The following is a 56,506-nucleotide window of genomic DNA, read 5'->3' on the forward strand; positions in this document are numbered from 1 at the left end:
AGAAAACTGCCGATCATCGTGACCAGTGTGATGATGCTGGGCGTCAGAAGGGAGAAGCCTTCCGACTTTTTCATGAAGAAAGCCCAGACGACTTCAAGGATGCCGGCGATAGCCAGATAGACCCATGCCATTGTGAATGCTCCATATTTGGAAATGGGTAAAATCAGAGACTTAGACTGTTTCGATGAATCAGTTTCTAAAGGTCAGATGTGGTTCGCGCTGCCTGTTGCGAGAACGTGAAGCGCACGAAATCGCCAAGGCTGGCTGCGTAGCCGCCAATAAGTCTGGACCTGACGATGTGTTTGGTGGCGAATTGTTCGATTGGCCGTGACATAGGATACTCCTATGGGGCCGTCCCCTATGCGAACACAGGCACGGGTCGTCCCGCGCGCCATTTAAATAAGGTCTTAGCTGTGTTGTGGCAAGGTGCATAAGGATATTCTTGCCAACATAAACTTGATCACCACAGTCGTGGATCGGCGGCTATTTTCGGTTATCCTGTCATTCTTACTCACGATTATGCCGGGAGATCGATCGATGACCATCTCAAGACGTAATTTTATTGTTGCAGCATCTGCTGCCAGTGCGGGGATGGCGCTTTCGCCGCTGGACCTCGCCAGAGCAGCAGCCGACACGGGCAGTTCCAACGTGCAAAAGCCGTCACAAATTGAAAATCCGGGTTTCCATCGCTTCCAGCTCGGTGAATTTGAAATCACCACACTGTCCGATGGACGCCGGGCAAGTGAAGCGCCCGAGAAAACTTATGCGATCGATCAGGATCCGAAAGAAGTCGCAGCGCTGCTTGAACAGAACATGCTGCCTGCCGACCGGTTCGTGAACAGCTTTACGCCGGTGCTGATCAATACCGGCAAGGACCTCGTTCTTTTTGATACGGGCATGGGCGCTGGCGCACGCGCAAACGGGCTGGGCAAGCTTACCAGCGCACTGGAAGCGTCGGGTTACAAGGCCTCGGATGTTTCGCTCGTGGTGCTGAGCCATTTCCATGGCGATCACATTGGCGGTCTGATGGAAGATGGTAAACCTGCCTTCGCCAATGCCCGTTACGCAGCTGGGCAGAAAGAATTCGATTTCTGGACCGACCCCGCGCGGCTGGACAGCCCGATGAAGGGCGGTGCCGAGCTTGTCGGCAAGAACGTGAAGCCACTGGTCGAGAAGACGACGTTTCTGGAAGACAACAGCGAAGTCGTCTCAGGTATTCACGCTCTCGCAGCCTTCGGGCATACACCCGGCCATTTGATATTCCGCGTCGAATCCGGCGGCAAACAGTTGATGCTGATTTCCGACACCGCCAATCATTTTGTCATCACGTTACAGCGGCCTGAATGGCATGTGGCCTTCGATGTGGACAAGGAGACCGCCGTCACGACGCGCAAGCGCGTTTTCGACATGCTGGCGACCGAACGGCTGCCGTTCATCGGCTATCACATGCCGTTCCCGTCCGTGGCCTATCTAGAGAAGGATGGCGCGGGCTACCGCTATACGCCTGAGACGTACCAGCTTCAGGATAAGTAGTCCCGTTCAGCGTCCGCCTGCGCAGTTGTGCCAACCGCAGGCGGAAAGTGGGATACCGACGAGCGAGCACATTCAAGCTCGATTAGGTTTGGACATGCGCAATTTCCAGAACGGGCGTCTAATGACGCCTGTTTTGCCAAAGGAGATTGCCATGAAGACAGTCATTCTAGCCGGTGCCTTAACCACATTTCTCGTCAGTAGTTCCAGCGCTTTTGCGTGCTGGATGAGTAGCAATCCAGCTCAATGTTATGCAGTTGATTGCGACGCCAAGCCAAACTTCTTTGAAAGAGCGATGTGTAAAATCGGAATACTAGGTCAACCGGCTCCGCAAGGCTGAGATCGCCAATCGGTCAAGATTACCGTCGGTCCCGTTTAGCGTCCGCCTGCGACATCGATAAACGAGCCGGTCGTGTAACCGGGAGCGTCATTGAGCAACCAGTAGATGGCTTCAGCGACTTCTTCGGCTTTTCCGGCTCGTCCCATCGGGGTTCCGGCCCCCAGCTGTACCGCCCGGTCGGGATTGCCACCGCTGGCGTGGATTTCCGTTTCGATCAGTCCGGGGCGGACCGCGTTGACGCGGATGCCCTTGGGCGCAAGCTCACGCGACAGGCCGATGGTCAGAGTGTCGAGCGCGCCCTTGGCGCCTGCATAATCGACATATTCGAACGGCGAGCCGAGCTTTGCCGCCATCGAGGAAACGATGACGATGGAACCGCCTGGCTGAAGGCGGCGTGCCGCTTCGCGTGCGCAAAGATAGGTGCCGTAGACATTGACATCGAACATGGTGCGCAGGCGCTCTGCACTCATGTCGGCAAGCGGCATGGTCTGCGCGACGATGCCTGCGTTCAGCACGACGCCGTGCAACTCGCCGAACTCCTGCTCTGCGTCATTATAGATGGAAAGCACATCTTCTTCGCTGGAAATATCGCCTTGCAGGGCAATGGCTTTAGCACCTGCGCGCTTCAAGCTGTCGGTGGTTTCCGCTGCGGCTGCGGCGTTTCCGGCATAATTGAGGGCTATGGACCAGCCGTCTGCTGCACATCGCAACGCTGTTGCCTTGCCAATGCCGCGGCTACCGCCGGTAATCAGAATGTTTTTCAAGCTTGAACTCCTCCGCATGTTTCACGGTGGAGTTAAAACGTTTTGACGCTCCCCGCAAAGCGGAGATTGTGAATGGAAAACAATAAGGGGAAGGGAAAATGGTCGGAGCGGCGGGATTCGAACCCACGACCCCTTGACCCCCAGTCAAGTGCGCTACCGGGCTGCGCTACGCTCCGAGCCGGGGAAAGCCTTAGAATGCAAAGGAATTTTCCGCAAGCCCTAAAAGTGGCGAAATGGCAAAATGCGCACATTTGATCTTGGGAAAACTACCAGTGTCGCTATGTCCGCGGTGCCAGCAGGATGATGCAGGTACCTGCCAGAGCCACGCATGCGCCGGTGATATCCCAGCGGTCCGGTTTTGCGCCTTCGGCAACCCATATCCACACAATGGACGCGACAATATAGATGCCGCCATAGGCCGCATAGGCGCGGCCTGCCGTGTCGCTCTCAATCAGCGTCAGAAAATAGGCGAAGAGCGCCAGCGACGCCATGCCGGGTATAAGCCAGAGCGGCGACTTGTCGAGTTTCAGCCAGGCCCAGAAAGCAAAACAACCGGCGATTTCGCAGATTGCGGCGGCAGCATAGATGATGAACTGCACGATAGCTCCTATGCACGTGCCTGCTGGCGGGCGATTGGCGCGGTAGCGCGGGACATGCCTGTCTGACGCCGGTATTTATATTCAAGACCGGCGCAACCCCAGATGATCCCGAACAGCAGATAGAAATGCCGCCAATGGTCGGTATCGATGACATTGCCGATCAGCACGTGCCCCAGATAGGCGGCATAAGCGCAGAGCAGATAAGGCTGCCACGGTCTGTTGCGGAACAGCAGGCGAAAGCCGATGCCAAGCGTCATGAAGGTCAGCGTGACGAAGGCTGTAAAGCCGATCCAGCCATAATCGAGCGCGGCTTTGAGCCAGTTATTATGCGTGTCCTCGCCGAACATCGGGCCGAATTCCAGCGGCCCGATACCGAGTGGATGTTGCGTGGCAAGCACCATGCCATACCAGTGACGGGCGAAGCGTCCCATGCGGTCGGCGTCATAGCTTTGTTCGAGTTGCGCACGTTGCAGAAAGAAATCGCCGATACCGGGGATTTCAATGAGGATCAGCAATCCCACCGCTACAGCGGCAACTGCAAGCAATGCAATCAGGATCAGGCGTAAGCGAAAGCGGTTATTGCTGGCTTGCAGACACAGGGTAAGCAGGATCACCAAGCAGGCGAGGGGCACCATGGCCCAGGCTGCGCGTGAAAACGAGAACAGGACGCCGAGTGTCAGGATGGCGGCGGCAGGCAGATAGACCAGCATATCGCGCGCGCGTCCGGTCAGAATGCGGTAGACGGCCCAGCTCAGCGGCATGATGAGGAACGGGCCGAACACGTTCGGGTCCTGAAAAGCGCCCTTGGCGCGACCGTAGCGCGTGAAGAGGTCTGCTCCGGGAACGAGGTTGAGATAACCCACAATGCCAAGAATCGCGGCTATCAGACCGACGAACAAATAGGCTTTGAAGATCGTCTGCAACCGCCGGTAATCCATCTCGATCATTGCGGCGAAGAAAACCGATGTGAAAGCGAGAAACAGCGAGACGGCGATATAGAGCGGGGCTTTTTTCAGGTCGGCCATCTGCAAGGTCGAGATGACACCGCCGAAGTTGAACACCGCAAGGATCGCCAGAAGAACGAGGTTGGTTCGGCTCAGGCGAAGCCCGAACAGCAGCGCAACGGCAATCAACCCTGCCATATAGACTTCATAAGGGGCTGGCTCACTGAGCACGAAGCCCAGCAGAAAGACCCCGAACCCAACCGCAAAATTGACGATCAGGCGGTTCAGCGCCCGGCGCTGATGCACTGTCGCGCCAGCATTGGACGCGGAATTATGCATCGGCGCAGCTATGGACGCAGCCTGGCTCAATAGGCGTTTTCCGTATTGAGAAGCCGAATGGGCGTCAGGAAGAGAATCTTGAGATCAAACCAGAGCGACCAGTTTTCAATGTAATAAAGGTCGTATTCTGTGCGCATCGTGATCTTTTCTTCATTGTCGATTTCACCGCGCCAGCCATTGATCTGGGCCCAGCCGGTTACGCCTGGCTTGACGCGATGGCGTGCAAAATAGCCGTCGACAACTTCGTTATAGAGAAGATTGTTGGAATGCGCGGCCACCGCATGAGGACGCGGGCCGACCAGCGATAGCGATCCGGCGATAACGTTGAAGAACTGCGGCAGCTCGTCGATGGATGTCTTGCGGATGAAACGACCGACGCGGGTGACGCGCGGATCGTTTTTTGTGACCGCATTGCGCGCTGTCGGGTCGCATTGCTCGGTATACATCGAGCGGAATTTCCAGACATTGATGACTTCATTGTTGAAGCCATGGCGCTTCTGCTTGAAGAAAACCGGCCCCTTGCTGTCGAGCTTGATGGCAATGGCAGCGCCAATCATGATCGGCGACAGAACAACGATCCCGACAATACTGAAGGCAATGTCGAAAATGCGCTTGGCGACGGAATCCCAGTCGTTGATCGGCTTGTCGAAAATATCCAGCATCGGCACCGAGCCGACATAGGAATAGGAGCGCGGACGGAAGCGCAGGTGGTTGTTGAGCGCCGACAGGCGAATGTCGACGGGCAGCACCCAGAGCTTTTTGAGAAGTGCCAGAACACGGGCCTCGGCACTGATCGGCAGCGAAACGATCAGGAGATCGATATGGGCGATACGCGCAAACTCGATCAGTTCGTTGATGTTGCCAAGCTTCGGATAACCGGCAACGACGGGCGGCGAACGCTTGTCGTCGCGGTCGTCGAAAATACCGCAAATACGGATATCATTGTCTGGCTGCTGTTCGAGCGACCGGATCAGCGTTTCGGCATTGGGGCCGCCACCGACGATTACCGCGCGGCGCTCCATGGTGCCGTTGCGGGCCCAGCGGCGTATTTTCCACGCAATGATCAGGCGGGAAATCAGGATGACGGCAATGGCGCTGACCGCCCAGATGAGGAACCAGCCACGCGAGAAATGGGCTGAAATCTTGAAGAGAAAGCCAGCCACTGCAAGCGTGCCAAGCGTGGCCGCCCAGCTGATGATCAGCCGTCGCAGATGGTGGGTGGGGCTTCGGAGAATATTGACCTGATAGCCGTCATTGATCTCCATCAGCGCGACATAGAGCACGCCGCCAGCGACGATGATCAGCGGATAATAAAGCAGATAATTGCTCTGAAGCCCGACATAATAGCCAAGGCTCAATATGCCCATCAGGAAGATGAGGCCGAACTCAACCAGACGCACAACGCCGCTCAGCATGAGCGGCGAAAACGTGTCCCGCCTATATTGCGCAGCTATGCTCTGCGCCAGGGGGCTGAGTTCCACCGGTTCTTGCGGCTTCGAATCCTGCTTGGCGCTGGCTTCGATAGCCTTGCGTCCAAATGGAGAAAAAGCATCATTGTCCCGCACGATAATGTCCCGCTTATCAGTTTACAGGAGTATGTGTATCGTCAGATTCCTAAGAAATCTCTGAGCACGCAGGTATCGGACCTGCTTGGTACTCACGAATGCGTTTCACGGTAAATCAATTCTATAGAATGCGCCATGGACTCAACTCCAAATCGTTCACGAAGTCGTGAATTATCGGGCATTTGCGCGCTGAAACTGTCTTTTCCGCCCCTCGTTTCCCGGATTTTAGCGACAAGCGCTTCCACTGCCGGTTCGAACAAAGCCGGCGATGCAGGGCCGAATATTTCGGGAATGCCGCCAACGCGGCTGGCAATGACGGTTTTCCCGGCGGCAAGTGCCTCCAATACAATATAGGGGAACGCCTCCGCACGGGAAGGGACGACCATCATATGGCCGAGCGCAAATGCATCGCGCGCAGCCATGCCGGGCAGGAAATGGACGTTTTCGTCGAGGTCGAGTTCAGCGGCAAGTGCCGTAAAGACTGGCTTTTCGGAACCGTCGCCGACAATGGTTGCGCTGAGCGACAGGCCATCCTGATCGCGAAGCTGCGCCAAGGCGCGGATCAGAATATCCGGGCCTTTCAGATCACGCATCGTGCCGACGAACAGAAGGTCGCTGGCTTCGGGCGCATCGGGTACGGGGATGAATTCGTCATCGGCAAGGCCGTTATAGACGACCGCGTGGAGGCCGTGGGGTCGTCCGACCTTTTCCTCATAGGTTCGTTTCTCGAAATTGGAAACGAACATCACCGCATCGGTCATGGGGGCAAGAAGCCGCTCAACCAGAAAGACAGCGCCGCCACGGCGCGTCTTCCGGTCAAAATGCAGGCTTCCGCCATGCGGTGAATAGATACGGGCTACGCGAGACCTAAAAACCCGTAGAACAGAGCCGAACAGCCGGGCATAGACGCCGCCTTTGGCGCCATGTCCGTGCAAGATGTCCGGCCGCAATTTCTTGACAACGCGGTATGCTTTGAGTGCCGCCGCTGCATCGCCGATACCAATATGGCGTTGCATGGCAATTCTATGCAGGCCAAGCGCAAGCTTTGGCCGCAATTCTTCTAGAAGCGCATCCTCCCTTGGACCGCCTGTTGTTGCGTCGCAGACGATCCCGACAAGGTGACCTTTTTCCGCTTGTGCGCCGACCAGATCGCGGACATGGCGGAACAATCCGCCAGCGGGCTCGCGAAAGCAGTGGACGATACGCGGAGGGGAAACAGTGTCGTCATCAGCCATCAATCGCCATCAGAACAGACGTTCGCGGACATAAATCGTATCGCCAGGCAGGATCGGATCGGAGATCAGAACCCGGCCCGTCAGCACCTTGCCATTGAACTGGCGGGTGATGTCGGCATTTTCTTGATTGGCGCGCGGGCTGTAACCGCCTGCGGCTGCAATCGCTTTCTGAACGGTCATGCCCGGCACATAGGAATATTGCCCGGCTGCGCCCACTTCACCCATCACGAAGATTGGACGATAGCGGTCGATTTCCACGCTGACGTCAGGATCGCGCAGATAACCGCCGCGCAGTTTCGATGCAATCAGGCCTTCAAGCTGCTTGGCTGTCTTGCCGCGCGCTGGAATGCTGCCGACAAGCGGGAAAGCCACATAGCCTGCCTGATCGACACTATAGGTGTTGGTCAGGCTTGCTTGTTCAAAGACGGTGATGCGCACGCGATCGCCTGCATCCAGCATATAGGGCTGGTTCAGCGCTTCATGAAAGGCTGGCGGTGCAGGGCGATAGCTCGTGCACGCTGACGACAGAGTGATCGCCGCAAGACCGAGCGCCGTGAGCAAAGCACGGCCTGTACGCTTGTTGTGAATTTTCTTCGCCATCATGTCTCGCCTCGGTATCCCCGAAAAGCATCGCCCGCATTTATGGAAACTGATCGTCGCCGAAGCGCGGCCAGATGAATTCCTGTCACTGCGTTATCGATTGATTAGGGTTAATGGCTGGTAAAGATGTGCCGAGATGGTCAAAAAACTTTCCGGAAAAAGGGAAGGGTAAGGCAACAGAAGTATTGGAAGGCCGCGACAGCTATAGAAAACGGCTTTGCCACAGCGTGTGTTAGCGGATGCTTGAATAGCGCTGAAATCTCAGAGCTTAACCCTATGGTTACCTTAAGCGTTTACTTTTCCGGCCGGAAATGGGTATGCGACCTGAAGGGGAATGACGATTGTCAGTAATCGACGGGCGCCTGCGGAGTAACGAAATGGCGGAAGTCGATTCGTCGTTGAAAGACGCAGACATCGATATAGGCGCGCTTTTTGGAAGCTTGCGCCGTAACTGGCTTTTGATTGTTGGTGGCGCTCTTTTGATAGCGGCGCTGGCCTGGATCATTTGTCTGCTTTTGACGCCGGATTACCGCGCCGAATCTCGTATTGTGATTGAGCCTCGTGAATCCGTTTTCACCCGTCCGAACGGCGATAACCCGGCTGAGCGCCCCTTGCTCGATCCGGAAGGTGTTAAGAGTCAGATTGAAATTCTGACATCCGGCGATCTTCTGAAACGTGTTTCGGACAAGCTGAACCTGACCGGCAATGATGTGTTCATCACAACCGAGGTGAGACCATCCAGCCGCGTCCTTATTCTTCTCGGCATGATCGCCGATCCGGCGAAGCTGTCGACGGACGAGCGCGTCCAGCTGCGACTGCGCAAGAATTTGCAGGTTTATAACATCACCGGGTCGCGTGTTATCGTCGTGCAATATGCTTCGACAAATCCGCAACTGGCAGCTCAAATCGCCAATACCATTGCGGAAGAATATGTCGCGCTGCAAAGCGCAGCTAAACTGCAATCCAATGACGATGCTACCAATTGGCTGGCGCCGGAAATCGACGATCTGCGGGCGCATGTGCGTGATGCCGAGAAAAAAGTGGCGGATTACCGCGCCTCACGTGGATTGCTGACCGGACAGAGCAACAATACGATTGCATCGCAGCAGCTTTCCGAAGTTTCGACAGAACTCACCCGCGTTCGCACCGACCGGGCCACGGCAGAGGCGAGGGCGGCGAGTGTTCGCAAAGCGCTCGCCGCTGGCACGCCGGTCGATACGCTGCCCGAAGTTGTGGCTTCCGGCATGATGCAGCGGCTTGCCGAGCGTCGCATTGAGCTGAATGCGCAGATTGCCGATCTGTCGACGACGCTTCTCGATGGCCATCCGCGCATCAAGGCGTTGCGCTCCCAACTCATCGACCTCGACCGCCAGACCAAGGCGGAAGGTCGCAAGCTGCTTGCCAGCCTTGAAAACGATGTTACCACAGCGAAGTTGCGGGAAGACGAGCTGGCGCGCGAACTCAATCGCGTCCAATCGCAGGCCGCACAGGCGGGCGATCAGGAAGTCGAGCTGCGCGCGCTTGAGCGCGAGGCCGCAGCGCAGCGCCAGCTTCTGGAAACCTATCTGACCCGTTATCGCGAGGCGGCTTCGCGTATCGATCGCAATTATGTGCCTGTCGATGCACGCATTCTGCCAGGCGAAACGCCCGCACTGCCATATTTCCCAATGGTTCTGCCAACTGTTGCGGCAACCTTTGCGGCAGCCTTGCTGCTACTCTCGATCTTCGTGTTGCTGCGCGAACTGTTTAGCGGACGCGCCTTCGTCACAGCCGACGGCCGACGCGTCGAGGCTGTCGAAGAAATCGAAATGCCGGTGATTACGGCTGCTGCCAAAGCCGCCGCAGTTCCGCCGACAGCATCCGAACAGGGAGAGGGAATCGTTGCTCCGCGCCGTTCCTGGACAGTGCCTTTTATAACAAGATCGTCTGGCTCTGACGCACGGACGACACCTGCGCCATCGGCGAAGGAGACGACCATGTCTGCACCGAAGAACCCGAACGGCGTGGAAGCCATTGCCAATCGTCTGCTTGATGGCCGCGATAAGCGCATTGTGGTGGTTTCGCCCGAAGGTGATGAAGCGTCAGCGACAACTGTGCGTCTGCTGCGCGACCTCGCTGACCGTGGCAAGCGCGCTCTTCTGGTGGATATGACCGCGCAGGGTACGGTGGGAAGCGCAATGCTGGATGGGCATAAGCTGCCTGGCATTACCGAACTTCTGATTGGCGAGAAGCGCTTCAACGAAGTGATACACAGTGACCGTTTCTCGCAGGCGCATGTCGTGCCGCTGGGTGCGGCGGACCCGGTTGAAGCCATGCGCTCCGTTGATCGCCTGCCGCTTATCCTCGATGCGCTTGAGACTGTTTATGACTTCGTGATCGTCGAATGCGGTCCGTCTTCCGCCGCACAGATTCGCCGCGTGGCCGAAAACGACGCGACAGTTGTGATGAGCATTGTCGATCCAGAGAACAATGATGTGGCGCTTGCTGCGCTCGATCTCGATCAGGGCGGTTATGAGGATGTCGTTATTCTGGTGGACGATAAGAACCCGCGGCCACATGTGTAATTCGATTCAAAAACAGCGCCTTATACTGAAAAGCTGAATCAAAATCGCAACTTACTTCCGGGCAAGCTTTGCCCGGATGCGTTTGGCGAGCCGCCAGAGCCGGGGATTACGCTTGATCGTGCCGGCGACGGTGCTGCGTGCGGCTTGCAGCGCCACAAAGAGCCTGCCTTTCGCCGAGAGCGGCAGAACGGTGTCGAAGATTTCAAGCTCGATGTCGCACCAGTCGCGCTTATAAGGTTCGTCCCCCACACCGAAACTGTAGACCGCATAACCGGCATCGCAACAGCGCTTGATATCTTCGAAGAACAGAAACTCACCGGGGCTCGCATGGGCCATATCGTCATCGGCAATGGCGGCAAATTCGGCAGTCGGGCCGCTCGCTGTCAGGTTTTTGCCGACGATAGAGCGGATGATGCCGCCCACTTCCAGAAAGCGTAATTCGCAGACTGGCGCTTGTGCCGTGAGACCCTGTCCGTAGAACGCTTTGAAAAATGCCTGTATCGCCTTGTCGGCAAAGGGGTCGCTGATGCCCATCTGCCGGAAGCGCCCGGCTTTCATAACGAAGAAAAGATCAAGAACCCGGTCGGATTCTTCCGGTGTCTGCGGCTTTTCAATTCGCCAGCCGCCCGCTTCTTCATAGCGGCGCTCGTGCTGACGGTGCTTTTTCAATCTCCGGCGGCGGTTGGTGCGGTCAAGCACGGCATCAAAACCGCCATCGAGCGAGACCATCAGGACTGGGTTGGGGTTTCGTTTCTGCCCCAGCGCAAAAAGCGGATTGTCGATATCGTCAACGGCTTCAAGTTGACGCGTCAGCGATAGCGCGTCGATATCCGGTCGCTCTTTGCGGATAGTGGCAACAAGCCGTTCCAGCGCCTTGCGGCTGACTGCGGATGCTTGTGCTCCATTTAACCACGGGAAATTACCATTGGCATGGTTTCCACCGGGATAGCGCGCGATTTTCATGCCGTTCTGGCGGACAACTTCCAGAGGCAGGAGAAGAACGGGACGATCACCATCGAAAATTCCGGCGACGAAACAGTCGCTGTTGACGCAACGGTGCCAGCAATCGATCCAGGCAAAGGACTGCGGCGCGCCATGCAGGGCTGGTCCTGATGCCCATAAACGCTCGATTTCGGAGAAATCGCTGATAATGCGTTCCGTAAGCGTGGCCGATCCCGCTATTTTGCCCCGCTCAGTCATGCTGCGATGCGCCCCTCGGAATATGTCAGAGCTGCTTTTTACGCGGCGGCTGCGCCATCCACCAGATAATCGCCATGGCAGGCAGAACCCAAAGCAGGCCCGACGCTATGAAATAGAGCAGATGCACCCATGCCGGAGAATTGCCGAGATGCGCGACGGCGATGATCGTGGCCAGAATCGCATAGACGATGACCAGCGTTACCAGCAGAAATGTGCCGATCAGTTTCTTCAGCCTTACGGGCATGATTGCGTCTCTCCTTTTCCCCGCACCATCACTAACCGCTGTACCCCGTCTGCGAAAGGGCAAAAAACGCGGCGGCATGTCGCGTAGGCTTGCCTTGTAACTCACGGGTCGATGCTGCATGTATCCCTCCAGATGTTTTGAAGGATGAACGGCATGACGGCAGCATCGATGGCGCAGCGCGGAGAGCGAAGCTCAAGAACGTCGAAGGACGAACGCGACCGGCGCCTTGTGCGTTACTGGCTTTATGTGGTTTTCGTTGTGCTGATCGCTATCGTGATGGTGGGCGGCGCCACCCGAATGACCGGCTCCGGCTTGTCCATCACCGAATGGAAGCCGATCCACGGTGTTATTCCCCCGCTCAACCATGCGGAATGGGTGGAAGAGTTCGATAAATACCGCCAGATCCCGCAATATCAGCAGATCAACAAGGGCATGGCCCTTGAAGAGTTCCAGTATATTTTCTGGTGGGAATGGGCGCATCGCCTGCTGGCCCGCTTTGTCGGTTTCCTTGTGGCCGTGCCGCTGATCTTCTTCTGGGCGACAGGTCGCCTGAAGGGTGGACTGAAATACCGTATGCTGGGTCTTCTGGCGTTGGGCGGGTTTCAGGGTGCGATTGGCTGGTGGATGGTCGCGTCCGGTCTCAGCGAGCTTACCAGCGTCAGCCAATACCGGCTTGCGATCCACCTCACCACAGCCTGCGTGATTATTACGGCGGTCTTCTACATTGCGAGAGGGCTTGTGACCTATACGGAGCGCCCGGCCGAGCGGTCGGTGCAGCGCTTTGCCGGATGGCTGGTCTTTGCCGTTCTGGTGCAGATCTATCTCGGCGGTCTGGTTGCCGGGCTGCATGCTGGTCTCACCTTTAACACCTGGCCCTTGATGGATGGCGCGATTATCCCATCCGATCTGTTCATCCAGTCGCCATGGTGGCGTAATCTGTTCGAAAACCCGAAAACGGTGCAGTTCGTGCATCGCATGTTTGCCTATACGGTTCTGGTTCTCACCGTTCTCCACGCCGTTCAGGTCTGGAAAGATGCGCCGGGTACAACCCATGCGCGGCGGACGGTTGTGCTGCTCGGCCTCGTGCTGGTGCAGGCTGTGATCGGTATTGGAACGTTGCTGATGAGTGTGCCGCTGCATATGGGCCTGACGCACCAGTTTGTCGCACTGATCGTGCTGGCTTTCGCGGTTGCGCATTGGCGCGCCACAAAGGGCGCTTACGCGGGATAAGTCGTCTGGCGCAAATATCTCAGCGCGGTGGCGATCTTTAGCTCCCGCGCTTCGTCAGTGTGATTGCTGTCCTCGCGGTGCCAAGCGGCTGAAAGACAGCCATAGGCAAAGGCATAATCGAGAATATAGGACGGCGCGCGACCGATGATCGGCGCGAAATGCTCTGCCATGCGTTTTGCACGGCCAAGGTCGAGACAAAGATCGTCACGATCCAGTGGATTGTAGAAAATATTGGCGGCATCGAAAGCTGCATCGCCGATCAACCCGTGTGGATCAATCGCAAGCCAGCCACGCGGCCCTTGCATGATATTCTCGTGGTGAATGTCGCCATGCAGCGGAATGGGCTGATGCGGTGTCGCCAGGAGCTGCTTTGCAAGCGCTGTGGCCTCCGCGTAGAGCGGCGTCTGGTCTGCGACGGCGAAAAGGCCGGAGAAATGCTTGTCGAGCGGTTGCAGGTCTGACGGCACAGGTTCGGGCGAGGGCGTATGCAGCGCGGCCAGAACTTGCCCGAAAATCACCAGGCAATCCGCATCGTGGCCGTCTTTGAGGTGTTGATCGAGATGATAGCTGCCGGCATATTCGAGCAGCATCGACGTGCCTTTAAGATCGTACAGACGCGCCGCGCCGTGCCCATCCTGCCAGCGCAGATAATGTGCGCCGCGCATTTCCTCCAGCCCGGCTGGTTTCAACTGCTTGATAACAAAAACCTCGCCCGGATGATCGATGCGTTCGACCTTCCAGACGAGGCTTGAATGCGTATCCGCCAGCGGTTCGAACGAACCGATATTCCATTCGTCAGGGAATACCGGTTCAATCGTCATCAGGCTTTGTCGAGCATGAGGTTCATGTTCTGCACAGCCGCACCCGATGCGCCCTTGCCGAGATTGTCGAGCAGGGCGACCAGATTGACCTGATCGTCGCCTTCGGTGCCGAAGACAAAGAGCTTCATGCCATCCTTGCCAGCAAGCTCTTCCGCATCGACACGGGGAAGCTTGGCGCTTTCTTCCAGAGGTACGACTTCGACGATGTCCTGACCGGCATAATGCGCGCTCAAGGCAGCGTGAACCTTTGCAAGCGATGGCCTGCCTTCAAGCTCATTCAGGAACAGCGGAACCTGCACGATCATCCCTTGCGGGAAACGTCCGACACTCGGGCTGAAGATCGGGCGACGGTCAAGGCGTCCATGCAGCTGCAATTCCGGCACGTGCTTGTGATGCAGCGGCAGGCCGTAAAGGAAGTTGTTGGAAGCCAGATAGTCTGGATTGTTCTTGTCTTCCATCTGGGCGATCAACTGCTTGCCGCCGCCCGTATAACCGGAAACGGCATTGACGCTAACGGGATAGTCAGGCGGCAACAGCCCAGCGTCACGCAGCGGACGAATGAGCGCAATTGCGCCAGTCGGATAGCAGCCCGGATTGGCGACGAGGCGCGCCTCGGCAATGCGCTCGCGCTGGCCTTTGGCCAGTTCGGCAAAGCCATAGGCCCATTCCGGATGCACGCGGAATGCGGTCGACGTATCGATGATCCGGGTCGAATTATGGTCCCGAAGCAGGGAAACGGCTTCCTTCGATGCATCGTCAGGCAGGCACAGAATGGCAATGTCGGCAGAGCGCAGATAGTCGGCGCGCAAATCCTTGTTGCGCCGCTCGGCTTCCGGGATTGAAATCACTTCAAGATCGTCGCGCTCGGCCAGACGGCTGCGGATTTGCAGGCCAGTGGTACCGTGTTCGCCATCGATGAAGATTTTCGGTTTCATGCTTTTGCCTTTTGATTTCATAAAGTTACGACAAATTCCGGAATCGGTTTTTCAACCGCTTGAATCAATTTCTCAACCGCGCGAAAGCGGCGCCGTCATCGTCGTTCTTTCTGTTCTGCCAGCAGGCCCAGATAATACATCGCAATTGTGGCTCCAGCGATAGCCGTAATATCGGCATGATCATAAGCTGGTGCAACCTCGACCACATCCGCACCGACAAAGTCAAGCGGTGTGAGCTTGCGCAGGATCGACAGCATCTTGGCCGAGGAAGGGCCGCCAGCTACCGGCGTGCCCGTGCCGGGCGCAAAAGCGGGATCAAGGCAATCGATATCGAAGGTCAGATAGGTCTTCTTGCCAGCCGTGCGCTTTAGAATGGCGTCGGCAATCTCCGCCGCCGTCATATCTTCGACTTCGTGGCCGTAAATGATCTTGATGCCGCAATCGTCCGGCGCATGGGTGCGAATGCCGACCTGGATGGAGTGGTCCGGGTCGATGATGCCGTCGCGCACTGCGCGGGCAACGAAGGAACCGTGGTCGATCCGCTTGCCGTCATCGAACCAGGTGTCCTGATGCGCATCGAACTGCACCAGCGCCAGCGGGCCGTATTTCGCGGCATGGGCTTTCAGAAGCGGCCATGTCACGAAATGGTCGCCGCCAAGCGTTAGCAAAAACGCGTCGGATTTGAGGATTTTTGCCGCTTCGCGCTCAATCGTGGCTGGCGTCTTGTAATGATTGCCGTAGTCGAGCAGGCAGTCGCCATAGTCGATGACCGCGAGATTTTCGAACAGATCACGCTGGAACGGATATTGCGGATCATTGTCGAAAATGGCCGATGCGCGCCGGATGGCCTGCGGGCCGAAACGCGCGCCGGGCCGGTTTGACACCGCGGCATCGAACGGAATGCCCCAGACAACAGCTTCCGCGTCTTTGAGCGATTTCGTATAGACGCGCCGCATGAAAGACAGCACGCCCGCATGGGTCGGGTCTGTCGCAGCGCTTGTCAGGCTGCGTGCGGTGAATGCGTGATCAATGGTCTTGGATGGCATGGCCGTTTCCCGATGAAGCTCAGACTTCTATAACCGGTCATTTGAGAAATTGGGAAGAGGTTTTAATCCCGATCGAAGCCGTAGGCGCGTTCGATACGACCAATACGGACGCGATAGGTTTCATACCATTGCTGGCGACCAAGCTTTTGCGCCACGAGATGATCCACTTCGCGCTTCCATGCCCGAATACTGTCTTCATCCGCCCAGAACGAGTTTGTGATGCCAAAGCCTTCCGCATCGCGGGCGCTTTCGACGCCAAGATATCCGGGTTGTTGCGCCGCGAGTTCGGCCATGCGCACCGCCATATCGCCATAGCCATCGTCGTCACCAATGCGCTGCGAAGCGAACGTCACAACGTAATAAGGCGGCTCCGGTGTGACGGCAAAGCGGTCGGATGACATCGTGCTGGCTCCTTGCTGGCTGATTCCTGAAATCCATAACAAAAAGCGGACCCGAAAGCCCGCTTTTCCGTATGCACAACGCGATATCCGCCCGTTCGCGGCGCGTTAGAAGTTGACCGCAAGATTCACTTTGATCGCGTGATCCTGCATCCCGTGCGCGACTTGGCCCCGGTATTGCAATCCAAGGGACGTTCTCTGCGTCAGGTTGAAGTCCAGACCGGCCTGTGCGTAGAGCACATCGCGGCTGAGGGGCAGTCCGGCAACCATGAAGCCGGGGTTGTTTCCAAAATTCAGCATCGTTTCCGGTTGGGTATAGCTATTGCGCTGCCAGCCGAGAGCGACCTTCGTATTGACGCTGGTATTCTCGGAGATTGCATAATTGTTCGAAAGACGGATGCCGAGATAGTTGCTCAACAGGCTGCTGGTTGCTCCAGAGCCAGAGAGGGGCGTCACAGCTTCATTTTCAGTGAAGCTATTGGTTTTCGCGTAAGCGTAGGAAATCCCCGCAAAGGGTTCTAGAAGCACCAGCCTGGTGTCTATATTGTAACCCAGCTCGGCAAATCCCTGGTAGCTGCTGGCTTTGTAGCTTGCGCGATTATCGTTGGTGATTTCCTTGAAACGGATCGTACGCTTGCTGTCGATATCATGCAGGTTTGCGTTGCCTCCGAAGGTCAGGCTGACATTGTTCCATACATAGCTGCCATAGGCGCCGATCTGATAGCTATCGACACTCGCGGATGACAGGCCGCTATTGAGTGAGGATTGCATATAGCCGCTAAAGAGGCCCAGCAACCAGTTGTCGGAAATATGGCCGTCGATACCAGTAATGAAACCGGTGGCACTACGGCTTATGCCCTGCGCCTCTCCGTCGCTCTGGAAATGCGCTGTGGAATTATAGGCCTGACCCCAGACACCGTTCTGAAGATGAGCATCTGGTGACTTCACCGCCCGCCCGTAACGACTGTCCGACAGGCCGTTCATGCGCTGCATGACGGCTTCGCGTGGCAACTGATTGTCGTACAGAAGCGAGGTCAGTGTGGACGCGTAAATATCGCCGGACAACTCGGTATAGGCTTCCGACAAATTGTCCTCCACCCGTGACGTCAAAACGTTCTTGTAGAGCTTGTTGTCGCGGCCGAGTGCCTGCAATGCGTCGGCAACATTTCGTTGCTGGTTGCCTGCTGCGTATACTGAGAACCTTTTTTCCTGCTTTACAAAGGTGACGCCAACTTCATTCTGTTTATAATCAAGCTCTTCACCGATGAAATTATATGTCGGTGAAACCTTGTTGAAGCGCCCCGTGATGCCATTGTCTGCTTTCAGGAAAATGCTGCTTTTGCCCAGTCGAGCAATAATCTCGTCAACAGTCAGCGGGACGCGTTTCTTGTCTCCGTCAAACATGACGCCGCCGGCTAGCTGCGCTCTATTGCTGCCATAGAGCAGAGATGTGCTGCCGTCGGTACCCACACCGATATCAAGCGTGCTACCGTCCTTCAGGTCGATGTCACCATTGACTTTCAATGTCTTCGTGCTGGATGTGCGGAAATCGCCCGGCGCGACATGAGCACCATTTCCCGCTGTTATACCTCCGGTCAAGCCGGTGCCGCTTAGCGTGCCGCCGGAATGAACCAGAACCGGCGAGGTGATCGAACCGTTGACCATCAATTCGCCAGCGTAAATGTCGGTTTGTCCTTTATAGCTGCTCTGGCCGTTAAGGACGGTGGTGCCTCGTCCGACCTGCTGTACACGGCCATCGCCGGTAATTTTGCCATCAAAATTGAGCACATTACTGCGGTTGAAGGACAAAAACGCGTCCTTCTGCATCAAACCGACATCGCCAATGATGGAGCCGGTTTTACCGCCATTGCCAAGCTCCAGCCCGCCTTCGAGAACGAAGCTGTTGCCGGTATATTTGTTCTCTCCCGTCAGCGTCAGTTTTCCAGACTGCATTTTGTAGAGCGATCTGTTTCCATCCAGATAGCCCGCTACGATTTTATCGGATGTAGGGAAGAAAAAATTGCGCTCGGTTTTGAATAATCCATCGGGAGACCGGACGTAGAAACCCGCGAGATCGGGGTTGGACCAATATTCCCGCATATAGTTGGCGATGTAATTGTGTGTCTGCGTGGTGGGGTGAATGTCGTCCCAGAATACATGTTCGTTCTGTATCGCGGAACCTCGCCGTTGATTAAAGCATGAGGGTGTATCCACGCAACTACTGGTGGCATCTGAGAAGCCGAAAATCTTGGGGTGTTTCAAAACCATATCGAGCACATTGCCTATCTGGGGAGCGTAGACCACGGCATCCGGGTGTTTTCTCCTGAATGCGGCGATACTGTCGGCAATGGCGTGATTGAAATCGGTTGTTGCTGCTTTCGATGGGATGCCGGGTGAGTTTGCGTAGCGTGGAATTTTTGAAAAGTCAGGTAAGTCAGGCACAAGAAACTGCCTCGCCCCAGCCCGATAGAGGCGTTCAAGCGCGTTGGATAATTCATTGCCGCTATACGCCGCCTTTTCTCGGGTGGAGACGCCATCGTCAAGTGCGTCCATGGCGTCATTGCCGCCTGCCCATACGGAGACGATGCTGCGAGGGGAGATGGCATTCTTTCCGTGAATGAACTCATTCACCTCGTCCGCAATAGACGGGATTATCCATGATTTCGCACCGTCGGCACTCTGATATTTCGTTCCACCGATGGCGTAGTTGACGTTGATGTCGCGGTTTGGGGTGTTGTCACCAAAATCGTCGGTACGACGTCGACCAAAAAAAGGAGGGTCCCACTCAAACCCGAATATGGTGCCTCGCTTTTGATTTCGGAAGAGGTATTCGTTCCAGACGCGACCGTTGCTGAATCGTCCATCAGTCGTAACGTGTCCAGTGAGTGCCGTAACATCATCATCAAACGTACCGTTATCGCTTAAGCTGTCGCCGAAGATGATAGCTCTGTTGAAATAGGTTCTCTCGTCATTATCGGTTATGCTTTGTGAATAGGCCGCCGAAGAAAGTAAAATTTGAGAAAAGGCGAGTGAAGCCAATAAAATATTGGACTTTAAAATAGAAATATTTGTCAAAATGTTTATCCAGGAAATTATATAATAAAATTAAATGAAATATAAAAAGAAATAAGAATAGTGTAAATGAACCTCCTTTGAATAGGGGGTGGAGGGTCGTAGAAACCAAAAAAGCGAGCCTTGCGGCTCGCTTTTTTGCATATCAAGACGACAGGAATATTATCGTCTGAAAATGTAACCCCAAGCGCCGGAGCGCTTGGGTGATTTTTAAACGGGCCAGCGCTTTGAGAACTGGCCCTAAGCGGATTAGCGCTTCGAGAACTGGAACGAACGGCGAGCCTTGGCCTTACCGTACTTCTTACGTTCGACAACGCGGCTATCGCGGGTCAGGAAGCCACCCTTCTTGAGAACCGTGCGCAGGCCCGGTTCGTAGTAGGTGAGGGCCTTCGAGATGCCGTGACGAACGGCACCAGCCTGACCGGACAGGCCGCCACCAGCAACGGTAGCAACGATGTCGAACTGGCCAGCGCGGTTCGAAGCGATGATCGGCTGCTGAAGGATCATCTGCAGGACCGGACGTGCGAAATACTTTTCGAATTCCTTGTCGTTGACGGTGATCTTGCCGGAACCCGGCTTGACCCAAACGCGTGCAACGGCGTCCTTACGCTTGCCGGTGGCATAAGCGCGGCCCTGTGCGTCCAGCTTCTGGACGTGAACCGGAGCGGCAGCTTCGGTCTTGGCAACAGTGCCGAGTTCTTCGAGCGAGTTGAGCTGCTCAGCCATGATTATGCATTCCCTTTGTTCTTGCGGTTCAGCGCTGCGACGTCGAGGACTTCCGGCTGCTGAGCTTCATGCTGATGGTTCGGACCTGCATAAACGCGCAGGTTCTTCATCTGGCGACGGCCGAGCGGACCGCGTGGGATCATACGCTCAATAGCCTTCTCGAGAACGCGTTCCGGGAAACGGCCTTCGAGAATCTGGCGAGCAGTGCGCTCCTTGATGCCGCCCGGATGGCCGGTGTGCCAGTAATAAACCTTGTCGGTGTACTTCTTGCCGGTCAGAACAACCTTGTCGGCATTGATGATGATGACATTGTCGCCATCGTCAACATGCGGGGTGAAGGTTGCTTTGTGCTTGCCACGCAGGCGATTGGCGACGATAGTTGCGAGACGACCAACGACGAGACCTTCGGCGTCGATCAGTACCCACTTCTTCACCACTTCAGCCGGCTTCTGAGAAAAAGTTGCCATTGAAGTCTTCCTTAGACTAATCCCCGACATTGTATCAGGGCTTTTTTTGTTGCTTGTGTTGGAGCGATCCAACCCGAACGGGCGTGCAAAAGATAAGTTTCGCGCGCTTCCGGCGGGTCGATACACAAACTCTGCCCCGCCGTCAAGTCCCGCTTTTGCGTGGTTATTATAAAATCATAATAAAATCAATGGCTTGCATATTTGGTATTATAATACCGCATCTTTTTGCAGCTGTTTTAGCGAGGCGGGATTGAATAGGTCGCAGTTGCATGGGCCACCAGCTCGCCGGTCACGCCATCGGTCAGGCTGATGTCGAGGACGGCCAGGCGCTTTCCAAGCTTCAGAAGCCGCGCAACAGCTTCCACCGCGCCGGGCGACGGCTTGCGCAGAAAGTTGATGTTGAGATTGGTCGTCACGGCAAGCGCGACCGGCCCGATATGCGCCAGTATGGCCGCATAGGCCGCGACATCGGCGAGCGCGAAAAGGGCAGGACCGGAGACTGTGCCGCCGGGGCGCAAATGTTGCTCATCGGCGTGAAGGCGCATCGTGGCGGAGCCTTCGTCAATTGCAACAATCTCGAAACTGTCACCAAGCTGCGGAAACTCGCGCTTCATGAAGGCGCGCAGGTCGTCGATATCCATCACCGGGGTTGGGCTTGTGTGTCGTGCCATATTGATATTCATCCAGTCCTCCCAATCTGTATAGCAATAGAAGCGTGAACCATCGTGTTGCAAGCGGCATCCGCTCGTGCAAACGATAAACACAGTCACGCAGTTGAAGCCGGTAAGGAAAGATATGAACAATCCGTCTAACGACCAGATTCGCGACATTCTCCAATCCGTCAAAACAATTGCGCTTCTTGGCGCTTCGCCGAAGCCGGAACGGCCAAGCAATGGCGTGATGGAGTTTCTGCTGTCCAGGGGCTACCAAGTCATTCCCGTCAATCCGGGGCAGGCCGGCAAGGAAATCCATGGCCAGCGCGTTGTGGCACGTCTGGCCGATATTGAAGAGCCTGTGGATATGGTCGATGTGTTTCGGGAGCCTTATTCGCTGCCCGGCATCGTCGATGAAATTCTTGCGATGGAACCGCGTCCGTCGGTTCTGTGGACGCAGCTCGGCGTTGTTCACGATGAGGCGGGCAAGCGCGCTGAAGAGGCCGGGCTGAAAGTCGTCATGGACCGTTGTCCGGCAATCGAATATCCGCGTTTGATCGGCTAGCCGTTTGAAGTCGAAATAAATTTCCGCGCTTTGCTGTGGCTCGAAAAAATCCTCCTTTGCTTTCTTTGGGGCAAAGCCTAACGTCCGCTCTCAAAGAGTGGCATTCGTTATCAGGAGGAATAAATGTCCAAACGTTCACCCGGCATAGAAACACTGGCCGTTCACGCAGGCGCAAAGCCGGATCCGACGACGGGCGCGCGTGCAACGCCGATCTATCAGACGACATCCTTCGTGTTTGAAGATGCGGATCATGCTGCCGCCCTGTTCGGTCTTCAAGCGTTCGGCAATATCTATACGCGCATCACCAATCCGACGACGGCAGTGCTGGAAGAGCGCATTGCTGCGCTGGAAGGCGGCACGGCAGCCGTTGCAACGGCATCGGGGCATGCCGCGCAGCTGCTCGTTTTCCATACGCTGTTGCAGCCGGGCGATAATTTCGTTGCCGCACGCCAGCTTTATGGCGGTTCGATCAACCAGTTCGGTCAGTCCTTCAAATCCTTCGGCTGGCAAGTGCGCTGGGCCGATGCCACCAACCCGACCGATTTTGCCAAGCAGATCGATGACAAGACGCGCGCGATCTTCATTGAAAGCTTCGCCAATCCGGGCGGTATTGTCGTGGATATCGAAGCGATTGCCGAAATCGCCCATAAGCACGGTCTGCCTCTGATCGTCGACAACACGCTGGCTTCACCTTATCTCGTGCGCCCGATTGAACATGGGGCTGACGTTGTGGTGCATTCGCTGACCAAGTTCATTGGCGGTCATGGCAATTCGATGGGCGGTATTCTCATCGATGGTGGAACCTTCGACTGGGCGAAGTCGGGCAACTATCCGCTTCTGACAGAACCACGCCCGGATTATGCCGGTCTGGAACTGCACAAGACCTTCGGCAATATTTCTTTTGCCATTGCGGCCCGCGTGCTGGGACTGCGCGACTTTGGCCCGGCAATTTCGCCGTTCAATGCGTTCCAGATTCTGACCGGCGTCGAAACCCTGCCGCTCCGCATGCAGCGCCATAGTGATAATGCGCAGAAGGTTGCGACCTGGCTGCATGGCCATGAGAAGGTGTCGTGGGTGAATTATGCCGGTCTGCCGCACGACAAATATCATGCGCTGCAGCAGAAATACTCGCCAAAGGGCGCGGGCTCGGTTTTCACCTTCGGTCTCAAGGGCAGCTATGACGCAGGCGTGAAGTTCGTGGACTGCCTCGACCTGTTCTCGCTGCTTGCCAATATCGGCGATACCCGCTCGCTGGTTATCCATCCGGCTTCCACCACGCATCGCCAGCTAAGCGATGAGCAGAAAGTGGCAGCGGGTGCTGGGCCGGATGTCGTGCGTCTGTCGATCGGCATCGAGGATGCAGACGATATCATCGCCGATATCGAACAGGCTCTGGCCAAGGTCTGATCGGATGAGCCGGTTTCTCGACTTTGACCTGACGGGCATTGAACCAGAGGAGGGCGCTCCCTTGCCGGAGCGCATTCTTTCCGGCGATCCCAAATTCCGGACATGGAATCTGGAAGAAAATGCCGAGGGGACGCTCTTTGCCGGCATATGGGAAAGTACGCCCGGAAAATGGCGGATTGAATATGACGAATGGGAGTTCTGTCACATTCTGTCTGGCCGCTCCATTGTGAGCGAGGAGGGCGGAGCGAGCCGGGAAGTCAAGGCGGGCGACAGTTTCGTCATCCGCCCGGGCTTCAAGGGTAGTTGGGATGTGCTGGAAACCGCCCGCAAGGAATATGTGATCAAGCTCTGACAAAAGAAAAGGCTGCGAAATTCGCAGCCTTTATGATTCTTGCCTTACCGGGGCTCATCGCCACGCGGTCTGATATAGGCGCGAGGCCCGCTGTTGCCTGAAGGGCGACCAGCTCCCGGACGTGGCTGCGATGGTCGTTCGGCTTGCGGGGGACGGGGGCGCTCGCCTTGTGGCGGGCGTGGACGGTCCGGTCTGTTATAGTCCGGACGACGGTCGCGGTCCCGATAACGGTAATCGCGGTAGCGCGAGTCCCGATAATAGCGCGGGTAATTGCGGTAATAGCCGCCGCTGTCATAAACGACGCCAGTGCCGATATAGCTACCCTGCACATAATATGGGTCGTAATAACCGCCGCCATAATAGCCTTCGGACACGCACCCGGTGAGTGTCAGCCCCGATATGCCAATGCCGACGGCGATCAGAAGTGATTTTAATGACATGGCTGTCGCTCCTTGAAAGGCCGAAAACGGTCCAGAATGTAACGCACCATTTTTCAGCGAACCCTATTCAATTGGTAGTATGCCGAAAGCGTTTCAAGCGGCAAAATCAATAAAGATTGCAGAATGATAGCTATATTCTTTTTTGCTGTTCTCTCACACCTTGGGATACCTATTAGCATTGGCTTGGAGCACATGTTCCGATAATTCCTGGCCGGAATAAATAAACAGCCGCCCACAGGGGGCGGCTGTTTAGTGTGAGCCTTGATTGTCTCAAAGCCGATCTTAAGAATTACTTGCCTGCATCTTCAACTTTGCCGGCAATTTCGGTGAACTTTTCACTGATGGTCGAGCCGAGGGTGGTTGCGCCACCGATGATGACAACTGCGATCAGAGCGGCGATCAGACCGTATTCAATAGCGGTTGCACCGGATTCATTTTTGCGAAAACGCGAGAAAAGCTTGGACATGTGTTGCTCCTGAGACTCTGCTTTTATTAGCTGGTCGTCTTGACCTGGGGACAAATTACACGGGCAATTCTTTTTGCGCTCTTAAGTTGCATGGTAAACAGAAGATAAGCGCTGTGTATGCTTAATAATTTGCTGAATTAGCAAGCTTGACGCCACTGCATTAAAATTAAGGAGGGCTGTGCCATAAGCGAAAGGCCAGACGAACAAAAACCCCGCACTGGGCGGGGTTCGTTTTCGATAGGGTCGGAGCTTACTTGGGAAGCTGCGCGCCAGCCTGCTTCACGGCGTCAGCCATGGTCTGGCATAGCTTTTCTTCGGAAACATTCTGCGCCTTTGCGCTGGTGGCAATATCCTGTTCCATACCCATGGCGGAAACCTTGCCCTGCTTGCCGGTTTCTTCCGCAGCTTCAGCCTTGGAGGTGTCGGCCGGAGGAGGGATCATTCCAAGCAGCTTGTTCTGGATTTCAATAGCTGCACCATCGGTATAGCCCTTGTCCTTGCAATAGGTCAGCACACCCAGCTGATTGCGGGCGGCATTGTAGGCCATTTCCATCTGTTCAGGCGTTGCCTGTGCAAAGGCGGTGGCAAGATTTGCCCCGAGAAACAGGCCGGTCAAAGAAACACGAACGATATTTCGCATTATAATTCCTCTCCATGATTCAAATGCACGGAGAGATAATGCGATTTTACCAATTGGGAAAATTCAAGAAAGATTAATTAGTGAAATGTAATATAATAGAATTAAATTCTTCCAATATTTATATCGACGTCATATTTGCCTTTTAGGCTCATTGCGCCGCTGTGCCTAAGCCGAGATACACTATGTTTCGGTGACCGGTATCGGGACAAGCCCGGTTTCATTGAAGCTCAGGAACATTCGCTCAGCTGGCTAAATTATAGGGGCTGATCGCTTGTCAAATTCGGTCGTTTTGAGAAAATGGTCGAAACTGTGAGAATTGACGAAATTTGCTCTTGCGCTTGGCGCGCGAATTGCCTAAACGGCTCTCACGCGACTGACAAATCAGTCGGGCGATTAGCTCAGTTGGTAGAGCGCTTCGTTTACACCGAAGATGTCGGGAGTTCGAGTCTCTCATCGCCCACCACTTATCTCCCTGAAAATATAAAATATTTCCTGCTTGAACGCAGACGTGCTGCAGTCGCAGAAGTTTCGCGCCGATAGCCCTCTATATTGGCGTTCGCGCAGGGGGCCTGCCACAGAGGCGCTTAACGCGGCTAGGTATTAATCATTGATTCCGGGCATCAGAATATGGGCGTTTATGGCGGGCAGAACACGCGCCATAACCGTAACAGATTGATTGCAGATTGCGTTAAACCGAGCTGACCTTAATGAAGTCCGCCGACCCCGAGATGCTCTTCGACGGCATGATGATCGTCGGACAATTGTTTCGATGTCCCGGACCAGGCAATGCGACCGCGCTCCAGAATGATGACGTGATCGGCGAAATCGAGCGCGCTTTGGATGCGTTGCTCGACAAGCAGGATTGTCATGTCGCCTTTCTGCGCCAAAGCCGAGAAGGCTGCCATCAGCTCTTCGCATATAACCGGTGCGAGGCCTTCAAGTGGCTCGTCCAGCAGCAGTACCGTCGGCTTGCCGAGAATGCTGCGTGCCGTCGACAGCATCTGCTGCTCGCCGCCGGAAAGCTGCGAGCCGAGATTGCGGCGGCGTTCCTTCAAGCGAGGGAACATCGCATAGGCTTCCTCAAGCGCGTCCTTGGGGCGTTTCTTCAAACCGACGAACAGATTCTCTTCCACGGTAAGAGTAGGGAAGACGTCGCGGGTCTGGGGCACATAGCCAAGACCGGCAAGCGCCCGGGCAGCTGACGGCAGCGTCGCGATATTCTGGCCGCCGAGCAGGATTTCGCCGCCATAACGGCGGGTCTGTCCTGCGATGGTCGCGAAGAGACTTGTCTTGCCGACGCCATTGCGCCCCAATATGGCCAGCCTTGAGCCGGGTTCCGCCTTGAACGACACATCTTCGATAACCCGCGTCGGGCCGTAGCCGGAAGAGAGGTTGCGGATTTCAAGCGAGGCTGCACTCATTGCGCATAGCTCCCCAGATAGGCTTCACGGACGCGCGTATCCTGCACGACATCTTGCGGCAGTCCGTCGAAAATGACCGTGCCTGCAGCCAGAACGACCACACGTTTTGCGAAGCGGAAAACCAGATCCATGTCGTGCTCGATCATGAGAACGGCCAGATCGGCGGGCAGGCGATCAAGCGCTTCTTCGATGCGGCCTGTATCGCTTTGCGGCACACCGGCAGCCGGTTCGTCCAGCAGAAGCACTTTGGGACGCAGCGCCAATGCCAGCGCGATTTCCAGCAATCGTTGCTGGCCATAAGCGATCTGACTGACACGCAGCTGGCTGAGCGGTAACAGGCCGAGTGTGTCGAGAATATCGCGCACCTCATCCATCACGCCCGGCATTTTATGATAGTCACCGAGAATGCGCCCCGTCTTGCCTTCGCGCTGCAAAATCGCAAGCGCGACATGCTCCTCTGGCGTCATATCGAAGAAGAGGCGCGTGACCTGAAACGAACGCACCAGACCGCGCCGCACGCGCTGCATGGCGTTGAGCTTCGAGACATTTTCGCCGCCCAGTGTCACCGTGCCCGAGGTTGCCGGAAGGTTGCCGGTCACGAGATTGACGAAGGTGGTCTTGCCTGCACCGTTCGGCCCGATCAGGGCGACGCGGTCGCCCTTGGCCATGCTGAGCGAAACGTCGTTTGTGACCGCCAGACCGCCGAAATTCTTGCGCAGTTTTGAAACTTCAAACACGGTGCTCATGCGTTGCGCGCCTTCCGCTTCTCGAAATAATGGACGGAGGTGCCGTAGAGACCGCGTGGGGCGAAAAGCACCACGAGGATCAGCAATGCGCCAACCATGGTAAGCCAGTGGAACGGATTGGCCGCAGAGACCAGATCTTCAAACCACATGAAGACGACGGTGCCGATCAGTCCGCCAAACAGTGTGCCTGTGCCGCCCAGAACCAGCATGACCAGCGCTTCCGCCGACATGGTGAAGCTGAGGCTATCCAGTCCCACAACCTGTGTGGAAATGGCGTTCAGCGCGCCGCCGATACCGGCAATAGCGCCGGAGATGACATACATACGAAGCTGTGCCGAATGAACCGATGCGCCCATGGCATGGATGCGGATCGGGTCTTCCTTCACGCCACGGCACAGCATGCCGAAAGGCGAACGCACGACATAGCGCAGGAAAATGAAAGAGATGAGCAGCAGGATGACGCCATAAATATAGACGGTGTGCCCATAGAGATCGAATTCGAAGACACCGAAGATCGGATCCGGTGAAATGCCGCTCAGACCGTCGCTGCCGCCTGTCCACTCGGATGCCTTGTTAGCGGCTTCATGGAAAAGATGCACCACGGCAATCGATAGAACGAGCTGCGCCAATCCGTGCGCGCGCAAAATGACGACACCGGAAATCAGCCCGGTGATAGCGCCAGCCACAAGGCCGACCAGCGTCATGAGCAGCGGATCGGTCACGCCAAAATGCGCTGCGGCAATGCCAGCGCCATAGGCGCCCGCGCCGAACAATGCGGCATGACCGAGCGTTGCGATGCCGCAATAGCCGGTGACGAGATCAAGCGAGAGCACGAGAAGCGCGATGGCGATGATGCGGGTCAGCAGCGCCAGATTGTCAGGAAACAGGAACCAGCCGATGACGCTGGCCACAATGATGGCGATGACGCCGATCAGACCTGCATTGGACTTGCGGGTTTGGGGGAGGGTTTGCGACATGTCGGTCATTTCTTGGCCAACCTTCCGGCAAGGCCGCGTGGAAACAGGGTAACGATCACGATCACCGCCAGATAGAAGAAGAATTCGCCATATTCAGGCGCGAGATAGCGTCCCGTTGTGTCGATGGCTCCAAGCAGGAGACAGGCGATGAGAGCGCCCGGAATGGAACCAGCGCCGCCGACAGAAACGACCACGAGGAACGTCACCATATAGCGCAGCGCATAATAGGGCTCGACCGGCAGCAGTTCTGCGCCGACGACACCGCCAAATGCAGCAAGACCGATAGCGAGTGCAAAGCTGACCGCGTAGACGATTTCGGTTCGAACGCCGAGGGCAGCGGCCATATTGGCATTATCGACCGCAGCGCGCAGTTTCACGCCAAAGGCGGTACGTTCGACGATATACCAGAGGCCGACTGCAACGGCGAGACCGCAGCCAATCGCGAAAACGCGGTGCTTGGCGATAGAACGGAAGCCGAGATCAATCGAGCCGTGCAGCATTTCCGGCAGCGGAATGGTCTTTAACGTCGGGCCGAAAATATAGTTGGTCAGGCCGATGATGCAGAATGTGATGCCGATGGTCATCAGAACCTGCGTCAGCTCCGGCGCACCATAAATGCGCCGATACAGCAGCCGTTCCACGGGCACCGCGATGATCATCGTGCCGATAACGGCGATGATGATAGCGAAACCGTAATTGAGGCCAAGCTGGTGCGCGGCATAGGAGGCGAAATAGCCGCCGATCATCGCAAAGGCGCCATGCGCCAGATTGACAACGCGCATCAGGCCCATGGTGACGGAAAGGCCGATAGAGATGACGAAGAGCACCATGCCATAGGCAAGGGCGTCGATAGCAATGCTGAGCACAGTCTGCATTGAGTAATCCTATTGGAGCATTCCCAGCAAAAGTGCGTAGCGGTTTTGCGTAGGATAATGCGTAAAACAAATAGATAAAGCGGTTCCACGATTCCGTTTTAACCGGAACCGCTCTAGACTGTTTCTCTGGCCCGAGACTTAGAGAAAGTCGCTCCCGGAAATGATCCGGGAGCGCAAGTGCCTCATATTCTATCGAATAAGAGGCGGGCTGAACCATGAAGCAGAAGGATTACTTGGCCTTGAGGCCCGGGTCGCCCTGCTTCTCGAAGGTCTGGATTTCCTTGTTGTAGTAGGTGCCGTCATCCGCCTTGGCGACTTCACGCAGATAGATATTCTGCGTCAGGTGACGGCTTTCCGGGTCGATGGATACCGGGCCACGCGGGCTGACCCATTCCATGCCCTTAACGGCTTCCACAGCCTTTTCCGCATCCTTCTTGCCGCCGGTTGCCTCGATCATCTTGTAGATGACGTGCATGCCATCATAGGCACCGACAGACGGGAAGGAGAGTTCGGCAGGATTGCCGATTGCCTTGCGGGCTTCTTCGACGAACTTCTTGTTCTCAGGAGAATCGTGCGAAATCGCATAGTGGAAGGTGGTCAATACGCCCAGCGCCGTTTCGCCGAGAGCGGGAAGGTCGGATTCCTGCGTCAGGTCGCCCGGCGCAAAAAGCTGTACGCCGCCATTTTTTAGGCCGTTATCGACGTAGGCTTTCATGAAGCCGAGCGTGGTGGGACCAGACGGTAGAAAGGCGAAAACGCCCTGCGCACCGGAATCCTTGATGCGCTGCATGATCGGACTGAAGTCATTGGTGGCAAGCGGCATGCGAATGGCTTCGACCACTTCGCCGCCAGCATCGGTGAACGCGGCCTTGAAAGCATTTTCTGCATCAACACCCGGACCGTAATCGCTCACCACGGTAATGACCTTCTTCACGCCCTTGTCGAGTGCCACTTTGGCAATAGGCGTGGAGGTCTGCCAGGTCGTGAACGACGTGCGCACCACATAGGGGCTCTTGGTCACGATTGCGGACGTGGCGGCATTCATCACCACCATCGGCACATTGCCCTGCTTCAGGATGGGCGTGACAGCCATGGCATCAGGCGTGAAGTAGAAGCCGGCCAGATACTGAACGCCTTCCTTGACGACGAGTTCCTGTGCCAGCGCCTTCGACTGAGCCGGATCTGCCTGCGGTACGTCGCGATAGACGACTTCCACCGTATCGTCGCCGATCTTGTTACCGTGCTCTGCCATATAGGCATCGATACCGGCCTTGAAATTCTTGCCCTGAATGGCGAATGGTCCCGAAAACGGGCCAATAACGCCAACCTTAACCACATCGGCATAAGCCGCCGATGCGGTGAGCGACAAAACCGCCAATGCGGTGAGTGCTAATTTCTTCATATTCTCCTCCCAGTTGCCCACCATTCCCGCGCCTGACCGTCGCAGCGCCACAGGGAATGACCTTTCTCCAGAGCGCGTTCCGATCTGATGCTATCAGCTCGGTGCGTCTCAGCTTTCGCTCTAACGCGCATCTTTTCCGAAAACCGTTTTACGCCTTTCGGGATGCGCAATAGAATGTCGATCTGATTGTTTATGTAAAATGATATTGTTGGTCGAAATCATAACTGATTGGTTATGGGAATGTCCAAATAAGAAATGAATCGACGCCGTTGCGCACAGACTTTCTTGGGAGGATTTAAGTCGGGTATATCCTCACGTGCAAGCCTGATGCGCATTGATAAGCATGAAGGCGCACCACGTAAGAACAAAGAAGCGCGCCGGATGTTAGATTGCTTATATTTAGAATGGCAATCCTACGTAGTTTTCAGCCAATGCAGTCGATGCCGCATGAGAATGGCTGATATAGTCCAGTTCCGCTTCCTGCACCTTCTGGTCGAAGGCTTCCATGTCGGGGAAACGATGCAGCATCTTCGTCATCGACCATGAAAAGCGTTCTGCTTTCCAGATGCGCGCCAGCGCCTTGACCGAATAGGCATCGATGCCCGCCGCTGATTTATCGAGATAAAACTCGCGCAGACCTTCAAACAGGTAGTGCACATCGCTCGCCGCCAGATTGAGGCCCTTGGCGCCTGTCGGCGGCACGATATGGGCGGCGTCGCCCACAAGGAACAGTTTTCCGAAGCGCATCGGTTCGGCAACAAAGGAACGGAGCGGGGCTATGGACTTCTCGAATGAAGGGCCTGTGACCAGGGCTTCCGCGTGATTTTCGGGCAGGCGGCGGCGCAATTCATCGTAGAACCGGTCGTCGCTCCAATCTTTGATCTTTTCGTCCAGCGAGCACTGGAGATAATAGCGGCTGCGGGTTTCCGACCGCATCGAGCAGAGTGCAAAGCCGCGTTCGTGATTGGCATAGATCAGTTCATGATCGACCGGCGGGATATCTGCCAGAATGCCAAGCCATCCAAACGGATAAACTTTTTCGAAAGAGGTAATCGCCTTTTCCGGTACCGATTTGCGGCTGACGCCGTGATAACCGTCGCAACCGGCGATGAAATCGCAGTCGATGCGGTGCGTGACGCCGTCTTTCTCATAAGTGACATAGGGAGAAGACCCGTCGAAATCATGCGGCGTGACGTTTGATGCTTCATAAATACCGACAGTACCGGATTTGTGTCGTTCATCCATCAGATCGTGCGTCAGTTCCGTCTGGCCATAAACGGTCACGCGTTTGCCGGTCAGGGCATGAAGGTTGATGCGGTGATCTCGCCCGTCGAAGGCGAGCGAGAAGCCGTCATGTGGCAGGCCTTCGCGATGCAGGCGTTCAGCAGCGCCCGCTTCTTCCATCAAACGAACGGTGCCTTCTTCCAGCACACCAGCGCGCACCCGGCCAAGAATATAGCTTTCGCTGGCGCGGTCGAGAATGACATTGTCGATACCGGCGCGCGTCAGGAGCTGTCCGAGCAGAAGACCCGACGGACCCGAACCGATAATGGCGACTTTGGTGCGCATGATTTCCTCCCAACGCAACGAATGCCCTTTATTCTTTGAAACAGCCTCAAACTGGCAATGGATTCTTGCTGCAATAAATTGTACAAATCGAACACAGTTGAAGAGGAAGAATGATGCGCATAGACGTTCCAACCTACGAACTCTACGGGGAGGGAACCGACAAAAAGCCGGATTTCTGGCTACATTGCGAAACGCTTTATTCGCGATCCAGCCTGCATCAGTTTGAAATCGAACTGCACCGCCACGAGAATTTCTTTCAATTCCTGTACATTCAAAGCGGAGCGGGCAATGCCAGTTTCAATGGCGTGGTTCATAGTTTCCGCACGCCGTGTGCTATACTGGTTCCACCCGGATTCAATCACGGGTTTTCATTCTCGCGCGATATTACCGGCCATATCATTACGATTCTGCGCCCGCAGATGCCCTTTGTCAGTGACCGTCCGGGGGGCGCTTTTGCGGCTTGGCTCAATGGGCCGCGCCTTGTCGAGATGGAGGACGCTCCTGCGGAAGATTGTGCGCTCGCAGCTTTGACGGTCAACCGGATCCAGACAGAATTCCATTCCAGAAAGCCATATAAAAACAGCATATTGGAATCCATGCTCAAGACGATGATCGTCCTCGTCTCGCGTCCGGCATTGAGCGAGCTACAGGCTGAAGACGGACGCCCGGCCTATAGCGATGCACGCGTTGAAAAGTTTCTTGAGCTGATCGACCGGCATTTTCGGGAGCACCGTCCGGTGGCCTTTTATGCCGATATTCTGGGCCTGTCGCCAACCCATCTCAACCGGCTGGTGCGAAGGCTGACGGGCGAAACGACACAACATATGATTGCACATAAGCTGATCGATACGGCCAAGCGCGACCTTATTGCAATGCCGTCTTCGGTCCAGCACATCGCTTATTCGCTGGGGTTTTCAGATCCCGCTTATTTCTCACGGTTTTTTCAGAACTTCACCGGAGAAACGCCCCGCAGCTTCCGTTTGCGCGAACGTGCGCGGCTGGCGGAAACAGTCCATGCTGACTGACTTGCACTTTTGAGACAGGTGCTCCGGCGGGCAGGCTCATACTGTCATGGAGTTTGCCGATAAGACGCAGATCAAAGGTCTTTGAAAGCCTTGATCTGCGTCTCATCTTTTATTTAGGCAAGGTCAGCGGGCAGCACATCCGCCGGGATGTTCTGATAGCTGACGGGGCGCAGGAAGCGACGGATGGACATGGTTCCGACGCTGGTCGCGCCGAAATTGGTGCTGGCCGGGTAGGGGCCGCCATGAACCATCGAATCAACCACTTCCACGCCGGTCGGGAAACCATTGGCCAGAACGCGTCCGGCCTTGCGCTCCAGAACTGGCAGAAGCTTGCGCGCGTCTGCGGCGTCATCCTTGTCCATATGCAGGGTAGCGGTCAGCTGGCCTTCAAAGCCCTTGGCCAGATGCACCATGTCATCGACCGACTTGACGCGAACGACAACACCCAGCGGACCGAACACTTCCTCACCGATGGTATGGTCGCCAAGGAAAGCTTCCCCGGTCGTCTCATAGAGATTGGGTGAGGCTTCGCGGCCCTTGCTTTCGGTGGTCAGCACCGGCTTGACGGAGTTGCGGCTGTCGAAATGCGCCTTACCGTCCTGATAGGCCTTGGCGATACCATCGGTCAGCATGACCTGCGGCGCAACCTTTTCGAGAGCGTTGCGGGTTGACTGCACAAAGCTGTCGGCTTCCGAGCCATCGATAACCACGGCAATGCCCGGATTGGTGCAGAACTGACCGGCACCCATGGTCAACGATCCAGCCCAGCCTTCGCCGAGCGACGAGGCGCGTGCCTTCATGGCTTCCGGCAGCAGGAACATCGGATTGACCGAGCCAAGCTCGCCGAAGAAAGGAATCGGTTCCGGACGCTGTGCGCACAGATTGAACAGAGCGCGGCCACCGCCAAGCGAACCGGTAAAGCCGACTGCTTTGATAAGCGGATGCGTGACGAGTGCTTCGCCGACCTTGCGGTCACCGCCCTGAATGAGGCTGAACACTCCCTTCGGCATGCCGGTCTTGGCAATGGCGGCCTGAATAGCGTCAGCGACGATTTCGCCGGTGCCAGGATGGGCGGAATGGCCCTTCACAACCACCGGGCAGCCTGCGGCAAGAGCAGCTGCGGTGTCACCACCAGCAGTCGAGAAGGCGAGCGGAAAGTTGGAGGCACCGAAAACGGCGACCGGGCCGATCGGGCGCTGCATCAGGCGGATTTCCGGACGCGCTGCAGGCTTGCGGTCGGGCAGGGCCTCATCGACGCGACGGTCGAGATAATCGGCCTTGCGAATATGATTGGCAAAAAGGCGCAGCTGGCCGGTGGTGCGTCCGCGCTCGCCTTCAAGACGGCCGGTCGGCAGGCCGGTTTCCTGCGTACCGATTTCGGTGATGGCGGCAGCACGGGCTTCAATTTCGTCGGCAATGTCTTCAAGGAAGAGGGCGCGTTCTTCGCGGCTTGTATAACCATAGGTCCAGAAAGCGTCTTCCGCTGCTTCGCAGGCGCGCGCTACCAGAGCGGGCGTACCAACCGCGAATTCATGCGATGGACCTGTTGCCGGTGTTGAAGCGAACGTTGTCTTCCCCGCAACCCACTCGCCAGCTATCAGGTGTTGTCCATGGGGTTTCCAGCTCATCTCAATTCCTTTCCGCTTGCTATTGCAGCAAGTCAGCCTATCGCGGCGCGATCTACATATTATCCCGATCCATTTTTCTGCACGCAGGGGCGGCTAAAAGGATCAGTGCAGCATGGATACATGGAATGGAATGAATTGTCGCCTGAGTCAGTGCTTTTGCTGGCATTATGAATCACAAGATGCGGTGAACTGGCAAATATGCCAAAGCACCATGTGATTCACCACGCTGGATGGCCTCTTCTCGGTGGCTGGACGGAGCGATGTGGATAACAGGATGTCTTTGAAAAGGCCGGGAAAACCGGCGTTTTGAAAGAAAGGCGAAAATTCTTTTGCTTTCTTTTCAGCACTTGCTTGACACTTGTGTGCGAACCCCTTAAACGACCGCTCACACCGACGGAAACGACGGTGGTGACTGAAGCCTACGGGCTGAAAAAATGCGCGGGTGTAGCTCAGTTGGTTAGAGTGCCGGCCTGTCACGCCGGAGGTCGCGGGTTCGAGCCCCGTCACTCGCGCCACTTTCCTTCAACACAATCAAATGTACTGTTGAATTGAAAGTGGCGCTCCACGCCTTTTCATTCCTTTCCCTTTTCGTACTTCATATCGCGCAAGCCTTTGCTCGTTCTTGCGCCAAGGGCCTATTCACACAGCCTGCTTGCAGGGTGTTTCGCACAGTCTGTGTATGAATTGCAGAATATCGCAATTCTTCTCCAAACATGCGCTTGACACTTGTGTTCGAACCCCTTAAACGACCGCTCACACCGCCGGAAACGACGGTGGTGACTGAAGCCTACGGGCTGAAAAAATGCGCGGGTGTAGCTCAGTTGGTTAGAGTGCCGGCCTGTCACGCCGGAGGTCGCGGGTTCGAGCCCCGTCACTCGCGCCACTTTCCTTCAACACAATAAAATGCACTGTTGAATTGAAAGTGGCGCTCCACGCCATTTGCCGAACGTCTTCCCAGAGATAGCAAAAAATACCGTACAAACATGTGCAGGCGGATTTGACCCGTCGGCTGGTTCGCGTCGGTATTTGAGCAAGCGCTCTTTTATCGGGAGAATTGTTTCCAGGAGAGGTAGGCGACCGAGAGAATGATCGCGCCGATCACCAGAAGGTCGCCGCCGGCGAGCAGAAAATGCTGCATATGTGACCTCCCTTCGATTCTGATTCCAAGCAATGTCCTTATGATAAAGTCTGTCCTGCCGATCTGAAGGCATGGCTTGGCGCACTGCGAGGGTGCCGGACTATTTCCATTCTCCATATTGCTGCCTGCACGAAAGAAATTTTGCGCGTCTCACGGCGTGGCGTTTTCGGACGCTGCATTTGCGATGTTGGGGGAGGGAGATCAATTTGTCGCGGCGCGCTTATATTTATCTCTCGTTCTGCGGCGCGGCGAACGGCATGCGGGCGTACTTTATTTATAGAGGCGATGATTCTCTTTGCTGTTGTCAGCGAGAATGCATCGTGAGACATTGCCTCACAAAATTATGATCTTACTGTGCCATCATGGGGCTGAACGGGTTCAGCCGGGTTATTCGGGCCTGAGGCGACGCCTTATTAAGCATCTCGACCCGACTATGCCCACCTGAAGGCGCTGGAGGGGTTGCGCTTCAACGCGGGCTGCGCTAACCGTCCCCGCGAAAGCGCTTAGTTCGCACGGCATGCCTTTTGAAGCTGCTTGGGGCGACGAGGTTGCAACAGATGCAATGTGTCGCATGGTCGTGGGCTTCAAAAAGCTTATGACAGGCGGCGCAGCCTCGTATTCAAGCCGGATAAAGGATCATGAACGAGCTTTTAAGTTCCTATTTGCCGATTGTCATCTTTCTCGGCATCGCAATGGTAATCGGTGTAGCCCTTCTGGTTGCGCCGTTCCTCGTCGCATATAGACAGCCAGACCCGGAAAAGCTTTCAGCTTACGAGTGCGGCTTCAATGCCTTCGATGACGCCCGTATGAAATTCGACATTCGTTTCTACCTCGTGTCGATTCTCTTCATCATCTTCGATCTTGAAGTCGCCTTCCTGTTTCCGTGGGCTGTGTCCTTCGGTTCCATTGGTTGGTTCGGCTTTGCGTCGATGATGCTGTTCCTTGGCGTCCTCACCATCGGCTTCATCTATGAATGGAAGAAGGGAGCGCTGGAATGGGATTGACCACAGCCAACACCACACTCGTGGCTCCGCAGCCGAAGGGCATTCTTGACCCGCGTACGGGCAAGCCTGTCGGCTCCGACGATGCTTTCTTCAACGATCTGAACAGCGAACTGTCCGACAAGGGCTTCATCGTCACGTCTGCTGACGCTCTGATCACCTGGGCGCGTACCGGTTCGCTGATGTGGATGACCTTCGGTCTCGCATGCTGCGCTGTGGAAATGATGCACATTTCCATGCCGCGCTACGACGCCGAACGCTTCGGTATCGCACCGCGCGCGTCTCCGCGTCAGTCCGACGTGATGATCGTTGCAGGCACGCTGACCAACAAGATGGCGCCCGCTCTGCGCAAGGTCTACGACCAGATGCCTGAGCCGCGCTATGTGATTTCGATGGGTTCCTGCGCCAATGGCGGCGGCTACTACCACTATTCCTATTCGGTGGTTCGTGGCTGCGATCGCGTGGTTCCGGTCGATATCTATGTGCCTGGCTGCCCGCCGACCGCGGAAGCTCTGCTTTACGGCATCCTTCTTCTTCAGAAGAAGATCCGTCGCACGGGTACGATCGAGCGTTAATCCGGTCTCCGGACCGGTTTGCGCCATACAGGTTTTGTTAGGGTTCGACTGACACCGCCGCGCGGGATTTCTCCCAAAAGTCTCCCAAGGCAAGTGCAGTGTGAGTTCTAAATAAGGAAGTTAGGGAAATGAGCGAAGAAGCTCTCGGTGAACTTTCCGGCTACATCAAAGAACGCCTCGGCGATGCAATCGAAGAGGCGAAGCTGGCCTATGGCGAGCTGACGCTTTGCGTACCGGTGACGAGCCTTATCAGCGTTCTGACCTTCCTGCGTGACGATGTGCAGTGCCAGTTCGTCAATCTGACGGACATTTCCGGCGTTGACTATCCGCAGCGCGCCAATCGCTTCGATGTGGTCTATCAGCTGATGTCTCCGCGTCAGAACCAGCGCATTCGCGTCAAGGTTCAGGCCGATGAAGACACGCTGGTTCCGTCGGCGGTTTCGGTTTTCGTGGGTGCCGAATGGTACGAACGCGAGGCTTACGACATGTATGGCGTGCTGTTCTCCGGCCACCCGGATCTGCGTCGCCTTCTGACCGACTACGGTTTCGAAGGCCATCCGCTGCGCAAGGATTTCCCGCTGACCGGTTTTGTGGAAGTGCGTTACAGCGACGAGCTGAAGCGCGTCATCTACGAACCTGTCGAACTGCGTCAGGAATTCCGCAATTTCGATTTTCTCTCGCCATGGGAAGGGACGGATTACGTCCTGCCGGGCGATGAGAAGGCAAAGACGAACTGAGCGACGGGAAGCTGAACATGGCTGAGACTCAGGTCCGCAATTTCAATATCAACTTTGGTCCGCAGCACCCTGCCGCGCACGGTGTGCTGCGTCTGGTGCTTGAGCTCGACGGCGAAGTCGTCGACCGCGTCGATCCGCATATCGGTCTGCTGCATCGCGGCACCGAGAAGCTGATGGAAGCCAAGACCTATCTTCAGGCTGTGCCTTATCTCGATCGCCTCGACTACGTGGCGCCGATGAATCAGGAGCACGCTTATGCGCTCGCCGTCGAACGCCTTATGGGCATCGATGTGCCGAAGCGCGGTCAGCTGATCCGCGTTCTCTATTCGGAAATTGGCCGTATCCTGAACCACCTGCTGAACGTGACCACGCAGGCCATGGACGTTGGCGCATTGACGCCACCGCTCTGGGGCTTCGAAGAGCGTGAAAAGCTGATGGTGTTCTACGAACGCGCGTGCGGCGCACGTATGCACGCTGCTTATTTCCGTCCGGGCGGCGTCCATCAGGACCTGCCGGATCAGCTCGTGGAAGACATCGGCAAATGGATCGATCCGTTCTTCACGACGCTCAACAATCTTGATGACCTCATCACACCGAACCGTATTTTCAAGCAGCGTAACGTCGATATCGGCGTGGTCTCGTTGGAAGATGCATGGGCATGGGGCTTCTCGGGCGTCATGGTTCGCGGTTCGGGCGCTGCATGGGATCTGCGCAAGTCGCAGCCTTACGAGTGCTACAACGAAATGGAATTCGATATTCCAATCGGTAAGAACGGCGATTGCTACGACCGCTACCTGATCCGCATGGAAGAAATGCGCCAGTCGGCCCGTATCATGCGCCAGTGCGTTGATCTGCTTCTCGGCAAGGAACGCGTTGGTCCGGTTTCCAACACCGACAACAAGATCGTGCCGCCGAAGCGCGGCGAGATGAAGCGTTCGATGGAAGCGCTCATCCACCACTTCAAGCTTTACACGGAAGGCTACCATGTGCCTGCCGGTGAAGTTTACGCAGCAGTTGAAGCCCCGAAGGGCGAATTTGGCGTCTTCCTCGTCTCGGACGGCTCCAACAAGCCTTATCGCTGCAAGCTGCGCGCTCCGGGCTTTGCCCATCTTCAAGCCATGGATTTCCTGTGCCGCGGCCATATGCTGGCTGACGTGTCGGCAATTCTTGGCTCGCTCGATATTGTGTTTGGTGAGGTTGACCGCTGATGTCCGTTCGCCGTCTCGCAGATGATGCCGTCCAGCCAGCCGCTTTCGCGTTCAACGCGGAAAATCAGGTCTGGGCGCACAAGACGATCGCAAAATTCCCAGAAAGCCGTCAGCAGTCGGCTGTTATTCCGTTGCTCATGCGTGCGCAGGAGCAGGACGGCTGGGTCACGAAAGCTGCCATTGAACATGTAGCAGCCATGCTCGACATGCCGCTGATCCGCGTTCTGGAAGTCGCAACTTTCTATACGCAGTTCCAGCTGAAGCCGGTTGGCACGCGCGCTCACATTCAGGTTTGCGGTACGACCCCGTGCATGCTGCGCGGTTCGGAAGCGCTGATGGACGTGTGCCGTCACAAGATCAACCACGACCCGTTCGAGACCAATGCCGACGGTACGCTGTCGTGGGAAGAAGTCGAATGTCAGGGCGCCTGCGCCAATGCGCCGATGGTCATGATCTTCAAGGACGCCTACGAAGATCTGACGCCGGAACGCCTTGCTGAAATCATCGACGCTTTCGAAGCTGGCAAGGGCGACACCGTCAAGCCGGGTCCGCAGGAAGACCGCGTGACGTCTGAGCCGATCAACGGCCTGACCTCGCTGACCGAAGATCCGGACTACAAGAAGATCGGCCTCGAAACCCGCAAGGCATCGGATGCCGCGACTGCCAAGGCGAAGGCCGAAGCGGAAGCAAAGGCCAAGGCGGAAGCCGAAGCCAAGGCTGCTGAAGAAAAGGCCGCTGCGCCGTCCAACGCTGCAAAGCCGGTCACCAATGCGCCTGAAACCGATCCGGCTCTGAAGACGCCTTCGGACGTCAAGGTGTCGAAGGCCGCCGAGAAGGCCGCTTCGGTGGATACGAAACAGTCATTCAAGCTCGACGATACCAATCGCCCGGTCGCCATGGAGCGCCCGGAAGCCGTTGACGATCTGAAGCTGATCTCCGGCGTTGGCCCGAAGATTGAAGCAACCCTGCATGAGCTGGGCATCTTCACCTTCAAGCAGGTTGCTGCCTGGAAGAAGGCCGAGCGCGAATGGGTTGACGGTTATCTCAGCTTCCACGGTCGCATCGAGCGTGAAGAATGGGTGAAGCAAGCCAAGGCTTTGGCCAAGGGCGGCGTCGAGGAATACATCAAGGTATTCGGAAAGAAGCCGGTATGATGACTTCGATATTCGCAAACACGAACGGAAACAGGTGAGACATGCTGGCTGATAAAGATCGCATCTTCACCAATATTTACGGCTTCAAGGATCGCTCCCTCAAGGGTGCTATGGCTCGCGGCCATTGGGACAACACCAAGGGCTTCATCGAGAAGGGCCGTGACTGGATCATCGACGAGATGAAAGCGTCGGGCCTGCGTGGCCGTGGCGGCGCTGGCTTCCCGACGGGTCTCAAGTGGTCGTTCATGCCCAAGCAGAGCGACGGTCGCCCGCATTATCTCGTCGTCAATGCCGACGAATCCGAGCCGGGCACCTGTAAGGACCGCGAAATCCTGCGCCATGATCCGCATACGCTGATCGAGGGCTGCGTGATCGCCGGTTGCGCCATGGGTGCACACACCGCTTATATCTATATCCGCGGCGAGTTCATGCGTGAGCGTGAAGCCCTGCAGGCAGCGATCGACGAATGCTACGATGCCGGTCTGCTTGGCAAGGATAACAAGTGCGGCTGGGATATGGACATTTTTGTCTCCCACGGCGCTGGCGCTTATATCTGCGGTGAAGAAACCGCGCTGCTCGAAAGCCTTGAAGGTAAGAAGGGCCAGCCGCGCCTGAAGCCGCCATTCCCGGCCAATATGGGTCTGTATGGTTGCCCGACCACCGTGAACAACGTGGAATCGATCGCGGTTGCGCCGACGATCCTGCGTCGCGGCGGTGCATGGTTCTCGTCCATCGGTCGTCCGAACAATGTCGGCACCAAGCTGTTCCAGGTTTCTGGCCATGTGAACACGCCTTGCGTGGTGGAAGAAGGCCTCGGCATTCCATTCCGTGAACTGATTGAAAAGCACGCTGGCGGCATTCGCGGCGGCTGGGACAATCTGCTGGCGGTTATTCCCGGCGGCGCATCGTGCCCGGTCATCAAGGGCGAAGACATGATGGACGCCATCATGGATTTCGACGGCATGCGCGACAAGAAATCGTCGTTCGGCACCGGCGGCCTGATTGTCATGGACAAGTCCACGGACATCATCAAGGCGATTGCCCGTCTGTCGGCGTTCTTCAAGCATGAAAGCTGCGGCCAGTGCACGCCGTGCCGTGAAGGTACCGGCTGGATGTGGCGCGTCATGGAACGTATGGTCAAGGGTAACGCGCAGAAGCGCGAAATCGACATGCTGTTCGACGTGACCAAGCAGATTGAAGGTCACACGATCTGCGCGCTTGGTGATGCGGCTGCATGGCCAATTCAGGGCTTGATCCGCAATTTCCGTCCGGAAATTGAAAAGCGCATTGATGATTACACACGCAACGCCGTGCAGAGCCGTAATATCCGTCTGGAAGCAGCGGAATAAGGCTTAAACGAGTTGCGTTGAGCCTGCCCGGGTAGGGAAGGCGGAAAAGTTTGACGTCTAGATTGCGGCACGAGCCGCAGGTTTGGAAAAGCGATGGCAAAGATCAAGGTTGACGGCACAGAGATCGAAGTACCCGATCACTATACGCTCCTTCAGGCTGCCGAAGCCGCAGGCGCGGAAGTGCCGCGTTTTTGTTTCCACGAACGGCTTTCCATCGCTGGAAACTGCCGTATGTGCCTGGTTGAAGTGAAGGGTGGACCGCCGAAGCCGGCAGCATCCTGCGCTATGGGCGTGCGCGATCTGCGTCCCGGCCCGAATGGCGAAGCCCCTGAAATCTTCACCAACACGCCGATGGTCAAGAAGGCCCGTGAAGGCGTGATGGAGTTCCTGCTTATCAACCACCCGCTGGATTGCCCGATCTGCGATCAGGGTGGCGAGTGCGATCTGCAGGATCAGGCAATGGCTTTCGGCACCGACGGTTCGCGCTATCGCGAGAACAAGCGCGCTGTCGAAAACAAATATATCGGTCCGCTCGTCAAGACGGTAATGACGCGCTGCATTCACTGCACGCGCTGCGTCCGCTTCACGACCGAAGTTGCAGGCATTTCCGAACTTGGCCTCATCGGCCGCGGTGAAGACGCCGAGATCACCACCTATCTCGAACGCGCCATGACGTCGGAACTGCAGGGCAATGTCATCGATCTTTGCCCGGTTGGCGCTTTGACCTCGCGTCCTTATGCGTTCCAGGCGCGTCCATGGGAACTGAACAAGACTGAAACCATCGATGTGATGGATGCGGTCGGTTCCAACATCCGCGTTGACACCCGTGGCCGTGAAGTGATGCGCGTCATGCCGCGCGTCAATGAAGCGGTGAACGAAGAGTGGATTTCGGACAAGACCCGCTTCATCTGGGACGGCCTGCGCACCCAGCGCCTCGACCGCCCTTATGTTCGCAAGGATGGCCGTCTGGTCGCCGCGAGCTGGCCGGAAGCCTTCTCCGCTATCGCTGCCAAGGTTTCTGCAACCTCTGCCGACAAGATTGGCGCTGTTGCAGGCGATCTGGCTTCGGTTGAGGAAATCTACGCACTGAAGAACCTGATGGGTTCGCTCGGCTCCGCCAATATCGATAGCCGTCAGGATGGCGCAGCCCTCGATCCGGCACTGGGTCGTGCAAGCTATCTCTTTAACGCGACCATTGAAGGCATTGAAAACGCTGATGCTCTGCTCATCATCGGTTCCAATCCCCGCGTTGAAGCTGCTGTTCTGAACGCTCGCATCCGCAAGCGTCAGCGCATGGGTCATTTCCCGGTCGCTCTGATCGGCGAACAGGCTGAACTGCGCTACGAATACGAATATCTCGGCGCCGGCGCAGATACGCTTGGCTCGCTTGCCGCTGGCAAGAACGCTTTCCGCGATGTGTTGGCCAAGGCTGAACGTCCGCTGATCATCATCGGTCAGGGCGCGCTCACCGGTGAGAATGGTGCTGCGGTTCTGTCGACCGCCGCCAAGCTCGCTCAGGACGTCGGCGCGATCAAGGATGAGTGGAACGGCTTCTCCGTTCTGCACACTGCCGCTTCGCGCGTTGGCGCTCTGGATCTCGGCTTTGTGCCGGGTGAGGGCGGCAAGGCAGCTGGCGATATGCTGGGCAATCTAGATGTCGTGTTCCTGCTCGGTGCAGACGAACTCGACATGACAAGCAAGGGCTCAAGCTTCGTCGTTTACATCGGTACGCACGGCGATGCCGGGGCGCATGCCGCCGACGTGATCCTGCCGGGCGCAGCCTATACGGAAAAGTCGGGCACCTGGCTCAACACCGAAGGTCGCGTGCAGCTTGGCAGCCGCGCCGGTTTCGCACCGGGCGAAGCGAAGGAAGATTGGGCAATTCTGCGTGCTCTTTCCGATACGCTCGGCAAGCGTCTGCCGTTCGACTCGCTCGCACAGCTTCGCGCCAAGCTCTATGCGGACTACCCGCACATGCTGGCCATCGACACCATCACGCCTGCTTCCGCCGACGATCTCGTTGCGCTGGCAGCTAAGACCTCCAACCTGGGCGGCGGCGCTGCGTTCGTTTCCCCGGTCAAGGACTTCTACCTGACGAACCCAATTGCGCGCGCTTCCGCCGTCATGGCCGAATGCTCGGCGCTCGCGGCTGGCGGCTTCCAGCAGGCTGCCGAGTAAGCGAGAGAGAGACGGAACAATGGAAGGAATTTTTGCAGCTTACGTCTTACCCGCGCTGATTATGGCGCTGAAGTCGGTCGTTCTGCTCGTCGTATTGCTGATCGTCGTCGCTTACCTGCTTTACGCGGATCGCAAGATCTGGGCAGCAGTACAGCTTCGTCGCGGCCCTAACGTTGTCGGTCCCTGGGGTCTGTTCCAGGCTTTCGCCGACTTGTTGAAGTTCGTCTTCAAGGAACCAATCATTCCGTCGGGCGCAAACAAGGGTGTTTTCCTCCTTGCGCCCTTCGTCTCCGCCGTTCTCGCAATGGCTACATGGGCTGTTATCCCGGTCAATGAAGGCTGGGCTATCGCCAACATCAATGTCGGCATTCTCTATATCTTCGCCATTTCTTCGCTTGAAGTTTACGGCGTGATCATGGGCGGCTGGGCCTCCAACTCGAAGTACCCGTTCCTCGGCGCGCTTCGTTCGGCTGCGCAGATGGTTTCCTACGAAGTTTCCATCGGCTTCGTGATCGTTACGGTTCTGCTCACGGTTGGCTCGCTCAACCTGACCGACATCGTGCTTTCGCAGAATACCGGCCTCGGCACCATGCTTGGCCTGCCTGCATCGTTCCTCGACTGGAACTGGCTCTGCCTGTTCCCGATGTTCGTGATCTTCTTCATTTCGGCGCTTGCTGAAACGAACCGTCCGCCTTTCGATCTTGTCGAAGCTGAATCCGAACTCGTGGCCGGTCATATGATCGAATATTCGTCCACGCCGTTCCTTCTGTTCTTCCTCGGCGAATATGTGGCGATCACGCTGATGTGCGCCCTGATGACCACGCTCTTCCTCGGCGGCTGGCTGCCTCCGGTTGACGTATGGTTCCTCAACTGGGTTCCGGGCGTGATCTGGTTCATGCTCAAGCTCTGCTTCTGCTTCTTCATGTTCGCCATGGTGAAGGCTTTCGTACCGCGTTACCGCTATGACCAGCTGATGCGTCTGGGTTGGAAGGTTTTCCTGCCGATCTCGCTCTTCATGGTTGTCGCAACCGCGACCTTCCTCAAAGTCTTCGGTCTGGCGTAAGGAGTAATAACAATGGCTTCAATCGCTCAAGCAGCCAAATCGCTCCTTCTCAAGGAATTCGTCGGCGCGTTCTTTCTTTCCATGCGCCAGTTCTTCGCGCCGAAGGCAACGTTGAACTACCCGCATGAAAAGGGCCCGGTTTCGCCGCGCTTCCGTGGCGAACACGCTCTGCGCCGTTATCCCAATGGTGAAGAACGCTGCATCGCCTGCAAGCTTTGCGAAGCAATCTGCCCGGCGCAGGCCATCACCATCGAGGCAGGTCCGCGCCGCAACGACGGCACCCGCCGCACGGTGCGTTACGACATCGACATGGTGAAGTGCATTTATTGCGGCTTCTGCCAGGAAGCATGTCCGGTGGATGCCATCGTCGAAGGTCCGAACTTCGAGTTCGCGACCGAGACGCGCGAAGAGCTGTACTACGACAAGGACAAGCTCCTCGCCAACGGTGACCGTTGGGAACGCGAAATCGCGCGCAATATCGCGATGGATGCGCCTTATCGCTGATCGGGTTCCCGATCAGTTCGAGCGTCAGATCGGGTTTTCGGTCAGTTCGATGCTCGAACAAGAGTTTATGAATAAAGCGGGCAAAGCAATAGGGCTTTGCTCACGGAAAGGTGTTGGGGGATCCCCATGCTGACAGGTATTGCGGCAGCGTTTTTCTATCTGTTCGCTTTCATCATGATCGCAAGCGCGTTCATGGTGATTGCGGCACGCAACCCCGTGCATTCGGTGCTGTTTCTGATCCTCACATTCTTCAATGCGGCAGCTCTGTTCCTGCTGACAGGGGCTGAGTTCCTCGCCATGATCCTGCTCGTCGTTTATGTCGGCGCTGTGGCGGTTCTCTTCCTCTTCGTCGTCATGATGTTGGATGTGGATTTCTCGGAACTGAAGCGCGGTGCGCTGCAATATGCGCCGGTCGGTGCTCTGGTCGGGTTGATCCTGCTGGGCGAACTGATCTTCGTATTCGCAAGCAACATGTTTGCGCCGAAGCTGGGGCAGGGCGCTGTGCCGATCCCGAATATCGCCGAGCGGACCAACACCGCTGCTCTGGGCGACATTCTCTACACCGACTTCGTCTTCTACTTCCAGGTTGCAGGTCTCGTCCTTCTGGTCGCGATGATCGGCGCCATCGTTCTGACGCTGCGGCACAAGCCGAATGTCAAGCGCCAGTCCATCTCGGCCCAGGTTGCTCGTACGCCAGAAACGGCGATCGAGGTCAAGCAGGTCGAAACGGGCAAAGGCATCTAAGGATAAGCATATGGAAATCGGTATCGCTCATTATCTGACCGTTTCGGCCATCCTGTTCACGCTTGGCGTCTTCGGCATCTTTTTGAACCGCAAGAATGTCATCGTTATCCTGATGTCGATCGAATTGATCCTGCTTTCGGTCAATCTCAATTTCGTGGCGTTCTCCAGCCAGCTCGGCGACATGGTCGGGCAGGTCTTCGCCCTTTTCGTTCTGACTGTTGCGGCTGCTGAAGCGGCCATCGGTCTGGCAATTCTCGTTGTTTTCTTCCGTAATCGCGGTTCCATCGCGGTGGAAGACGTCAATGTTATGAAAGGTTGACGGGCAAATGCTCTACTACGCGATCGTCTTCCTTCCGCTTATCGGCTTTCTTATTGCTGGCTTGTTCGGCAATAAGATCGGCGCAAAGGCGAGTGAATACATCACTTCTGGCCTCATGGTTATCGTCGCGATCTGCTCGTGGATCGTGTTCTTCCAGATTCCAATGGGCGACGGTGAAACTGTGCGCATTCCGGTGCTGCATTGGGTCACGTCCGGTTCGCTGTCCTTCGATTGGGCGCTGCGTGTCGACACGCTGACCGGCGTCATGCTTGTTGTCGTGAACTCGGTTTCGGCTCTCGTGCATATCTACTCGATTGGATATATGCACCACGATCCGCATCGTCCGCGCTTCTTCGCCTATCTGTCGCTGTTCACCTTCGCGATGCTCATGCTGGTTACGTCGGACAATCTCGTCCAGATGTTCTTCGGCTGGGAAGGCGTTGGTCTGGCGTCCTATCTTCTGATCGGTTTCTGGTTCAAGAAGCCTTCGGCCAATGCCGCCGCCATGAAGGCCTTCGTCGTCAACCGCGTTGGTGACTTCGGCTTCCTGCTCGGTATCTTCGGCCTGTTCGCTCTGTTCCAGTCGGTCGACTACAACACGATCTTTGCTGCTGCCGCCAATTATCTGCCAGCAGAAGGCGCTGCGGATGCAGGTCAGGTCGTGCTGAACTTCCTCGGCTATGAACTGCACAAGGAAACGGCGCTGACCGTTGTCTGCCTGCTTCTGTTCATGGGCGCCATGGGTAAGTCGGCGCAGTTCCTGCTGCACACCTGGCTTCCGGACGCGATGGAAGGCCCAACACCTGTTTCGGCTCTCATTCACGCCGCAACCATGGTGACCGCGGGCGTATTCATGGTCGCGCGCATGTCGCCGATCTTCGAACTGTCGCATACGGCTCTTCTGGTCGTCACCATCATCGGTGCCACCACCGCATTCTTCGCGGCAACGGTTGCCCTGGTGCAGAACGATATCAAGCGTGTTATCGCTTATTCGACCTGTTCGCAGCTGGGCTATATGTTCGCGGCACTCGGCGTCGGTGCTTATGGTGCCGCCGTATTCCACCTGTTCACGCACGCCTTCTTCAAGGCGCTTCTGTTCCTTTGCGCCGGTTCGGTTATCCATGCCGTCTCGGAAGAACAGGACATGCGTCGCATGGGCGGCCTGCGTAAGCTGATCCCGGCTACCTACTGGATGATGATGATCGGCACGGTCGCCATTACGGGTCTCGGTATTCCGGGCACGATCATCGGTACGGCTGGCTTCTTCTCGAAGGATGCGATCATCGAATCCGTGTTCGCTTCGCACAGCCCGGCCAGCGGTTACGCCTTTACGCTTCTCGTCGTCTCGGCTTTGTTCACGAGCTTCTATTCCTGGCGTCTGATTTTCATGACCTTCTTCGGCAAGCCGCGCGCTTCGGCGGAAGTCATGCATCACGTTCATGAATCGCCTGCCGTGATGCTGGTGCCGCTGTTCATTCTCGCTGTTGGCGCGATCCTTGCCGGTGTTGTGTTCAAGGAATTCTTCTTCGGTCATGATTATGCCGAGTTCTGGAAGGGTGCGCTGTTCACATCGCCGACCAACGAGATACTGGAACATCATCACCATGTTCCGACCTGGGTTGCCGTGTCGCCGTTTACCGCGATGGTCGTTGGCTTCATCGTCGCCTGGATCTTCTACATCCGGTCGCCGGAAACGCCGAAGGCACTGGCAGAACGCCATCGCGGTCTGTACCAGTTCCTGCTGAACAAGTGGTATTTCGACGAACTCTACGACTTCCTCTTCGTTCGCCCAGCCAAGCGGCTCGGTCGTCTGTTCTGGAAGGGTGGCGACGGCTGGCTCATTGACGGCTTCGGTCCGGATGGTATCTCGGCCCGTGTGCTCGATGTCACCAACCGCGTCGTCAAGATGCAGTCCGGATATCTTTATCATTACGCATTCGCGATGCTGATCGGCGTCGCCGCGCTCGTCACCTGGATGATGCTCGGGAGCTCTTTCTGATGACCGACTGGCCAATTCTCTCAACGGTCACGTTTCTGCCGCTCGTCGGCGCGTTACTGATCCTTCTGATCAAGGACGACAGCGAGGCTGCGCGTCGCAACATCCGCAACGTGGCTTTGCTGACGACGGTATTCGTCTTCATCCTGTCGCTCGTTGTCTGGGCCGGGTTCGATAATTCGAACCCCGGTTTCCAGATGGTCGAGCAGGCTGGCTGGATGGGTGGTGGCATCAGCTACCACATGGGCGTGGACGGCATTTCCGTCCTGTTCGTGGTGCTGTCTGCTTTCCTGATGCCGTTCTGCATTCTCGCAAGCTGGCTATCGGTCGAAAAGCGCGTCAAGGAATACATGATCGCGTTCCTCATTCTGGAAACGCTCATGATCGGCGTGTTCTGCGCGCTCGACCTGTTCCTGTTCTACGTGTTCTTCGAAGCAAGCCTTATCCCGATGTTCATCATCATCGGCGTGTGGGGCGGCAAGCGTCGCGTCTATGCAAGCTTGAAGTTCTTCCTCTATACGCTGCTCGGCTCGGTGCTGATGCTCATCGCCATCATGGCCATGTACTGGCAGGCTGGCACGATGAACATCGTCGAGTTGCAGAAGTTCAGCTTCCCGGCTGGCATGCAAACATGGCTATGGCTCGCCTTCTTCGCGTCGTTTGCGGTCAAGATGCCGATGTGGCCGGTCCACACCTGGCTTCCGGATGCGCACGTTGAAGCGCCGACAGCAGGCTCGGTCATTCTGGCCGGTATCCTTCTGAAGCTCGGCGGCTACGGCTTCCTGCGCTTCTCGCTGCCGATGTTCCCGCTGGCTTCCGCCGATTTCGCGCCGCTTGTGTTCACGCTGTCGGTGATCGCCATCATCTACACGTCTCTGGTGGCTCTGGTTCAGGAAGACATCAAGAAGCTGATCGCCTACTCGTCCGTTGCACACATGGCCTATGTGACCATGGGTATCTTCGCGGCCAACGAGCAGGGCATTCAGGGTGCAATCTTCCAGATGCTGTCGCACGGTATCGTGTCGGGTGCGCTCTTCCTTTGCGTCGGCGTGATCTATGACCGTATGCATACCCGTGAGATCGCGGCGTTCGGCGGTCTGGTGAACAACATGCCGAAATATGCGGTGGCCTTCCTCATCTTCACGATGGCGAATGTGGGCCTGCCGGGTACTTCGGGCTTCATCGGTGAATTCCTGACGCTGTTCGGTGTGTTCCGGGTCAATACCTGGGTGGCGCTGTTCGCAACGACGGGTGTCATTCTCTCGGCGGCCTATGCGCTCTGGCTCTACCGCAAGGTGATCTTCGGCGCACTCGACAAGGAAAGCCTGAAGGCGCTCCTCGATCTGAGCCCGCGTGAGAAGATCATTCTCTATCCGCTCGTGGTACTCACCATCTTCTTCGGCGTGTATCCGGCACCGGTCTTCAATGCGACTGCAAGTGCTGTGACCGCTCTGGTTCAACATTACGACGCTGCAGTTGGCGGAGCCGCCAATGCAATGCTGGCACAGTAAGAAAATAAAGGCGTAAGGTCATGCAGACTGATCTGATAGCTCATCTGACCCTTGCAGCACCGGAGGTTCTCCTGGCTGTAGGCGCCTTGGCACTGCTTATGATCGGCGTGTTCTCTGGCGAGCGTGCAACCACGCTCGTCAACGGACTGTCCGTCGCAGTGCTGATTGCAGCGCTGGCACTGGTTGTTCTATTCCCGGCGAATGGTTCCGCTTTCGGCGGCGCCATCGTCAATGACGGCTTCGGCCGCTTCATGAAGGTGCTGACGCTGATCGGCTCCATCGTCACGCTCGTCATGTCGGTCGGTTTCGCCAAGGCGGAAAAGTTCGACAAGTTCGAGTTCCCGGTCCTGATCGTCATCTCGACGCTCGGCATGCTGCTGATGGTGTCGGCATCCAACATGCTGTCGCTTTATCTCGGTCTCGAACTGCAGTCGCTGGCGCTTTACGTGCTGGCAGCGTTCAACCGTGACAGCGTTCGTTCGACGGAAGCCGGTCTGAAGTATTTCGTTCTCGGCTCGCTGTCTTCGGGCATGCTGCTTTACGGCATCTCGCTTGTTTACGGCTATACCGGCCATATCGGCTTTACCGAAATCGCCCAGGCTGTTTCGGGCGGCCAGCGTGAGCTTGGTCTGGTATTCGGTCTGGTCTTCATTCTGGCCGGTCTGGCATTCAAGATTTCCGCTGTTCCGTTCCATATGTGGACGCCGGACGTCTATGAAGGCGCGCCGACCCCGGTCACGGCCTTCTTTGCCGCCGCTCCGAAGATGGCCGCCATGGCGCTCATCATCCGCGTTGTCTCGGAAGCCTTTGCTCCGGTCACCCATGACTGGCAGCAGGTTGTGATCTTCATCGCAATCGCATCGATGGTTCTGGGTGCATTCGCTGCTATCGGCCAGCGCAACATCAAGCGTCTGATGGCTTATTCCTCCATCAGCCACATGGGCTATGCCCTTGTCGGTCTCGCTGCCGGTACGGCTGTGGGCGTGAAGGGCGTGGCAATTTACATGGCGATCTATCTTGCCATGACGCTCGGCACCTTTGCCTTCATCCTCGCCATGCGCACCAAGGACGGCAATGTCGAAAACATTGGCGATCTGGCCGGTCTGTCGCGCACCAATCCGGTGCTGGCAACGATCATGACGATCTTCCTGTTCTCGCTCGCCGGTATCCCGCCGCTCGCTGGCTTTTTCGGCAAGTGGTACACCTTCCTCGCAGCCGTGCAGGCCGGTCTTTATCCGCTGGCGATCATCGGTATCGTGGCGTCGGTCGTGGGTGCGTTCTACTATCTGCGCATGATCAAGATCATGTGGTTCGATGAGCCGGTCGGCGGTTTCGTGCCGGTCGCGGGCGAGCTGCGTCTCGTTCTCGGCGTCACGGGTGCCTTTGTGCTCTTCTACGTCTTCCTTGCTGGCCCAATCGGCGGATTTGCCGAAGCCGCAGCAAAGACGTTCTTCTAAGTAACCCGCGCAGGTGATCGAATGCATTTCGCGCTTTCGCCTGTCGCCGAAAATGCTGGCTACCGTCTCGAGGTTTTCGAGACGGTAGGCTCCACCAACGCGGTGGCTCTGGAACGAGCGGCGGCAGGTGATCCGGGCAAGCTCTGGCTTGTCTCGAAGAGACAGGAAAGCGGGCGTGGAAGACGCGGTCGTGCCTGGTCTACACCGGAAGGCAATCTGGCCTCCACACTTCTTCTGATTGAATCCTATGAGTTGAAAACGGCGGCGACGCTCGGTTTCGTTGCTGGCCTGTCGCTCGCTGATGCGCTGGAAGCGGCTTTTGCAGCAACGGGCCCAGCCGTACCGCCGAAAATCGGACTGAAATGGCCGAATGATGTGCTGCTGGATGGCGCAAAGCTGTCGGGCATTCTGCTGGAATCGTCCATTCTCGCGAAGGATCGCTTTGCGGTCGCAATAGGCATCGGCACCAACATTGTGGCTTTCCCCGACGATTTGCCCTATGCCGCGACCTCGCTTAACGCGCTTGGCAGCAAGTGTGATGCCGAGACGTTGTTTGCCGCTCTTTCCGACGCATGGTCGGTCAATTATCGTGTGTGGGACGAGGGGCGCGGACTCGATGCCATTCGCAAACGCTGGCTGGAGCGGGCACATGGTTTGGGTGGAAATGTCACCATGCAGGTTGAGGGCAAGATCATCGAAGGCCGCTTCGAGACGATAGATGAAGCATGCCGTTTCGTGATCCGCGACAATGATGGCGGGCGTGTTACGGTCACAGCGGGCGATGTTTATTTCGGAACTGCTGCAACACTGCGGAAATAACAGCTTTCTTTTATCTTGCCGGGGTTGCAACTAAAGCAATTTAGGTCCAGTGGATGCGGCGAAAGCATGTCTCCCCGAAGTGGGATCAAGTTTTAGCGCATTGGCCCGAAAATCGGAATCGATTTTTGGAAAGCACGATGCGTAGAAGCAAAGACTTGCAGTGTTCTTTGTGCCTCCAGAAAGACGCACAAAGAACACTGCAAGCGCAAACTGATCCAGATACACTTTGCAAGCAGGTATAGTTACAAAGGAAATTTCATGGCCCGATCCAATACTCCGGAACTCGTCTTCCTGCCGCTCGGCGGTGTGGGCGAAATCGGCATGAATCTCGCTATGTACGGCTTTGGACCTGCGGATAATCGCGAATGGCTGGTCGTCGACATGGGCGTGAGCTTCGCCGGCCCGGAACAGCCGGGCGCCGACCTCATTCTGCCGGATATCCGTTATCTTGAGGCGGAAAAGAACAATGTGCGCGGTATCATCATTACCCACGCGCATGAAGACCATTTCGGTGCGCTGCTCGATCTGTGGCCGCGCCTGAAAGTTCCTGTCTATGCGACGCCGTTCACCGCCGGTCTGCTCGAAGCCAAGCGTCAGGCGGAGTTTAGCGCCCCGGAAATTCCGATCACCATCTACAAGGCTGGTGAAAAGTTCGAGGTCGGTCCGTTCAAGGTTGAAGCGGTTGCCGTCACGCACTCCATCCCGGAACCTGTATCGCTCGCGATTACAACACCGCTCGGTACGGTTGTGCATACCGGCGACTGGAAGATGGATCCGGAGCCGTCGCTCGGTCCGGTCATCGATGAAGCGCGTTTCCGCGCCATTGGTGACGCCGGCGTTCTGGCGCTGATCTGCGATTCCACCAATGCCATGCGCGAGGGTGAATCCCCGTCGGAACGTCAGGTGGGCGAAAGCCTGCGCGAGCTGATCGAAAATGCGCGTGGCCGTGTCGCGATTACCACCTTCTCTTCCAATGTGGGCCGTATTCGCTCGATTACGGAAGCGGCGCGCGATGCGGGCCGTCAGGTGCTGGTCGTCGGGCGCTCGATGAAGCGCGCGATCTCGGTCGCAACCGAGCTTGGCTATATGGAAGGCCTGCCGGAATATCTGAGCGAAGAGGATTACGGATATATTCCGCGTGAAAACGTGGTGATGATCCTGACCGGTAGCCAGGGCGAGCCCCGTGCAGCGCTTGCCAAACTGGCCCGCGATGAAATGCGCAGTCTGGCGCTGTCGCCCGGCGATACGGTCATTTACTCGTCGCGCGCCATTCCGGGCAATGAAAAGGCCATTCTCGATATCAAGAACCGCTTGATCGACCGCGGCGTCAAGATCATTGGCGACGATGATGCACTGGTGCATGTCTCTGGCCATCCGCGTCGCAGCGAATTGAAGCGCATGTATTCCTGGGTTCGCCCGCAGATACTCGTTCCGGTGCATGGCGAAGCTGCGCATCTTGTGGCGCAAGGTTCGCTTGGCGCGATGGAAGGGATCGGTCAGGTTGCTCAGATCCGCAATGGCGATGTGCTGCGTCTGGCTCCCGGCAAGGCCGAAATCGTCGATGAAGCGCCGATTGGTCGTATCTACAAGGACGGCAAGCTGATCGGTGACGAAGAAGAGATCGGCATGGTCGAGCGCCGCAAGCTCGCTTATGTCGGCCACGTCGCTGTCTCGATCCTGCTGGACCGCGAGCACAAGCTTCTCGATGAGCCTGATCTGGTAACGTTTGGCCTGCCGGAAGAAGACGGTCAGGGCGAATTGATGGAAGATATCCTCCTCGACGCAGTAGTCGAGGCTGTCGAGAGCATTCCACGTGTCCGCCGCAAGGACGTCGAGCTGGTGCGTGAATCCGCGCGTCGCGCTGTGCGTGCTGCGGCAAATCAGACGTGGGGCAAAAAGCCGGTGGTGACCGTATTCGTGAATAGGATACGCTGACATCACTCGACAGGAATAGCAGCAAGGGAGGTGCTGATGCTCGAACGTTTGAACCATGTCGCGATTGCCGTTCCGGATATCGAGGCTGCGTCCGCGCTTTATCGTGGCAAACTGGCTGCAAATGTCGGTGCGCCGCAGGCCTTGCCGGAACACGGCGTGACCGTGGTTTTCATCGACGTCGGCAATACGAAGATCGAGCTGCTGCAGCCGCTGGGCGAGGGATCGCCCATCGCGGCCTTCCTTGAAAAGAACCCTTCGGGCGGCGTGCACCATCTCTGCTATGAGGTGGAAGATATCATCGCTGCGCGGGATAAGCTCAAGGCTGAAGGCGCGCGTATTCTTGGTGATGGAGAGCCGAAGACCGGTGCGCATGGCAAGCCCGTCCTTTTTCTGCACCCAAAGGACTTTAACGGTACGCTTATCGAGCTGGAGGAAGTGTAATCATGTCCATCATGTCCGGCATAGCGATCTATTTCATTATCTGGTGGACGGCGCTTTTCGCGCTGTTGCCGGTCGGTCTGCGAACGCAGGCTGAGGAAAACAATGTCACGCTAGGCACCGTGGCCAGCGCTCCGGCAACGCCGCGCATTGGTCGCGCATTTCTGCGCACCACCGTCGTCGCCACACTCATCTTCGCCGTCTATTATTATGTGACGCAGGTCAGCGGTTTCGGTCTCGATGACATTCCGCATTTCTTCCCCGATCTGACATAATCGCATTCGCGAAATCGGATGAGAATTTCAAGGCTGCCTATAAATTAGGCAGCCTTTCTTTTATGCAGGATGAGACCGGCGTGCAGGCTTGGCTTGAATCAAAAACTTATGATCTTAGCGTAACTTACTGAATTATATGGTGCTAAAGGAGTTTCACGCCTTGCACGGCGTTCCGTTTGGGATTGGCGGATACGCCAAGAATAAAACTACTTTTACTTTGGCAATAGATTGCAAATAGTCGCTCGTAAAAGCAGTTCGATAAATCCCACAAATTCAATGGGTTATTGCGCGGCTTTTTTTGAAAGTGGCGGTGAGGGGCTGAGGTCCATGCAAATGCAAAAAAAAAGCAAGGCTTTCGCCTTGCTAATAAAATACGCGTTCGATCCGTTTCCATGTTACTGGCGGCTGCGTAGCTCGCGCCTGGATCCATCCTCCCAAGACTTTGACCGCGTGAAAACAACGGTTTTATTCCGTTGTTGCTCTTATGATGAAAAAAATAGCGAACTGCACAGCTTTTGTCACCAAAAATCTTCTTCAACGTCATAATTCTTTCGTGAAATTTTCCAAAAGCTGATGATATATCTGTAATATATTGAAATTGAATGTGAATTCGGAGGCGGTCTTTTGCGCCCTTGGGCCATTTACCTGCCTCTCATGCCTGTGGATGGTGAAAACCGCTCCGCGCAAAGCTTTTTCAAGCGGGTTTTCAACACAAGCATAACCCGATAAGAAACCTGCAAATATGCTTAATTTTTGCCTGATTCTTAAAGCAAGCAGGCATTCTCTCTGGATCGGTGGTTACGATGCGTTTGTCGCGGTATTTTTTGCCCATTCTGAAGGAAAATCCTAAAGAGGCGGAAATCGTCTCTCATAGGCTTATGCTGCGTTCGGGCATGATCCGCCAGCAGTCTGCCGGCATCTATTCCTGGCTCCCGATTGGCCTGAAGGTGCTCAACAAGGTCTGCGACATCATCCGTGAAGAGCAGAACCGCGCTGGCGCCAACGAAATCCTGATGCCGACGATCCAGTCCGCCGATCTTTGGCGCGAAAGCGGGCGTTACGATGCCTATGGCAAGGAAATGCTGCGCATTCAGGACCGTCAGGAGCGTGAAATGCTCTTCGGCCCGACCAATGAAGAAATGGTCACGGATATTTTCCGTTCCTATGTGCGCTCCTACAAGGATCTGCCGCTCAATCTCTACCACATCCAGTGGAAGTTCCGCGACGAAGTCCGCCCGCGTTTCGGCGTGATGCGTTCGCGCGAGTTTCTGATGAAGGACGCCTATTCGTTCGACCTCGATTATGAGGGCGCGAAGATGG

The 56,506-nt window shown here is 56.3% G+C and carries 55 protein-coding genes and 4 tRNA genes (2 of these 59 running past the window's edge); 29 read left to right on the forward strand and 30 right to left on the reverse strand.

The window, feature by feature from the left end:
* A protein-coding gene (gene sugE / locus FHW00_RS06660) for a quaternary ammonium compound efflux SMR transporter SugE (RefSeq protein WP_078340514.1) crosses the window boundary here: on the reverse strand, window positions 1–131 show its 5' end (the start). It extends 187 nt beyond the left edge of the window; the window shows 131 of its 318 coding nt (coding positions 1–131); it begins with the start codon at window positions 129–131; its stop codon lies off the left edge, out of view.
* A gap of 65 nt (window positions 132–196) precedes the next feature.
* A complete protein-coding gene (locus FHW00_RS06665; protein WP_162762702.1) occupies window positions 197–334 on the reverse strand; it encodes a hypothetical protein in 138 nt (45 codons plus the stop codon).
* A 203-nt stretch (window positions 335–537) separates the two neighbouring features.
* On the opposite strand from FHW00_RS06665, the gene FHW00_RS06670 reads away from it, so the two are divergent.
* Window positions 538–1,533, forward strand: coding sequence for an MBL fold metallo-hydrolase (locus FHW00_RS06670; RefSeq protein ID WP_078340515.1), 996 nt, complete (start codon window positions 538–540; stop codon window positions 1,531–1,533).
* Between the two features lie 372 nt (window positions 1,534–1,905).
* Here FHW00_RS06670 and FHW00_RS06675 read toward each other — a convergent pair whose 3' ends face one another.
* The 7 genes from FHW00_RS06675 to FHW00_RS06705 all read right to left on the reverse strand — a co-directional run bounded on the left by FHW00_RS06675 (window position 1,906) and on the right by FHW00_RS06705 (window position 7,916).
* A complete protein-coding gene (locus FHW00_RS06675; RefSeq protein ID WP_210189491.1) occupies window positions 1,906–2,634 on the reverse strand; it encodes an SDR family oxidoreductase in 729 nt (242 codons plus the stop codon).
* Between the two features lie 99 nt (window positions 2,635–2,733).
* Window positions 2,734–2,810, reverse strand: a tRNA-Pro gene (locus FHW00_RS06680).
* Between the two features lie 102 nt (window positions 2,811–2,912).
* Window positions 2,913–3,233 (reverse strand): YnfA family protein, encoded by a 321-nt coding sequence (locus tag FHW00_RS06685; RefSeq protein WP_078340517.1) that lies wholly within the window; start codon window positions 3,231–3,233, stop codon window positions 2,913–2,915.
* Between the two features lie 8 nt (window positions 3,234–3,241).
* Entirely contained in the window at window positions 3,242–4,516 is a 1,275-nt protein-coding gene (locus FHW00_RS06690; protein ID WP_078340545.1) for an O-antigen ligase family protein, read from the reverse strand.
* Window positions 4,517–4,542: 26 nt separating this feature from the next.
* Entirely contained in the window at window positions 4,543–6,081 is a 1,539-nt protein-coding gene (locus FHW00_RS06695) for an undecaprenyl-phosphate glucose phosphotransferase (protein ID WP_078340518.1), read from the reverse strand.
* 92 nt (window positions 6,082–6,173) lie between these two features.
* Window positions 6,174–7,316 carry a glycosyltransferase gene (locus tag FHW00_RS06700; RefSeq protein ID WP_078340519.1) on the reverse strand — a complete coding sequence of 381 codons (1,143 nt, stop codon included), beginning with the start codon at window positions 7,314–7,316 and terminating at the stop codon, window positions 6,174–6,176.
* A 9-nt stretch (window positions 7,317–7,325) separates the two neighbouring features.
* Window positions 7,326–7,916, reverse strand: coding sequence for a polysaccharide biosynthesis/export family protein (locus FHW00_RS06705; protein WP_371836102.1), 591 nt, complete (start codon window positions 7,914–7,916; stop codon window positions 7,326–7,328).
* A gap of 377 nt (window positions 7,917–8,293) precedes the next feature.
* Here FHW00_RS06705 and FHW00_RS06710 point away from each other — a divergent pair, with 377 nt between their 5' ends.
* Entirely contained in the window at window positions 8,294–10,480 is a 2,187-nt protein-coding gene (locus FHW00_RS06710) for a GumC family protein (protein ID WP_078340521.1), read from the forward strand.
* 51 nt (window positions 10,481–10,531) lie between these two features.
* Here the strand turns inward: FHW00_RS06710 and FHW00_RS06715 are convergent, their stop codons facing one another.
* Window positions 10,532–11,680 carry a GNAT family N-acetyltransferase gene (locus tag FHW00_RS06715; protein ID WP_113534772.1) on the reverse strand — a complete coding sequence of 383 codons (1,149 nt, stop codon included), beginning with the start codon at window positions 11,678–11,680 and terminating at the stop codon, window positions 10,532–10,534.
* Between the two features lie 25 nt (window positions 11,681–11,705).
* Entirely contained in the window at window positions 11,706–11,924 is a 219-nt protein-coding gene (locus tag FHW00_RS06720; protein WP_078340522.1) for a DUF2842 domain-containing protein, read from the reverse strand.
* Between the two features lie 153 nt (window positions 11,925–12,077).
* Between FHW00_RS06720 and FHW00_RS06725 the strand changes: the two genes are divergently transcribed.
* Entirely contained in the window at window positions 12,078–13,154 is a 1,077-nt protein-coding gene (locus tag FHW00_RS06725; RefSeq protein WP_078340547.1) for a COX15/CtaA family protein, read from the forward strand.
* Here the strand turns inward: FHW00_RS06725 and FHW00_RS06730 are convergent.
* The 8 genes from FHW00_RS06730 to FHW00_RS06765 form a co-directional block, all read right to left on the reverse strand.
* Window positions 13,142–13,975 carry an aminoglycoside phosphotransferase family protein gene (locus FHW00_RS06730; RefSeq protein WP_078340523.1) on the reverse strand — a complete coding sequence of 278 codons (834 nt, stop codon included), beginning with the start codon at window positions 13,973–13,975 and terminating at the stop codon, window positions 13,142–13,144. The two genes, FHW00_RS06725 and FHW00_RS06730, sit on opposite strands and share 13 nt — an antisense overlap.
* Entirely contained in the window at window positions 13,975–14,910 is a 936-nt protein-coding gene (gene argC, locus FHW00_RS06735; RefSeq protein ID WP_078340548.1) for an N-acetyl-gamma-glutamyl-phosphate reductase, read from the reverse strand. The genes FHW00_RS06730 and argC overlap by 1 nt, the downstream gene beginning before the upstream one ends.
* Window positions 14,911–15,005: 95 nt before the next feature.
* Window positions 15,006–15,956 (reverse strand): agmatinase, encoded by a 951-nt coding sequence (gene speB / locus FHW00_RS06740; RefSeq protein WP_078340524.1) that lies wholly within the window; start codon window positions 15,954–15,956, stop codon window positions 15,006–15,008.
* Window positions 15,957–16,018: 62 nt separating this feature from the next.
* A complete protein-coding gene (locus tag FHW00_RS06745) occupies window positions 16,019–16,357 on the reverse strand; it encodes an antibiotic biosynthesis monooxygenase family protein (RefSeq protein ID WP_078340525.1) in 339 nt (112 codons plus the stop codon).
* A 105-nt stretch (window positions 16,358–16,462) separates the two neighbouring features.
* Complete coding sequence (locus FHW00_RS06750) at window positions 16,463–19,429, reverse strand: autotransporter domain-containing protein (RefSeq protein WP_078340526.1); 2,967 nt, start codon at window positions 19,427–19,429, stop codon at window positions 16,463–16,465.
* Between the two features lie 246 nt (window positions 19,430–19,675).
* Window positions 19,676–20,152, reverse strand: a complete 477-nt coding sequence (gene rpsI / locus FHW00_RS06755) for a 30S ribosomal protein S9 (protein ID WP_078340527.1) — start codon at window positions 20,150–20,152, stop codon at window positions 19,676–19,678.
* A gap of 2 nt (window positions 20,153–20,154) precedes the next feature.
* A complete protein-coding gene (gene rplM, locus FHW00_RS06760; RefSeq protein WP_078340528.1) occupies window positions 20,155–20,619 on the reverse strand; it encodes a 50S ribosomal protein L13 in 465 nt (154 codons plus the stop codon).
* Window positions 20,620–20,855: 236 nt separating this feature from the next.
* Window positions 20,856–21,302 (reverse strand): PaaI family thioesterase, encoded by a 447-nt coding sequence (locus FHW00_RS06765; protein WP_078340529.1) that lies wholly within the window; start codon window positions 21,300–21,302, stop codon window positions 20,856–20,858.
* Between the two features lie 112 nt (window positions 21,303–21,414).
* Here FHW00_RS06765 and FHW00_RS06770 point away from each other — a divergent pair, with 112 nt between their 5' ends.
* From FHW00_RS06770 to FHW00_RS06780, 3 genes are all read left to right on the forward strand, one after another.
* Entirely contained in the window at window positions 21,415–21,837 is a 423-nt protein-coding gene (locus FHW00_RS06770) for a CoA-binding protein (RefSeq protein WP_078340530.1), read from the forward strand.
* 123 nt (window positions 21,838–21,960) lie between these two features.
* Complete coding sequence (locus FHW00_RS06775; RefSeq protein WP_078340531.1) at window positions 21,961–23,244, forward strand: O-acetylhomoserine aminocarboxypropyltransferase; 1,284 nt, start codon at window positions 21,961–21,963, stop codon at window positions 23,242–23,244.
* A gap of 4 nt (window positions 23,245–23,248) precedes the next feature.
* Window positions 23,249–23,596 (forward strand): cupin domain-containing protein, encoded by a 348-nt coding sequence (locus FHW00_RS06780; protein WP_078340532.1) that lies wholly within the window; start codon window positions 23,249–23,251, stop codon window positions 23,594–23,596.
* Between the two features lie 44 nt (window positions 23,597–23,640).
* Here FHW00_RS06780 and FHW00_RS06785 read toward each other — a convergent pair whose 3' ends face one another.
* From FHW00_RS06785 to FHW00_RS06795, 3 genes are all read right to left on the reverse strand, one after another.
* The gene (locus tag FHW00_RS06785) at window positions 23,641–24,036 is read right to left on the reverse strand and encodes a hypothetical protein (protein ID WP_440630354.1); all 396 of its coding nucleotides are present in this window, start codon (window positions 24,034–24,036) and stop codon (window positions 23,641–23,643) included.
* Window positions 24,037–24,325: 289 nt separating this feature from the next.
* A complete protein-coding gene (locus tag FHW00_RS06790) occupies window positions 24,326–24,502 on the reverse strand; it encodes a Flp family type IVb pilin (protein WP_078340533.1) in 177 nt (58 codons plus the stop codon).
* A gap of 250 nt (window positions 24,503–24,752) precedes the next feature.
* Window positions 24,753–25,142: a pore-forming ESAT-6 family protein gene (locus tag FHW00_RS06795; RefSeq protein WP_078340534.1), complete on the reverse strand. Its 390-nt coding sequence runs from the start codon at window positions 25,140–25,142 to the stop codon at window positions 24,753–24,755.
* A gap of 387 nt (window positions 25,143–25,529) precedes the next feature.
* On the opposite strand from FHW00_RS06795, the gene FHW00_RS06800 reads away from it, so the two are divergent.
* A tRNA-Val gene (locus FHW00_RS06800) sits at window positions 25,530–25,605 on the forward strand.
* Between the two features lie 241 nt (window positions 25,606–25,846).
* Here the strand turns inward: FHW00_RS06800 and FHW00_RS06805 are convergent.
* The 6 genes from FHW00_RS06805 to pobA form a co-directional block, all read right to left on the reverse strand.
* Window positions 25,847–26,563, reverse strand: a complete 717-nt coding sequence (locus tag FHW00_RS06805; RefSeq protein ID WP_078340535.1) for an ABC transporter ATP-binding protein — start codon at window positions 26,561–26,563, stop codon at window positions 25,847–25,849.
* Window positions 26,560–27,309 carry an ABC transporter ATP-binding protein gene (locus FHW00_RS06810; RefSeq protein WP_078340536.1) on the reverse strand — a complete coding sequence of 250 codons (750 nt, stop codon included), beginning with the start codon at window positions 27,307–27,309 and terminating at the stop codon, window positions 26,560–26,562. Before FHW00_RS06810 ends, FHW00_RS06805 begins: the two co-directional genes overlap by 4 nt.
* A complete protein-coding gene (locus tag FHW00_RS06815; protein WP_078340537.1) occupies window positions 27,306–28,295 on the reverse strand; it encodes a branched-chain amino acid ABC transporter permease in 990 nt (329 codons plus the stop codon). Before FHW00_RS06815 ends, FHW00_RS06810 begins: the two co-directional genes overlap by 4 nt.
* A complete protein-coding gene (locus FHW00_RS06820) occupies window positions 28,292–29,161 on the reverse strand; it encodes a branched-chain amino acid ABC transporter permease (protein WP_078340538.1) in 870 nt (289 codons plus the stop codon). Before FHW00_RS06820 ends, FHW00_RS06815 begins: the two co-directional genes overlap by 4 nt.
* Before the next feature lie 229 nt (window positions 29,162–29,390).
* The gene (locus tag FHW00_RS06825) at window positions 29,391–30,563 is read right to left on the reverse strand and encodes an ABC transporter substrate-binding protein (RefSeq protein WP_078340539.1); all 1,173 of its coding nucleotides are present in this window, start codon (window positions 30,561–30,563) and stop codon (window positions 29,391–29,393) included.
* Between the two features lie 399 nt (window positions 30,564–30,962).
* The gene (pobA, locus tag FHW00_RS06830) at window positions 30,963–32,132 is read right to left on the reverse strand and encodes a 4-hydroxybenzoate 3-monooxygenase (protein WP_078340540.1); all 1,170 of its coding nucleotides are present in this window, start codon (window positions 32,130–32,132) and stop codon (window positions 30,963–30,965) included.
* 113 nt (window positions 32,133–32,245) lie between these two features.
* Here pobA and FHW00_RS06835 point away from each other — a divergent pair, with 113 nt between their 5' ends.
* Window positions 32,246–33,157: a helix-turn-helix domain-containing protein gene (locus FHW00_RS06835; protein WP_078340549.1), complete on the forward strand. Its 912-nt coding sequence runs from the start codon at window positions 32,246–32,248 to the stop codon at window positions 33,155–33,157.
* 113 nt (window positions 33,158–33,270) lie between these two features.
* Here the strand turns inward: FHW00_RS06835 and FHW00_RS06840 are convergent, their stop codons facing one another.
* On the reverse strand, window positions 33,271–34,785 hold the full coding sequence (locus FHW00_RS06840; protein WP_182514640.1) for an aldehyde dehydrogenase (NADP(+)): 1,515 nt from the start codon (window positions 34,783–34,785) through the stop codon (window positions 33,271–33,273).
* A 438-nt stretch (window positions 34,786–35,223) separates the two neighbouring features.
* On the opposite strand from FHW00_RS06840, the gene FHW00_RS06845 reads away from it, so the two are divergent.
* The 20 genes from FHW00_RS06845 (at window position 35,224) to FHW00_RS06940 (ending at window position 55,186) form a co-directional block, all read left to right on the forward strand.
* Window positions 35,224–35,300: transfer RNA gene (locus FHW00_RS06845), tRNA-Asp, on the forward strand.
* Between the two features lie 291 nt (window positions 35,301–35,591).
* Window positions 35,592–35,668: transfer RNA gene (locus FHW00_RS06850), tRNA-Asp, on the forward strand.
* Window positions 35,669–36,561: 893 nt separating this feature from the next.
* Entirely contained in the window at window positions 36,562–36,927 is a 366-nt protein-coding gene (locus FHW00_RS06855; RefSeq protein ID WP_078338422.1) for an NADH-quinone oxidoreductase subunit A, read from the forward strand.
* Window positions 36,918–37,499 carry a NuoB/complex I 20 kDa subunit family protein gene (locus FHW00_RS06860; RefSeq protein WP_078338423.1) on the forward strand — a complete coding sequence of 194 codons (582 nt, stop codon included), beginning with the start codon at window positions 36,918–36,920 and terminating at the stop codon, window positions 37,497–37,499. Before FHW00_RS06855 ends, FHW00_RS06860 begins: the two co-directional genes overlap by 10 nt.
* Window positions 37,500–37,627: 128 nt before the next feature.
* Complete coding sequence (locus FHW00_RS06865; protein WP_078338424.1) at window positions 37,628–38,236, forward strand: NADH-quinone oxidoreductase subunit C; 609 nt, start codon at window positions 37,628–37,630, stop codon at window positions 38,234–38,236.
* A gap of 17 nt (window positions 38,237–38,253) precedes the next feature.
* Window positions 38,254–39,444 carry an NADH-quinone oxidoreductase subunit D gene (locus FHW00_RS06870; protein ID WP_078338425.1) on the forward strand — a complete coding sequence of 397 codons (1,191 nt, stop codon included), beginning with the start codon at window positions 38,254–38,256 and terminating at the stop codon, window positions 39,442–39,444.
* The gene (locus FHW00_RS06875) at window positions 39,444–40,598 is read left to right on the forward strand and encodes an NADH-quinone oxidoreductase subunit E (protein ID WP_078338426.1); all 1,155 of its coding nucleotides are present in this window, start codon (window positions 39,444–39,446) and stop codon (window positions 40,596–40,598) included. The genes FHW00_RS06870 and FHW00_RS06875 overlap by 1 nt, the downstream gene beginning before the upstream one ends.
* 41 nt (window positions 40,599–40,639) lie before the next feature.
* A complete protein-coding gene (gene nuoF / locus FHW00_RS06880; RefSeq protein ID WP_078338427.1) occupies window positions 40,640–41,947 on the forward strand; it encodes an NADH-quinone oxidoreductase subunit NuoF in 1,308 nt (435 codons plus the stop codon).
* A gap of 93 nt (window positions 41,948–42,040) precedes the next feature.
* Entirely contained in the window at window positions 42,041–44,125 is a 2,085-nt protein-coding gene (nuoG, locus tag FHW00_RS06885; protein WP_113533533.1) for an NADH-quinone oxidoreductase subunit NuoG, read from the forward strand.
* Window positions 44,126–44,144: 19 nt separating this feature from the next.
* On the forward strand, window positions 44,145–45,188 hold the full coding sequence (gene nuoH / locus FHW00_RS06890; protein WP_078338428.1) for an NADH-quinone oxidoreductase subunit NuoH: 1,044 nt from the start codon (window positions 44,145–44,147) through the stop codon (window positions 45,186–45,188).
* Between the two features lie 12 nt (window positions 45,189–45,200).
* Complete coding sequence (gene nuoI / locus FHW00_RS06895) at window positions 45,201–45,692, forward strand: NADH-quinone oxidoreductase subunit NuoI (RefSeq protein ID WP_078338429.1); 492 nt, start codon at window positions 45,201–45,203, stop codon at window positions 45,690–45,692.
* Window positions 45,693–45,818: 126 nt separating this feature from the next.
* Window positions 45,819–46,436 carry an NADH-quinone oxidoreductase subunit J gene (locus FHW00_RS06900; RefSeq protein ID WP_078338430.1) on the forward strand — a complete coding sequence of 206 codons (618 nt, stop codon included), beginning with the start codon at window positions 45,819–45,821 and terminating at the stop codon, window positions 46,434–46,436.
* Between the two features lie 10 nt (window positions 46,437–46,446).
* Window positions 46,447–46,755, forward strand: coding sequence for an NADH-quinone oxidoreductase subunit NuoK (gene nuoK, locus FHW00_RS06905; protein WP_006466598.1), 309 nt, complete (start codon window positions 46,447–46,449; stop codon window positions 46,753–46,755).
* A 7-nt stretch (window positions 46,756–46,762) separates the two neighbouring features.
* A complete protein-coding gene (gene nuoL, locus FHW00_RS06910) occupies window positions 46,763–48,754 on the forward strand; it encodes an NADH-quinone oxidoreductase subunit L (RefSeq protein ID WP_078338431.1) in 1,992 nt (663 codons plus the stop codon).
* Window positions 48,754–50,262, forward strand: a complete 1,509-nt coding sequence (locus FHW00_RS06915) for an NADH-quinone oxidoreductase subunit M (protein WP_078338432.1) — start codon at window positions 48,754–48,756, stop codon at window positions 50,260–50,262. Before nuoL ends, FHW00_RS06915 begins: the two co-directional genes overlap by 1 nt.
* 20 nt (window positions 50,263–50,282) lie before the next feature.
* Window positions 50,283–51,719, forward strand: coding sequence for an NADH-quinone oxidoreductase subunit NuoN (gene nuoN / locus FHW00_RS06920; RefSeq protein ID WP_078338433.1), 1,437 nt, complete (start codon window positions 50,283–50,285; stop codon window positions 51,717–51,719).
* A gap of 21 nt (window positions 51,720–51,740) precedes the next feature.
* The gene (locus FHW00_RS06925) at window positions 51,741–52,538 is read left to right on the forward strand and encodes a biotin--[acetyl-CoA-carboxylase] ligase (protein ID WP_078338434.1); all 798 of its coding nucleotides are present in this window, start codon (window positions 51,741–51,743) and stop codon (window positions 52,536–52,538) included.
* A 258-nt stretch (window positions 52,539–52,796) separates the two neighbouring features.
* On the forward strand, window positions 52,797–54,473 hold the full coding sequence (locus FHW00_RS06930) for a ribonuclease J (protein ID WP_078338435.1): 1,677 nt from the start codon (window positions 52,797–52,799) through the stop codon (window positions 54,471–54,473).
* Between the two features lie 36 nt (window positions 54,474–54,509).
* The gene (mce, locus tag FHW00_RS06935) at window positions 54,510–54,914 is read left to right on the forward strand and encodes a methylmalonyl-CoA epimerase (RefSeq protein WP_078338436.1); all 405 of its coding nucleotides are present in this window, start codon (window positions 54,510–54,512) and stop codon (window positions 54,912–54,914) included.
* A 2-nt stretch (window positions 54,915–54,916) separates the two neighbouring features.
* Window positions 54,917–55,186, forward strand: a complete 270-nt coding sequence (locus tag FHW00_RS06940) for a DUF1467 family protein (RefSeq protein WP_078338437.1) — start codon at window positions 54,917–54,919, stop codon at window positions 55,184–55,186.
* A 142-nt stretch (window positions 55,187–55,328) separates the two neighbouring features.
* Here FHW00_RS06940 and FHW00_RS06945 read toward each other — a convergent pair whose 3' ends face one another.
* A complete protein-coding gene (locus FHW00_RS06945; protein ID WP_162762611.1) occupies window positions 55,329–55,730 on the reverse strand; it encodes a hypothetical protein in 402 nt (133 codons plus the stop codon).
* 259 nt (window positions 55,731–55,989) lie between these two features.
* On the opposite strand from FHW00_RS06945, the gene proS reads away from it, so the two are divergent.
* Window positions 55,990–56,506 carry the 5' portion of a proline--tRNA ligase gene (proS, locus tag FHW00_RS06950; protein ID WP_078338438.1) on the forward strand. The gene runs 812 nt beyond the window's last position, so the window shows 517 of its 1,329 coding nt (coding positions 1–517); its start codon is at window positions 55,990–55,992; its stop codon lies beyond the right edge, outside the window.

The sequence above is a fragment of the Ochrobactrum sp. P6BSIII genome (assembly GCF_014138065.1).
Taxonomy (GTDB): Bacteria; Pseudomonadota; Alphaproteobacteria; order Rhizobiales; family Rhizobiaceae; genus Brucella.

Bases quoted from the DNA above. Each gene is read 5' to 3' on its own strand.
- FHW00_RS06840 (WP_182514640.1), bottom strand. From the start codon at position 34,785: ATGAGCTGGAAACCCCATGGACAACACCTGATAGCTGGCGAGTGGGTT.
- FHW00_RS06730 (WP_078340523.1), bottom strand. From the start codon at position 13,975: ATGACGATTGAACCGGTATTCCCTGACGAATGGAATATCGGTTCGTTC.
- nuoI (WP_078338429.1), top strand. From the start codon at position 45,201: ATGGCTTCAATCGCTCAAGCAGCCAAATCGCTCCTTCTCAAGGAATTC.
- nuoK (WP_006466598.1), top strand. From the start codon at position 46,447: ATGGAAATCGGTATCGCTCATTATCTGACCGTTTCGGCCATCCTGTTC.
- FHW00_RS06715 (WP_113534772.1), bottom strand. From the start codon at position 11,680: ATGACTGAGCGGGGCAAAATAGCGGGATCGGCCACGCTTACGGAACGC.
- FHW00_RS06765 (WP_078340529.1), bottom strand. From the start codon at position 21,302: ATGAATATCAATATGGCACGACACACAAGCCCAACCCCGGTGATGGAT.
- FHW00_RS06700 (WP_078340519.1), bottom strand. From the start codon at position 7,316: ATGGCTGATGACGACACTGTTTCCCCTCCGCGTATCGTCCACTGCTTT.
- FHW00_RS06785 (WP_440630354.1), bottom strand. From the start codon at position 24,036: ATGTCATTAAAATCACTTCTGATCGCCGTCGGCATTGGCATATCGGGG.
- FHW00_RS06815 (WP_078340537.1), bottom strand. From the start codon at position 28,295: ATGACCGACATGTCGCAAACCCTCCCCCAAACCCGCAAGTCCAATGCA.
- FHW00_RS06780 (WP_078340532.1), top strand. From the start codon at position 23,249: ATGAGCCGGTTTCTCGACTTTGACCTGACGGGCATTGAACCAGAGGAG.
- FHW00_RS06900 (WP_078338430.1), top strand. From the start codon at position 45,819: ATGCTGACAGGTATTGCGGCAGCGTTTTTCTATCTGTTCGCTTTCATC.
- FHW00_RS06940 (WP_078338437.1), top strand. From the start codon at position 54,917: ATGTCCATCATGTCCGGCATAGCGATCTATTTCATTATCTGGTGGACG.
- FHW00_RS06915 (WP_078338432.1), top strand. From the start codon at position 48,754: ATGACCGACTGGCCAATTCTCTCAACGGTCACGTTTCTGCCGCTCGTC.
- FHW00_RS06665 (WP_162762702.1), bottom strand. From the start codon at position 334: ATGTCACGGCCAATCGAACAATTCGCCACCAAACACATCGTCAGGTCC.
- FHW00_RS06925 (WP_078338434.1), top strand. From the start codon at position 51,741: ATGCATTTCGCGCTTTCGCCTGTCGCCGAAAATGCTGGCTACCGTCTC.
- FHW00_RS06875 (WP_078338426.1), top strand. From the start codon at position 39,444: ATGTCCGTTCGCCGTCTCGCAGATGATGCCGTCCAGCCAGCCGCTTTC.
- FHW00_RS06860 (WP_078338423.1), top strand. From the start codon at position 36,918: ATGGGATTGACCACAGCCAACACCACACTCGTGGCTCCGCAGCCGAAG.
- FHW00_RS06865 (WP_078338424.1), top strand. From the start codon at position 37,628: ATGAGCGAAGAAGCTCTCGGTGAACTTTCCGGCTACATCAAAGAACGC.
- mce (WP_078338436.1), top strand. From the start codon at position 54,510: ATGCTCGAACGTTTGAACCATGTCGCGATTGCCGTTCCGGATATCGAG.
- FHW00_RS06835 (WP_078340549.1), top strand. From the start codon at position 32,246: ATGCGCATAGACGTTCCAACCTACGAACTCTACGGGGAGGGAACCGAC.
- nuoN (WP_078338433.1), top strand. From the start codon at position 50,283: ATGCAGACTGATCTGATAGCTCATCTGACCCTTGCAGCACCGGAGGTT.
- FHW00_RS06710 (WP_078340521.1), top strand. From the start codon at position 8,294: ATGGCGGAAGTCGATTCGTCGTTGAAAGACGCAGACATCGATATAGGC.
- FHW00_RS06855 (WP_078338422.1), top strand. From the start codon at position 36,562: ATGAACGAGCTTTTAAGTTCCTATTTGCCGATTGTCATCTTTCTCGGC.
- FHW00_RS06690 (WP_078340545.1), bottom strand. From the start codon at position 4,516: ATGCATAATTCCGCGTCCAATGCTGGCGCGACAGTGCATCAGCGCCGG.
- FHW00_RS06775 (WP_078340531.1), top strand. From the start codon at position 21,961: ATGTCCAAACGTTCACCCGGCATAGAAACACTGGCCGTTCACGCAGGC.
- FHW00_RS06930 (WP_078338435.1), top strand. From the start codon at position 52,797: ATGGCCCGATCCAATACTCCGGAACTCGTCTTCCTGCCGCTCGGCGGT.
- FHW00_RS06810 (WP_078340536.1), bottom strand. From the start codon at position 27,309: ATGAGCACCGTGTTTGAAGTTTCAAAACTGCGCAAGAATTTCGGCGGT.
- FHW00_RS06790 (WP_078340533.1), bottom strand. From the start codon at position 24,502: ATGTCCAAGCTTTTCTCGCGTTTTCGCAAAAATGAATCCGGTGCAACC.
- nuoH (WP_078338428.1), top strand. From the start codon at position 44,145: ATGGAAGGAATTTTTGCAGCTTACGTCTTACCCGCGCTGATTATGGCG.
- nuoF (WP_078338427.1), top strand. From the start codon at position 40,640: ATGCTGGCTGATAAAGATCGCATCTTCACCAATATTTACGGCTTCAAG.
- FHW00_RS06805 (WP_078340535.1), bottom strand. From the start codon at position 26,563: ATGAGTGCAGCCTCGCTTGAAATCCGCAACCTCTCTTCCGGCTACGGC.
- FHW00_RS06725 (WP_078340547.1), top strand. From the start codon at position 12,078: ATGACGGCAGCATCGATGGCGCAGCGCGGAGAGCGAAGCTCAAGAACG.
- rplM (WP_078340528.1), bottom strand. From the start codon at position 20,619: ATGGCAACTTTTTCTCAGAAGCCGGCTGAAGTGGTGAAGAAGTGGGTA.
- FHW00_RS06870 (WP_078338425.1), top strand. From the start codon at position 38,254: ATGGCTGAGACTCAGGTCCGCAATTTCAATATCAACTTTGGTCCGCAG.
- pobA (WP_078340540.1), bottom strand. From the start codon at position 32,132: ATGCGCACCAAAGTCGCCATTATCGGTTCGGGTCCGTCGGGTCTTCTG.
- FHW00_RS06670 (WP_078340515.1), top strand. From the start codon at position 538: ATGACCATCTCAAGACGTAATTTTATTGTTGCAGCATCTGCTGCCAGT.
- rpsI (WP_078340527.1), bottom strand. From the start codon at position 20,152: ATGGCTGAGCAGCTCAACTCGCTCGAAGAACTCGGCACTGTTGCCAAG.
- FHW00_RS06770 (WP_078340530.1), top strand. From the start codon at position 21,415: ATGAACAATCCGTCTAACGACCAGATTCGCGACATTCTCCAATCCGTC.
- FHW00_RS06795 (WP_078340534.1), bottom strand. From the start codon at position 25,142: ATGCGAAATATCGTTCGTGTTTCTTTGACCGGCCTGTTTCTCGGGGCA.
- FHW00_RS06720 (WP_078340522.1), bottom strand. From the start codon at position 11,924: ATGCCCGTAAGGCTGAAGAAACTGATCGGCACATTTCTGCTGGTAACG.
- FHW00_RS06825 (WP_078340539.1), bottom strand. From the start codon at position 30,563: ATGAAGAAATTAGCACTCACCGCATTGGCGGTTTTGTCGCTCACCGCA.
- FHW00_RS06945 (WP_162762611.1), bottom strand. From the start codon at position 55,730: ATGACGTTGAAGAAGATTTTTGGTGACAAAAGCTGTGCAGTTCGCTAT.
- FHW00_RS06745 (WP_078340525.1), bottom strand. From the start codon at position 16,357: ATGTCATCCGACCGCTTTGCCGTCACACCGGAGCCGCCTTATTACGTT.
- speB (WP_078340524.1), bottom strand. From the start codon at position 15,956: ATGCCATCCAAGACCATTGATCACGCATTCACCGCACGCAGCCTGACA.
- argC (WP_078340548.1), bottom strand. From the start codon at position 14,910: ATGAAACCGAAAATCTTCATCGATGGCGAACACGGTACCACTGGCCTG.
- FHW00_RS06820 (WP_078340538.1), bottom strand. From the start codon at position 29,161: ATGCAGACTGTGCTCAGCATTGCTATCGACGCCCTTGCCTATGGCATG.
- nuoG (WP_113533533.1), top strand. From the start codon at position 42,041: ATGGCAAAGATCAAGGTTGACGGCACAGAGATCGAAGTACCCGATCAC.
- nuoL (WP_078338431.1), top strand. From the start codon at position 46,763: ATGCTCTACTACGCGATCGTCTTCCTTCCGCTTATCGGCTTTCTTATT.
- FHW00_RS06705 (WP_371836102.1), bottom strand. From the start codon at position 7,916: ATGGCGAAGAAAATTCACAACAAGCGTACAGGCCGTGCTTTGCTCACG.